The organism is Natrinema thermotolerans (assembly GCF_031165565.1).
GTDB lineage: Archaea > Halobacteriota > Halobacteria > Halobacteriales > Natrialbaceae > Natrinema > Natrinema thermotolerans.
Genome location: NZ_CP101873.1, coordinates 2,122,791 through 2,178,808, shown reverse-complemented (window position 1 = coordinate 2,178,808; position 56,018 = coordinate 2,122,791). Strand labels below are relative to the sequence as shown.

General features: G+C 66.6%; 56 protein-coding genes (2 of these 56 cut by a window edge). 32 read left to right on the top strand and 24 right to left on the bottom strand.

All coding sequences use genetic code 11. The annotated features are described in order from the left end of the window. The 3 genes from NP511_RS11225 to NP511_RS11215 form a co-directional block, all read left to right on the top strand. Positions 1 to 195, top strand: partial view of a peroxiredoxin gene (locus NP511_RS11225; RefSeq protein ID WP_049965123.1) — the 3' end only. The gene continues 264 nt to the left of window position 1, outside the view; the window shows 195 of its 459 coding nt (coding positions 265–459); the start codon falls outside the window, past its left edge; the stop codon is at positions 193 to 195. A 62-nt stretch (positions 196 to 257) separates the two neighbouring features. Then, positions 258 to 677 carry an Hsp20/alpha crystallin family protein gene (locus NP511_RS11220; protein ID WP_049965124.1) on the top strand — a complete coding sequence of 140 codons (420 nt, stop codon included), beginning with the start codon at positions 258 to 260 and terminating at the stop codon, positions 675 to 677. A 160-nt stretch (positions 678 to 837) separates the two neighbouring features. Continuing rightward, positions 838 to 1,638, top strand: coding sequence for a hypothetical protein (locus tag NP511_RS11215; RefSeq protein WP_049965125.1), 801 nt, complete (start codon positions 838 to 840; stop codon positions 1,636 to 1,638). A 13-nt stretch (positions 1,639 to 1,651) separates the two neighbouring features. Here NP511_RS11215 and NP511_RS11210 read toward each other — a convergent pair whose 3' ends face one another. Together NP511_RS11210 and NP511_RS11205 are read right to left on the bottom strand one after the other, a co-directional pair. Beyond that, complete coding sequence (locus NP511_RS11210) at positions 1,652 to 2,422, bottom strand: SDR family NAD(P)-dependent oxidoreductase (protein ID WP_049905516.1); 771 nt, start codon at positions 2,420 to 2,422, stop codon at positions 1,652 to 1,654. Between the two features lie 90 nt (positions 2,423 to 2,512). After that, positions 2,513 to 2,986, bottom strand: a complete 474-nt coding sequence (locus NP511_RS11205) for a hypothetical protein (RefSeq protein WP_049965126.1) — start codon at positions 2,984 to 2,986, stop codon at positions 2,513 to 2,515. A 130-nt stretch (positions 2,987 to 3,116) separates the two neighbouring features. Between NP511_RS11205 and leuS the strand changes: the two genes are divergently transcribed. Next, positions 3,117 to 5,813: a leucine--tRNA ligase gene (leuS, locus tag NP511_RS11200; RefSeq protein ID WP_049965127.1), complete on the top strand. Its 2,697-nt coding sequence runs from the start codon at positions 3,117 to 3,119 to the stop codon at positions 5,811 to 5,813. Between the two features lie 304 nt (positions 5,814 to 6,117). Further along, positions 6,118 to 6,882: a YqjF family protein gene (locus NP511_RS11195; RefSeq protein ID WP_049965128.1), complete on the top strand. Its 765-nt coding sequence runs from the start codon at positions 6,118 to 6,120 to the stop codon at positions 6,880 to 6,882. Positions 6,883 to 6,924: 42 nt separating this feature from the next. On the opposite strand, the gene NP511_RS11190 is transcribed toward NP511_RS11195, so the two are convergent. The 6 genes from NP511_RS11190 to rio1 all read right to left on the bottom strand — a co-directional run bounded on the left by NP511_RS11190 (position 6,925) and on the right by rio1 (position 12,813). Further along, a complete protein-coding gene (locus NP511_RS11190; RefSeq protein ID WP_006648623.1) occupies positions 6,925 to 7,923 on the bottom strand; it encodes an ornithine cyclodeaminase family protein in 999 nt (332 codons plus the stop codon). 147 nt (positions 7,924 to 8,070) lie between these two features. Further along, positions 8,071 to 8,394, bottom strand: a complete 324-nt coding sequence (locus NP511_RS22975; protein ID WP_211249101.1) for a class I SAM-dependent methyltransferase — start codon at positions 8,392 to 8,394, stop codon at positions 8,071 to 8,073. 362 nt (positions 8,395 to 8,756) lie between these two features. Beyond that, positions 8,757 to 10,421: a thermosome subunit alpha gene (thsA, locus tag NP511_RS11180; RefSeq protein ID WP_006183280.1), complete on the bottom strand. Its 1,665-nt coding sequence runs from the start codon at positions 10,419 to 10,421 to the stop codon at positions 8,757 to 8,759. 295 nt (positions 10,422 to 10,716) lie between these two features. Then, positions 10,717 to 11,274: a KH domain-containing protein gene (locus NP511_RS11175; protein ID WP_006648621.1), complete on the bottom strand. Its 558-nt coding sequence runs from the start codon at positions 11,272 to 11,274 to the stop codon at positions 10,717 to 10,719. Between the two features lie 107 nt (positions 11,275 to 11,381). Beyond that, positions 11,382 to 11,882: a metallophosphoesterase gene (locus tag NP511_RS11170; RefSeq protein ID WP_049965129.1), complete on the bottom strand. Its 501-nt coding sequence runs from the start codon at positions 11,880 to 11,882 to the stop codon at positions 11,382 to 11,384. Between the two features lie 55 nt (positions 11,883 to 11,937). Further along, positions 11,938 to 12,813, bottom strand: coding sequence for a serine/threonine-protein kinase Rio1 (rio1, locus tag NP511_RS11165; protein WP_049965130.1), 876 nt, complete (start codon positions 12,811 to 12,813; stop codon positions 11,938 to 11,940). A gap of 130 nt (positions 12,814 to 12,943) precedes the next feature. Here rio1 and arcD point away from each other — a divergent pair, with 130 nt between their 5' ends. The 6 genes from arcD to ligA all read left to right on the top strand — a co-directional run bounded on the left by arcD (position 12,944) and on the right by ligA (position 19,631). Continuing rightward, positions 12,944 to 14,404: an arginine/ornithine antiporter ArcD gene (gene arcD, locus NP511_RS11160; protein ID WP_049965131.1), complete on the top strand. Its 1,461-nt coding sequence runs from the start codon at positions 12,944 to 12,946 to the stop codon at positions 14,402 to 14,404. A gap of 136 nt (positions 14,405 to 14,540) precedes the next feature. Then, on the top strand, positions 14,541 to 14,912 hold the full coding sequence (locus NP511_RS11155; protein ID WP_006648618.1) for a 2Fe-2S iron-sulfur cluster-binding protein: 372 nt from the start codon (positions 14,541 to 14,543) through the stop codon (positions 14,910 to 14,912). A 60-nt stretch (positions 14,913 to 14,972) separates the two neighbouring features. Next, complete coding sequence (locus tag NP511_RS11150; protein ID WP_049965132.1) at positions 14,973 to 16,385, top strand: selenium-binding protein SBP56-related protein; 1,413 nt, start codon at positions 14,973 to 14,975, stop codon at positions 16,383 to 16,385. Positions 16,386 to 16,401: 16 nt separating this feature from the next. After that, complete coding sequence (locus NP511_RS11145; RefSeq protein WP_049965133.1) at positions 16,402 to 16,791, top strand: 2Fe-2S iron-sulfur cluster-binding protein; 390 nt, start codon at positions 16,402 to 16,404, stop codon at positions 16,789 to 16,791. 63 nt (positions 16,792 to 16,854) lie between these two features. Next, positions 16,855 to 17,280 carry a DUF5518 domain-containing protein gene (locus NP511_RS11140; RefSeq protein ID WP_084158259.1) on the top strand — a complete coding sequence of 142 codons (426 nt, stop codon included), beginning with the start codon at positions 16,855 to 16,857 and terminating at the stop codon, positions 17,278 to 17,280. Positions 17,281 to 17,552: 272 nt separating this feature from the next. Then, positions 17,553 to 19,631: an NAD-dependent DNA ligase LigA gene (gene ligA, locus NP511_RS11135; protein WP_049965134.1), complete on the top strand. Its 2,079-nt coding sequence runs from the start codon at positions 17,553 to 17,555 to the stop codon at positions 19,629 to 19,631. Positions 19,632 to 19,709: 78 nt separating this feature from the next. Here ligA and NP511_RS11130 read toward each other — a convergent pair whose 3' ends face one another. Then, positions 19,710 to 19,898, bottom strand: a complete 189-nt coding sequence (locus NP511_RS11130) for a hypothetical protein (RefSeq protein WP_006648614.1) — start codon at positions 19,896 to 19,898, stop codon at positions 19,710 to 19,712. Positions 19,899 to 20,124: 226 nt separating this feature from the next. Here NP511_RS11130 and NP511_RS11125 point away from each other — a divergent pair, with 226 nt between their 5' ends. Together NP511_RS11125 and NP511_RS11120 are read left to right on the top strand one after the other, a co-directional pair. Further along, a complete protein-coding gene (locus NP511_RS11125; RefSeq protein WP_136396887.1) occupies positions 20,125 to 20,862 on the top strand; it encodes a hypothetical protein in 738 nt (245 codons plus the stop codon). A gap of 31 nt (positions 20,863 to 20,893) precedes the next feature. After that, positions 20,894 to 21,115, top strand: a complete 222-nt coding sequence (locus NP511_RS11120; RefSeq protein ID WP_049965135.1) for a hypothetical protein — start codon at positions 20,894 to 20,896, stop codon at positions 21,113 to 21,115. 95 nt (positions 21,116 to 21,210) lie between these two features. On the opposite strand, the gene NP511_RS11115 is transcribed toward NP511_RS11120, so the two are convergent. The 4 genes from NP511_RS11115 to NP511_RS11100 form a co-directional block, all read right to left on the bottom strand. Next, positions 21,211 to 22,185 (bottom strand): ArsA family ATPase, encoded by a 975-nt coding sequence (locus NP511_RS11115; protein WP_049965136.1) that lies wholly within the window; start codon positions 22,183 to 22,185, stop codon positions 21,211 to 21,213. Positions 22,186 to 22,269: 84 nt separating this feature from the next. Beyond that, complete coding sequence (locus NP511_RS11110; protein WP_049965137.1) at positions 22,270 to 23,229, bottom strand: ABC transporter permease; 960 nt, start codon at positions 23,227 to 23,229, stop codon at positions 22,270 to 22,272. Continuing rightward, positions 23,226 to 24,158, bottom strand: a complete 933-nt coding sequence (locus tag NP511_RS11105) for an ABC transporter ATP-binding protein (RefSeq protein WP_049965138.1) — start codon at positions 24,156 to 24,158, stop codon at positions 23,226 to 23,228. Before NP511_RS11105 ends, NP511_RS11110 begins: the two co-directional genes overlap by 4 nt. 125 nt (positions 24,159 to 24,283) lie before the next feature. Continuing rightward, complete coding sequence (locus NP511_RS11100; protein WP_049965139.1) at positions 24,284 to 24,553, bottom strand: DUF7967 family protein; 270 nt, start codon at positions 24,551 to 24,553, stop codon at positions 24,284 to 24,286. A 120-nt stretch (positions 24,554 to 24,673) separates the two neighbouring features. On the opposite strand from NP511_RS11100, the gene NP511_RS11095 reads away from it, so the two are divergent. The 9 genes from NP511_RS11095 (at position 24,674) to NP511_RS11055 (ending at position 32,606) form a co-directional block, all read left to right on the top strand. After that, positions 24,674 to 25,330 carry a hypothetical protein gene (locus NP511_RS11095; protein ID WP_049965140.1) on the top strand — a complete coding sequence of 219 codons (657 nt, stop codon included), beginning with the start codon at positions 24,674 to 24,676 and terminating at the stop codon, positions 25,328 to 25,330. Between the two features lie 26 nt (positions 25,331 to 25,356). Beyond that, a complete protein-coding gene (locus NP511_RS11090) occupies positions 25,357 to 27,111 on the top strand; it encodes an excinuclease ABC subunit C (protein WP_049965141.1) in 1,755 nt (584 codons plus the stop codon). An 80-nt stretch (positions 27,112 to 27,191) separates the two neighbouring features. Further along, the gene (locus NP511_RS11085; RefSeq protein ID WP_049965142.1) at positions 27,192 to 27,494 is read left to right on the top strand and encodes an SUI1 family translation initiation factor; all 303 of its coding nucleotides are present in this window, start codon (positions 27,192 to 27,194) and stop codon (positions 27,492 to 27,494) included. A gap of 76 nt (positions 27,495 to 27,570) precedes the next feature. Beyond that, positions 27,571 to 28,047 (top strand): GNAT family N-acetyltransferase, encoded by a 477-nt coding sequence (locus NP511_RS11080; RefSeq protein ID WP_006648606.1) that lies wholly within the window; start codon positions 27,571 to 27,573, stop codon positions 28,045 to 28,047. A gap of 78 nt (positions 28,048 to 28,125) precedes the next feature. Then, complete coding sequence (locus NP511_RS11075) at positions 28,126 to 28,608, top strand: GNAT family N-acetyltransferase (protein WP_006648605.1); 483 nt, start codon at positions 28,126 to 28,128, stop codon at positions 28,606 to 28,608. Between the two features lie 98 nt (positions 28,609 to 28,706). Beyond that, positions 28,707 to 30,038: an NrfD/PsrC family molybdoenzyme membrane anchor subunit gene (gene nrfD / locus NP511_RS11070; RefSeq protein ID WP_049965143.1), complete on the top strand. Its 1,332-nt coding sequence runs from the start codon at positions 28,707 to 28,709 to the stop codon at positions 30,036 to 30,038. Positions 30,039 to 30,227: 189 nt separating this feature from the next. Further along, complete coding sequence (locus NP511_RS11065; protein WP_049965144.1) at positions 30,228 to 31,454, top strand: putative manganese transporter; 1,227 nt, start codon at positions 30,228 to 30,230, stop codon at positions 31,452 to 31,454. A 103-nt stretch (positions 31,455 to 31,557) separates the two neighbouring features. After that, a complete protein-coding gene (locus tag NP511_RS11060; protein ID WP_049965145.1) occupies positions 31,558 to 32,019 on the top strand; it encodes a hypothetical protein in 462 nt (153 codons plus the stop codon). Between the two features lie 305 nt (positions 32,020 to 32,324). Then, positions 32,325 to 32,606, top strand: coding sequence for a hypothetical protein (locus NP511_RS11055; protein WP_233274324.1), 282 nt, complete (start codon positions 32,325 to 32,327; stop codon positions 32,604 to 32,606). Here the strand turns inward: NP511_RS11055 and uvrB are convergent. Next, a complete protein-coding gene (gene uvrB, locus NP511_RS11050; RefSeq protein ID WP_049965147.1) occupies positions 32,603 to 34,660 on the bottom strand; it encodes an excinuclease ABC subunit UvrB in 2,058 nt (685 codons plus the stop codon). The genes NP511_RS11055 and uvrB overlap by 4 nt on opposite strands. A 200-nt stretch (positions 34,661 to 34,860) precedes the next feature. Beyond that, positions 34,861 to 35,595, bottom strand: a complete 735-nt coding sequence (locus tag NP511_RS11045; RefSeq protein ID WP_049965148.1) for a DUF4397 domain-containing protein — start codon at positions 35,593 to 35,595, stop codon at positions 34,861 to 34,863. Between the two features lie 283 nt (positions 35,596 to 35,878). Here NP511_RS11045 and NP511_RS11040 point away from each other — a divergent pair, with 283 nt between their 5' ends. Then, the gene (locus tag NP511_RS11040; RefSeq protein WP_006648598.1) at positions 35,879 to 36,148 is read left to right on the top strand and encodes a DUF7553 family protein; all 270 of its coding nucleotides are present in this window, start codon (positions 35,879 to 35,881) and stop codon (positions 36,146 to 36,148) included. A gap of 27 nt (positions 36,149 to 36,175) precedes the next feature. Here the strand turns inward: NP511_RS11040 and NP511_RS11035 are convergent, their stop codons facing one another. Then, on the bottom strand, positions 36,176 to 37,306 hold the full coding sequence (locus NP511_RS11035; protein WP_049965149.1) for an ORC1-type DNA replication protein: 1,131 nt from the start codon (positions 37,304 to 37,306) through the stop codon (positions 36,176 to 36,178). A gap of 123 nt (positions 37,307 to 37,429) precedes the next feature. Here NP511_RS11035 and NP511_RS11030 point away from each other — a divergent pair, with 123 nt between their 5' ends. Further along, positions 37,430 to 37,768 carry a hypothetical protein gene (locus NP511_RS11030; RefSeq protein WP_006648596.1) on the top strand — a complete coding sequence of 113 codons (339 nt, stop codon included), beginning with the start codon at positions 37,430 to 37,432 and terminating at the stop codon, positions 37,766 to 37,768. 48 nt (positions 37,769 to 37,816) lie between these two features. On the opposite strand, the gene NP511_RS11025 is transcribed toward NP511_RS11030, so the two are convergent. After that, positions 37,817 to 39,859: a MutS-related protein gene (locus NP511_RS11025; protein ID WP_049965407.1), complete on the bottom strand. Its 2,043-nt coding sequence runs from the start codon at positions 39,857 to 39,859 to the stop codon at positions 37,817 to 37,819. 210 nt (positions 39,860 to 40,069) lie between these two features. Here NP511_RS11025 and NP511_RS11020 point away from each other — a divergent pair, with 210 nt between their 5' ends. Further along, the gene (locus NP511_RS11020; protein WP_049965150.1) at positions 40,070 to 41,029 is read left to right on the top strand and encodes a DUF368 domain-containing protein; all 960 of its coding nucleotides are present in this window, start codon (positions 40,070 to 40,072) and stop codon (positions 41,027 to 41,029) included. Between the two features lie 38 nt (positions 41,030 to 41,067). On the opposite strand, the gene NP511_RS11015 is transcribed toward NP511_RS11020, so the two are convergent. Then, entirely contained in the window at positions 41,068 to 41,637 is a 570-nt protein-coding gene (locus tag NP511_RS11015) for a DUF6789 family protein (protein ID WP_049965151.1), read from the bottom strand. Positions 41,638 to 41,751: 114 nt separating this feature from the next. On the opposite strand from NP511_RS11015, the gene larE reads away from it, so the two are divergent. Further along, positions 41,752 to 42,597 carry an ATP-dependent sacrificial sulfur transferase LarE gene (larE, locus tag NP511_RS11010; RefSeq protein ID WP_006648592.1) on the top strand — a complete coding sequence of 282 codons (846 nt, stop codon included), beginning with the start codon at positions 41,752 to 41,754 and terminating at the stop codon, positions 42,595 to 42,597. A gap of 238 nt (positions 42,598 to 42,835) precedes the next feature. Further along, a complete protein-coding gene (locus NP511_RS11005) occupies positions 42,836 to 43,192 on the top strand; it encodes a hypothetical protein (protein WP_006183246.1) in 357 nt (118 codons plus the stop codon). Positions 43,193 to 43,233: 41 nt separating this feature from the next. Here NP511_RS11005 and NP511_RS11000 read toward each other — a convergent pair whose 3' ends face one another. The 4 genes from NP511_RS11000 to tatC all read right to left on the bottom strand — a co-directional run bounded on the left by NP511_RS11000 (position 43,234) and on the right by tatC (position 49,297). Then, entirely contained in the window at positions 43,234 to 43,518 is a 285-nt protein-coding gene (locus NP511_RS11000; RefSeq protein ID WP_049965152.1) for an amphi-Trp domain-containing protein, read from the bottom strand. Positions 43,519 to 43,596: 78 nt separating this feature from the next. Beyond that, positions 43,597 to 45,363 (bottom strand): nitrite/sulfite reductase, encoded by a 1,767-nt coding sequence (locus NP511_RS10995; protein WP_049965153.1) that lies wholly within the window; start codon positions 45,361 to 45,363, stop codon positions 43,597 to 43,599. A 521-nt stretch (positions 45,364 to 45,884) separates the two neighbouring features. After that, positions 45,885 to 47,999 carry an assimilatory nitrate reductase NasA gene (nasA, locus tag NP511_RS10990; RefSeq protein WP_049965154.1) on the bottom strand — a complete coding sequence of 705 codons (2,115 nt, stop codon included), beginning with the start codon at positions 47,997 to 47,999 and terminating at the stop codon, positions 45,885 to 45,887. A 347-nt stretch (positions 48,000 to 48,346) separates the two neighbouring features. Beyond that, positions 48,347 to 49,297 (bottom strand): twin-arginine translocase subunit TatC, encoded by a 951-nt coding sequence (gene tatC, locus NP511_RS10985; protein ID WP_049965155.1) that lies wholly within the window; start codon positions 49,295 to 49,297, stop codon positions 48,347 to 48,349. 130 nt (positions 49,298 to 49,427) lie between these two features. Here tatC and NP511_RS10980 point away from each other — a divergent pair, with 130 nt between their 5' ends. After that, a complete protein-coding gene (locus tag NP511_RS10980; protein ID WP_049965156.1) occupies positions 49,428 to 51,749 on the top strand; it encodes a twin-arginine translocase subunit TatC in 2,322 nt (773 codons plus the stop codon). A 158-nt stretch (positions 51,750 to 51,907) separates the two neighbouring features. Continuing rightward, the gene (locus tag NP511_RS10975) at positions 51,908 to 52,087 is read left to right on the top strand and encodes a hypothetical protein (RefSeq protein ID WP_006648586.1); all 180 of its coding nucleotides are present in this window, start codon (positions 51,908 to 51,910) and stop codon (positions 52,085 to 52,087) included. On the opposite strand, the gene NP511_RS10970 is transcribed toward NP511_RS10975, so the two are convergent. Continuing rightward, positions 52,088 to 52,861 carry a 23S rRNA (uridine(2552)-2'-O)-methyltransferase gene (locus NP511_RS10970; protein WP_049965157.1) on the bottom strand — a complete coding sequence of 258 codons (774 nt, stop codon included), beginning with the start codon at positions 52,859 to 52,861 and terminating at the stop codon, positions 52,088 to 52,090. A 228-nt stretch (positions 52,862 to 53,089) separates the two neighbouring features. On the opposite strand from NP511_RS10970, the gene NP511_RS10965 reads away from it, so the two are divergent. Both NP511_RS10965 and NP511_RS10960 read left to right on the top strand, forming a co-directional pair. Beyond that, entirely contained in the window at positions 53,090 to 53,833 is a 744-nt protein-coding gene (locus NP511_RS10965; RefSeq protein ID WP_006183237.1) for a DNA polymerase sliding clamp, read from the top strand. An 82-nt stretch (positions 53,834 to 53,915) separates the two neighbouring features. After that, the gene (locus NP511_RS10960; protein WP_049965158.1) at positions 53,916 to 54,233 is read left to right on the top strand and encodes a HalOD1 output domain-containing protein; all 318 of its coding nucleotides are present in this window, start codon (positions 53,916 to 53,918) and stop codon (positions 54,231 to 54,233) included. 42 nt (positions 54,234 to 54,275) lie between these two features. Here NP511_RS10960 and NP511_RS10955 read toward each other — a convergent pair whose 3' ends face one another. Further along, positions 54,276 to 55,145: an alpha/beta fold hydrolase gene (locus tag NP511_RS10955; protein WP_049965159.1), complete on the bottom strand. Its 870-nt coding sequence runs from the start codon at positions 55,143 to 55,145 to the stop codon at positions 54,276 to 54,278. Positions 55,146 to 55,399: 254 nt separating this feature from the next. On the opposite strand from NP511_RS10955, the gene priL reads away from it, so the two are divergent. Next, on the top strand, positions 55,400 to 56,018 hold the 5' portion of the coding sequence (gene priL / locus NP511_RS10950; protein WP_049965161.1) for a DNA primase regulatory subunit PriL. Its footprint extends 473 nt past the window's final position; only the first 619 of its 1,092 coding nucleotides appear in the window; it begins with the start codon at positions 55,400 to 55,402; its stop codon lies beyond the right edge, outside the window.

Below are 56,018 nucleotides of genomic sequence, written 5' to 3'. Positions count from 1 at the left end.
CTCGCGGACCCCGACGCCGAGATCGCCGACGCCTTCGGCGTCGAACTGCGCGACAGCGGCGTGACGACGCGGACGACGTTCCTGCTCGCCGACGGCGAAGTGAAGGCGGTCTACGAGGGCGTCGATCCCGACGGCCACGCCCGCGAGGTGCTGCTCGACGCGCTCGAGGACGGTCTCGTGACGCTGCCGGAGTGACGGCGCCGTCTGTCGACGCGTCGCGGGCAGATTTTATCCCCGTCGGAGTTCTAGAAACGCGTATGCGACGCAATCCGTTCGACGAGATCGAGGAGATGCTCGACCGCGTGAGCAGTCAGGTCGAGGAGGGGATGACCGCCGGCGGCCTCCAGGTCCCCGGCTCGGTGCCGGTCGACGTCGCCGACACCGGCGAGGAGTTCGTCGTCACGGCCGACCTGCCCGGCTACGAGACCGACGACATCGAGCTGACGCTCGCGGACGGAACGTTGCGCCTCGAGGCCGCTCGAACCGACGAGGTCGAGGACGCCGGGAGCCGGTACATCCGCCGCGAGCGGACCGAGACTACCGCGAGTCGTCGGATCCGCCTGCCGGAGCCGGTCGACGAGGAGGCGGTCGCCGCCGGCTTCGAGAACGGCGTGCTGACGGTCCACCTCCCGAAGGTTTCGGAGGGCGAGGACTCGAAGCGGATCGATATCGAGTAGCCGGCGCCGGATCCCTCTGCGACGCCCGTTTTTTCGGTCGTGAGTACGAGGTCGACCAGCGACGCGAGCGCGGCGACGGCGTCCGCGCGGTCGCTGTGGCCCGCCGCCGAGATCGATCGTTTTCGGACAGTTATTATGTCTCGATGACAACAGCTCGGCCATGGTCCAAGTGTTCGCACTCGTCATCGCCGGGATCTTTCTCCTGTTCGGCGGTGTCACGTTGTCTCGAGCCGGCGAACTCGACGATCGAAGCGAAACGATCGGCGAACTCGCGTCGGCGAGCGACGAGCGGGTCGAGCCGGGCGGCGAAGCGACGATCAGCGGCCCGGTCCACGTCCTCGAGTCGGCGTCGCCGACGCGGACCGGCCCCGAACCGAACGGGGGCGAGTCGGCCGCGCTCTGGGCGTGGCGCGTTCGTCAGAAGGAGAACACGGGAAACGGCAGCCGGTGGCGGACCGCCGAGTCCGAACTGGCGATCGGCGAGTTCGCCGTCGATCAGGGTTGGGATCGCGTCCGCGTGGACGCAACGACGCTGGCGACCGACGCGGACGGCGACCCCTTCGACTCGCCGGGGCTGTTTCTGGGCGATCCCGAGACGGAGTCCTATCTCGGCGACCTCGATCCGGTCAATCGCTTCCTCGAGCGAACCGGGCTGGCGAGCGAGGACGGCGTCGTCAGCGACCTCGAGTTCAACGTGAGCGTCGGCGGAAAGACCACCATGCCCGACAAGTATCAGGCCACCGTCGTCCGTGACGGCGACGAACTGGTCGTCCGGGGCGAACTGATCGAGACGGCCGACGGCTACGCCCTCCGCGGAACCGACGAGACGCCGCTCGCGATCGCGGCCGGGAGCCTCGAGGACCAGCGCGAGCAGGTGCGCTCGTCGGTTCGGCTCCGTCGGGCGGCCGGCGGGGTTTTCGTCGGCGTCGGCCTGCTCGTCGCGGTTCTCGCCGTCCTCTGACTTCGGGCCGGCGCTAGTACCACGCCCCGCCCGACGAGACGTTGATGTCCTGGCCCGTGACGTGGCGCGACGCCGCGCTCGCGAGGTGGACGGCCATGTCGGCGACCTCCTCGGGCGGGACCAGATCGTCGATCATGAGGCTCTCGCGGACCTCGCCTTCGACCGCTTCGACGGGAACGCCCGCCTCCTCGGCCTGTCGCTCGAAGACGCCCCGAATGCGATCGCCCTCGACCGGGCCGGGACAGATCGCGTTGACTGTGACGCCGTCGTCGCCGAACTCGGCCGCCAGCGCGCGGGTCACGCCGATCAGCCCCATCTTCGAGGCGGCGTAGGGCCCCCGGTTGGCGTAGGGTCGCTTGCCGCCGATCGAGGAGATGTTGACGACGCTCCCTCGCTCGGACTCGCGCAGGTGCGGGGCCGCTGCCCGCGTGACACGTGCCACGCCGACGACGTTGACATCGAGCGTCTCGAGCCACTCGTCGTCGGTCGTCTCCTCGAGCGGCGCGGTGGGGCCGGCGATCCCGGCGTTGTTCACGAGACAGTCCAGCCCGCCGAAGGTCTCGATCGTCTCGTCGATGGCGTTTTCGACCGAGTCGGGATCGGTCACGTCCGTCTCGACCGTCAGCGTCCGCTCGGGGGCGTCGATCAGGTCTTCGGTCTCGTAGATCCCGTCGCTTCTGGCTGCGAGGACGACGTTCGCACCCTCATCGGCGAACGCGACGGCGATTTCTCGGCCCAGTCCCTGGCTCGCGCCCGTGACGAACACTGTGGAGTCTGCTACCATGACTCGAGATGGCGTGAGACGGGACCAAAATTCCTCGGCTACCGGAACCGTCGACGCCACCGGTAGCCGGGCACCGCTGGCGAGCGACCGCTATCGCTCGAGGTGGCGACCGATCGAGTCGACGGCCCGATCGACGGCCGCGGGGAGATCCGGAGGGCGGTCACCGCCCCGTTTCGGCGGCTCGAGGGGGAGTTCGACGGGATGGTACGCGAACCGGTCGACTGCCCGCGACGCGATCCGGCCGACAAATTCGGCGTTCTTCCGCTTCGAGGAGACGCCACCGGAGGCGAGGTCGTAGTACTCGGTGAAGCAGTGACAGACGGTGATCGCGTCGAACGCATCGAGCAAGCCCGCCTCGAGGTGGCGAAAGAGCTTCGCGGCGTTGTCGGCGGGGTCGGCCCGCCGCCACTCGAGTTCGAGCAGGACCAGCCGGTCGTCGCCGATCCCTGCGACGTCGACGGGGGTGCCGGCCAGCCGGTGTTCGACCTGCCACTCGAGGGCGGGATACCGGGCGGCGAGGGCGTCCCGGAGCCGTCCCTGCGTCTCGCGTGCGAGTTCGCCCACGAGCTGGAGCTGGCCGCGGGGCGTCGTAAACGTTGCTCTCGACGACCGACCCGCGGGCGTTCGACCGGTCGACGGGGGTACGGTATGGAAAGCTATAGGGCGGCGTCCCCGCCTATAGCTATATAAGCAAATGAGCGACGCGGGATACGACCACGCGACGGTCGAACGGCGCTGGCAAGAGGCGTGGGACGAGGCGGACGTCTACCGGACGCCCGACGACGTCGAGGATCCGACGTACGTCCTCGGGATGTATCCGTACCCGTCAGGCAAACTCCACATGGGCCACGTCCGCAACTACACGATCACGGACGCGTACGCTCGCTTCCGACGAATGCAGGGCGACGACGTCCTCCATCCGATGGGGTGGGACGCGTTCGGCCTCCCCGCGGAGAACGCGGCCAAGGAACGCGACACCAACCCCCGCGACTGGACGTTCGACTGTATCGAGACGATGACCGACCAGATGGAGTCGATGGGCTTTGGCTACGACTGGGATCGGGAGATCACCACCTGCACGCCCGACTACTACCAGTGGAACCAGTGGCTCTTCTCCCGGTTCTACGAGGAGGACTTGGTCGAACGCCGCGACGCCGAGGTCAACTGGTGTCCCCACTGCGAGACCGTTCTGGCCGACGAACAGGTCGAAGGCGAGGCCGAACTCTGCTGGCGCTGTGACACGCCGGTCGAACAGCGCGAACTCGAGCAGTGGTTCCTGCGCATCACCGAGTACGCCGACGACCTGCTCGAGGCGATCGACGACCTCGAGGGGTGGCCCAACTCGGTCCGGCAGATGCAGCGCAACTGGATCGGCCGCCAGTACGGGGCGGAGGTCGATTTCGAGGTCAGCGAGGCGCCACGCGCCTCGAGCGGACGCGGCGAGGGGAGCGAGCCGCGGGAGTACGGCCCGGTCACGGCCTTCACGACCCGCATCGATACCATCCACGGCGCGACCTTCTTCGCGCTCGCACCGGACCACCCGATCAGCGAGGAACTGGCCGAGGAGAACGAGGAGATCCGCCGGTTCATCGAGGAGGAGGCCGACCCCGACGGCGACGAACCCAACGGCGTCGAGACGGGGCTGACCGCTACGAATCCCGCCACCGGAGAGGAGATCCCAGTCTACGTCGCCGACTTCGTCCTCTCGGACGTCGGGACCGGTGCGCTGATGGCCGTCCCGGCCCACGACGAGCGCGACCATGCCTTCGCCGAGAAGAACGGAATCGAGATCAGACCCGTCGTCGCACCCGACCCCGACGACGGTGAGGAGCCTACTGTGCCCGACGTCGAAGACGAGGCGTTCACCGAGGACGGCGTCCTGATCGATTCCGGCGAATACAGCGGCCTCGAGAGCGAGAGCGCTCGCGAGCGACTCACTGCGGACATCGAGGGCGCCGCGGAGGCCACACAGTATCAACTGCGTGACTGGGGGATCTCCCGCCAGCGCTACTGGGGGACGCCGATCCCGGTCGTCCACTGCGACGACTGCGGCCCGGTCATGGTTCCCGAGGCGGACCTGCCCGTCGAACTGCCGGAGTTCATCAACACGACCGGCAATCCCTTGGACGCCGCCGAGGAGTGGAAGCAGACGACCTGTCCCGACTGCGGCGGCGAGGCGACCCGCGAAACGGACACGATGGACACCTTCGTCGACTCCTCGTGGTACTTCCTGCGCTACGTCTCGCCGGACTTAGAGGACGCGCCCTTCGACCTCGAGCGGGCCAACGACTGGATGCCCGTCGACCAGTACGTCGGCGGCATCGAACACGCCGTGATGCACCTGCTGTACTCGCGGTTTTTCACCAAGGTGCTGGCCGACCACGAGGGACTCGACCACCGCGAACCCTTTACCAACCTGCTGGCACAGGGGATGGTCCAACTCGAGGGCGAGAAGATGTCCAAGTCCAAGGGCAACGTCGTCTCGCCCCAACGAATCGTCGAGGAGTACGGGGCCGACACCGCGCGGCTGTTCATGATGCAGGCCGCCCAGCCCGAGCGCGACTTCGACTGGAGCGAGGAGGGCGTCCAGTCGACCTACGCCTTCCTCGAGCGCCTGCAGGGGATGGTCGAGGAGTACGCCGCCGAAACGCCCGACGGCGACGACGACGCGATCGCGAGTTACGTCGACGCGGAGATCGACGCGACGGTCGCCATCGCCACGGCGGAGTACGACGACCTGACGTTCAACAAGGCGTTGCGTGAAACGCAGGACCTCGTGCGAACGCTGCGCCAGTACGTCGATTACACCGAGCCCCACGCCGAGACCTACGAGCGCGGGCTGTCGGCCGTGGTCCGCTTGCTCGCGCCGGTCGCACCCCACATCGCCGAAGAACTCCACGAGACGCTCGGCGACGACGGGTTCGTCGCCGAGGCCGAGTGGCCGACCGCCGAGATCGACCGCGACCGGGTCGAAAAGCGCCGGCAGTTGGTCGAGAACACCCGCGAGGACATCCGCGACATCGTCGAGGTCGCCGGGATCGAGGACCCGACGGGGATCGAGGTCGTCGTCGCCCCCGACTGGAAGTACGACGCCCTGGAGATCGCGATCGAGAGCGACGCCGACAACCTGATCGGCGAACTCATGAGCGAGTCCCACATCCGCGAGCAGGGCGACGCTGCGGCCGATTACGGCCAGGACCTGCAGGTCGAACGGGAAGCGCTCTCGATGACGCTCGGCCCCGACGAGGAACACGCGGCACTGGAGTCGGCGGCGTGGCTGATCGAACGCGAATTCGACGCCCCCGTCGACGTCGTCCACGCCGTCGACGCCGACGAGGGCACCCTCGCCAACGCCGAACCCGGACGACCGGCGATCGAGATCGACGACTGATACCGGTTGCCGTACCGGTGGAACACAGGGCGGTCGCGATCCCATTGCTCGTCGTTTCCGCGCTCTTTCTGGGACGCTCGGGAACGGTCGGTCCGACGGCCGAGGACCACTGTACCAACCGACCGACATCACCGTGTCCTGGCTCGAGTCGCCCGAAGAGTCGGTCGTCGACCCGGCCGACTGACGCCGAGGAGCGGCTTCGCTCCTCGGAGCCGCCGACGACTGCCATCGGAACTGACAGCTTGCTATCTAGTTTATACGCCACGCAGTCGTACGGGTCGCTACAGACCTGTTGGTTTCGAGGATGACCGAACAACGCACGGACCCCGTTCGATGGTCGTTTGCGAACGGCTCGTCGCCGAACGCACCACACGTCGTCTCGATGACCTGGCGAGACGGCCTGTTCGTCCACTGGCCGGTCGATCCCGACCGACTGCGCCCGCACGTACCTGACCGGCTGCCCCTCGAGACGCGGGACGGCCGTGCCTGGCTGAGCGTTCTCCCGTTCGTCCTGACGAAGGTCGGACTGCGCGGGACCCCGTCGGTGCTGCGACTCGCCTTTCCGGAACTCAACGTCCGAACCTACGTCCGCTACCGGGGCGATCCCGGCCTGTACTTCTTCAACATCGACGTCGACAACGCGCTGGTCGCGGCGACGGTCGGGCGGACGACCCGGTTACCGGTCTCCCGCGCACGGATGCGGGTCGGGGCAACCGACCAAAACCACGTGGCCTTCGAGAGCGAGCGGGTGAGACACGAGGGAGACGGATCCCCTGCCCGGTTCGCCGCGACCTACCGGCCGGACGGCGAGGTCTTCACCGCAGACCCCGGCACGCTCGCGTACTGGCTTGCGGAACGCCGGCGGTTCTACGCGCCCGATTCCACCGGCGTCCTGACCGGCGAGATCGCCCACGACCCGTGGCCGCTCCAGCCCGCCGCCGTGACGATCCACGAAAACACGCTGCTCGAGGCCGCCGGCCTGCCGACGCCGACCGGCGACCCGGTGGTCCACTACGCCGACGAACTGTCGATGACGGGGTCGATTCCGCGGCGGTTGCGCGGTCGGTGAGCCGCCGACCGGTCGGCCGGCGACGTCGAGAACGGACGGCCCTTACGCCGAGTCGTCGACACCGACGATATCGAAGGGGTGGCCGTCACCGTCCGCCGACGCCCGCTCGTAGACGACCCGTGCGGCGGCGACGTCCTGGATCGCGAGTCCGGTCGAGTCGAAGACCGTGTTGCCCGTCTCCGCCGTCCGTCCCGCTTTCGACCCGACGACGAGTTCGCCGATCTCGCCGTGGATGTCCGCGTCGGTCAGCACTCCTTCGTGGTACGGGACGTTGATCTCGCCCGAGTGGGTACACTGTTCGTGGTCGTCGATGACGATCCGCGCCGCCTCGAGCAGAGCGTCCTCGAGTTCGTGTTTCCCCTCGGCGTCGGCCCCGATGGCGTTGATATGCGTGTGGTCGCCGACGTCGTCGGGGCCGACGATCGGGTCCTCGACGGGCGTCACCGTCGACAGCACGTCGCAGTGACCGGCCTCCGAGATCGAGCCGCCGCGAACGTCGAACCGGTCCTCGTAGGTCTCGACGAACCGTTCGACACGCTCGTCGTCGGGATCCGAAACCACGACCTCCTCGATCGGTCGCACCTCGCTGATCGCCTCGAGCTGGGTGTAGGACTGGACGCCGGCCCCGACGAGGCCGAGACTCGTGGCGTCCTCGACGGCCAGGTAGTCGGTGGCGACGGCCGCGGCGGCACCGGTCCGTTTCATCGTGAGCGTCGTCCCGTCCATGATCGCCAGCGGGAAGGCGGTCTCGGGGTCGGAGTAGATCATCGTCCCCAGAACGGTCGGCAGGTCGTGGTCCGCGGGGTTGTCGGGGTGGACGTTGACCCACTTGAGCCCGGCAGCGTCCCAGTCGCCGGTATCGAGGTAGGCCGGCATCGACCGGAAGTCGCCGTTGTACTGCGGTAGATCGATGTAGGACTTGGCCGGCATCTGCGTATCACCGCGTTCGAAGGCCCCGAAGGCCTCCTCGACGGCGTCGATGACGGCCGCGAGTACAGCGTGTTCGTCGACGTCATCGCTGTCGAGTAGAAGTGTGTTCATACCCGCGAATATTGCGGGCTCGTACTTAGTTCGTCGTGACTCGAGGCCACCGTGTCAGACGGTAACTCGAGGCCGCCATGGCAGACAGGATCTCCCGGTAGGGCCCCTGCTTCCATTCCCACAGTAACGGGTCCGGTTTCGGGGGCCTCAGCCCGTCGCCCGAACCAACACCATGCCGGTCCGATACGACTCGAGTCGGCGCTCGTCTCCGCCGTCGTCGGCGGTCGCCGTCGCGACCATCTCGGGGGAGAGGTCGGCCGCGACGACCCGCGGAACGTCCCGGTCGGCGACGGCACCGGCGACGTGGCCCGCACCGGTGGCCACGTCGAGTGCCCGCGTCGCGCCCGCGGTCCAGTCGGCGAGGCGCTCGAGGTCTTCGCCCTCCTTGAGGACGGCCCCGTCACGATAGGCGTCCATCGCGCCGCTGAAGACGGTCGCTACGTCTCGCTTTCTGTCGGCGTCGTTCGTCACGACTACTTCTTGTCTCTAAATATACATGAGAGTTGGGAGGCGCCGGCGCTCGAGTCTCGAGCGATTCGTGGGAGCGCGAACTGCGGGAGTAAGGGTTCCGGGAGCGCTACCGAAAGAGAAAGCGATCAGATGGGCCGACTGCAGTGGGCGACTCGAACGGATCGACGCCCGTTGATCTCGCCCCGACGTCGAGCGTCGGCGAGTGAGCGGTTCGGAGAACCCGAACGACGCCGTTCACCGAGCGCGGCAAAGCCGCGCTCGGGCCGACGACCGATGTGAGCGGAGCGAACGGAGGGAGGAGTGCTTTTATACTAAATTTTGCCGAGGGGCGGCTTCGCCGCCCCGCAGAGCAAAATTTAGGTTTACATCATGCCGCCCATGCCGCCGCCCATACCGCCCATGCCGCCGCCCATGCCACCGGGGCCGCCGGCGGGCATGTCGTCGTCATCGTCGTCGTGGGAGACCGCGAGGTCGCCCGCGGCGATGACGTCGTCGATGCGCAGCAGCATGACTGCGGCTTCAGTAGCGGACTCGATGGCCTGGGTCTTCACGCGCAGCGGCTCGTAGACGCCCTCGGCGTCCATGTCGATGGTGTCGCCGGTGTAGGCGTCCAGCCCGGCGCCGGTGTCGCCACCGTCGTGGGCGCTGCGGAGTTCGACCAGCGAGTCGATGGGGTCGAGCCCGGCGTTCTCGGCCAGCGTGCGCGGGATGACCTCGAGCGCGTCGGCGAAGGCCTCGACGGCCAGCTGTTCGCGGCCGCCGACGGAGTCGGCGTAGTCACGCAGCGCGAGCGAGAGTTCGATCTCGGGTGCGCCGCCGCCGGCAAGCACCTTGCCGTCCTCGATGGTCGTCCGGACCACGCCCAGCGAGTCCTCGATGGCGCGGTCGATCTCGTCGATGACGTGTTCGGTGCCACCGCGGAGGATCAGGGTGACGGCCTGGGCGTCGTCGACGTCCTCGACGAAGATGCGCTGGTCGCCGGCGATCTCCTTCTGAGCGACACTACCTGCGGCACCGAGGTCGTCCTCGGTCAGGTCGTCGACGCTCGAGACGGGCGTCGCGCCGGTCGCGCGGGCCAGCTGTGACTGGTCGCTGGATTTGACGCGACGGACCGCGATGATGTTCTCCTGTGCGAGATAGTGCTGGGCCATGTCGTCGATGCCGCCGTCGACGAAGACGACGTCGGCACCGGCGTCGGCGACTCCCTGGGCCATCTCCTTGAGCTGCTGTTCCTCCTGTTCGAGGAACTGCTCGAGCTGGTCGGGGTCGGTGACGTTGACCTCGGCGTCGATCTCGGTCTCTTTGATCTCGAGGTCGCCGTCGATGATCGCCACGTTGGCGTCCTCGGCGAAGTACGGCATGTTCTCGGAGACCCGTTCCTTGTCGACGATGACGCCCTCGACGAGTTCGGAGTTCTCGATGGAGCCGCCGACGACCTTCTCGACTTTGATGTTGTCCGTGTCGACGCCGTCGTCGCCGGCGACCGCGCGAACGGCCTCGACGACGAGTTCCGAGAGCAGGTCCTTGGCGTTCTCCGCGCCCTTGCCGGTCATCGCCGTCGCGGCGATTTGCTCGAGGACATCGGTATCGTCCTCGTCGACGTCGATGGCGACTTCTTCGAGGGCCTCGGTGGCCTCCTCGGCGGCCTCTCGGTACCCCTGGGCGAGTGTCGTGGCGTGGATGTCCTGGTCCAGCAGGTCCTCGGCCTGGCTGAGGAGTTCGCCGGCGATGACGACCGCGCTGGTCGTGCCGTCACCGACTTCCTCTTCCTGGGTCTCGGCGACTTCGACGATCATGTCGGCCGCGGGGTGGTCGATCTCCATCTCCGAGAGCAGCGTGACACCGTCGTTGGTGACGATGACGTTGCCCGAGGAGTCGACGAGCATCTTGTCCATCCCCTTCGGGCCGAGCGTCGTCCGAACCGACTCGGCGACGGCCTTCCCGGCCTGCACGTTCATCGACTGCGCGTCCTCCCCGGAGGTGCGCTGGCTGTCCTCCGAGAGTACGATAAGGGGCTGGTTGCCCATCTGCTGTTGAGCCATAGTCAGTCGAAGGATTGATTGTGATTCTATATAAGCTTTTCCCTATCCGACGAACAGGGACGGCTGAAGATGCCCCCGTACGGCGGTTTCGGTCCGAACGACGTAGGGGTATATATACTCACACTCGCTGAGAACCAGCGCGGAGACGGGCTATCGCGTGGAATTCCGACGGGCCGTGACTAACGATAGAAAAGCGGTTCGACGAAAACGGCGACGGTGGACGGACTCGACCGCTCGTTCGCAGGGCCGCCGATTGAAGCCAACCGACCGACCGCAGGGATCAGGACTGACCGCCGGGGAACCGGTGGTACTCCATCCCCTTGTGTTTCATCTCGTTGTGCTTCTCCTCGAGGAACGAGTACACCGCCCCGTGGGGGGCCCCATCGAGGAGCATCTCGGCGGCGGTGCGGACGGCGTCGACCTCCTGTGGTGCGCCGATGACCCCGAGCGTCGAGCCGTAGATGACGACGTCGGCCCCGGTCAGTTCCTCCATCAGTTCGCGGGTCCGGCCGCCCTCGCCGATGAGCCGGCCCTTCTTGCGTTTCATGTCGTTTTTGTTGCGCGACGCGGCGTCGATATCGACGACGTCGAACAACATCATGTCGTCCTCGAGCAGTCGCAGGGCATCCTCGGGCGCGAACCCGCGGCCGATCGCGCGAACGATCTCGGGGCCTTTGAGGCCGAGTACGGGGTCGCCGACGGTTTCGACGGCGACGGAGCCGTTCTCCGAGTCGATGTCGAGTCGCACTTCGGCTGCCGCCTCGATCTCGCGCATCGTCTCGCCACCTTCACCGATGAGAACGCCGATGCGGTCCTGCGGAATCTTCACGTGCTGCATACTGTTCGATACTCACTGGGCGAGGTTAAGCGCTTGGTCCGCGAGTACCGGGTGTTCCGTGCCACCGTCACGCGCGCCGTCTCGAGTCGTCGCGCGGCCGAACGGTCCTACTCGAGAAGCGAGCGGAACCGCACCGACTGCGATCGGGTGTCGACGATCGCAACTGTCCGGTCCTCGTCGGACGCCAACACGTGTGCGCCGGGGTTGAGTACCGTCGTCCGCCCCTCTTCCGACAGTTCGCGCTCGTGGTGGTGGCCGTAACAGACGAAATCGTACGTCTCGCCGGCGGCGATCGCCTCGATCTCCGCCTTGCGCTCGCCGTGGAGAACGGCAAAGGAGAGCCCGTCGAACTCGAGGTCGGCGAATCGGCCGTGGAGTTGGCTCTCGCCGCCCAGCGAGTCGAACGCGCGCTGGAGGTTCCGGACGTCGCCGTCGTTGTTCCCGAGGACGCCGTGGAGTTCGAACCCCTCGAAGTAGTCGACCATCAGGGGTGCGACGAAATCGCCGCAGTGAACGACGATTTCGACGCCCTCCTCGGCGAAGATCTCGGTGGCGCGTTCGATGGCCTCGACGTTGTCGTGGGTGTCGGAGACGATACCGATGTGCATACGCGTTTCCGCGATAGCGATCCACTAAGGCGTTTGGACGACCGCGCGAACGCGATCAGTTCCGCGAGGGATCCGGCTCCGGGCTCGTGACGAACTCGAGTAAATCGTCTTCGGTCACCTCGAGTCCCTGTCGGGAGAAATAGCCCGCGACGTTCCGGCAGTCCCGCTCTAAGAACTCGCGACTGTTGGGGTGGTGGACCGTGACGGCCTGTCCCAGATCGATCAGCACCAGTTGGCCCTCGCTCTCGTCGAAGACGACGTTGTACTCGCTCAGATCGCCGTGGATCAGGCCGGCCGAGTAGAGCCGTCGCATGTACTCGCGCATGACCTCGTAGGCGGTTTGTGGGTTCTCAATGTGGACCTCGCCGAGCCGTTTCGCGCGGCCATCGTCGGTGCCGATGTACTCCATGACCAACACGTTGCGCTCGGTGGCGAGCGGTTCGGGGACTCGGACCCCAGCCGCCTGCGCTCGCCGGAGGTTCGCCAGTTCCTTTTTCGTCCACGCGAGAACGACGTCTTTCTTTTTCCCACCGAGGCCCTCGAACCGGGGGTCGCCCTCGAGGTAGTCGCGCATCTGCCGGAAGTTCGAGGCGTTGATCCGGTAGATCTTGACCGCGACCTCGCGGTCGTCGCCCAGCGCGTGGTAGACGTTTGCCTCCTTGCCGGTCGAGAGCGGCCCGCCGAAGGCCTCGACGTAGCCGTCCTGGACGAGTTTGTACAACGCCGCGAAGGTCGCGTCGTCGAAGACCGACTGCTCGACCTTGAACTGCTCGGCGTCCTTGATCCGCTCCTCGAACTGCTCGAACTCGCGGTCGCGCTTGCGGGCGATCCGGTCGGCTTCGGTATCCGAGACGTCGATCTCCTCCCACTCGTCGCCGGGCGAATCGACGTCCTCGAGGTCGACCAATCCGAACTCCGTTCCCTGACCCATCTGCTCGATCCTAGGCGCCCCAACGGGTAAAGTACCGGGTCCGGCCGACGGCCGTCGCCGGGCACTGGGCCCGGCGTCCGAAAGAAGATCTATTTATACCCGGTTTCGCAAACACGGACGAGACTCGCACATGGGAGTTGACTTCACACCGAAAGCCTACGACGACATTCCCGAGGACGAGCGACCGAGCCTGGGGGAAGCGCTCGTCCCGATCGCGGGCATGATACTGTTCCTCTCGGTCGGGATGATCTGGCTCGAGATGGACCCACAGATGCCGTTGTTGTGGGGGATCGCCTTCGCGGGGCTGCTCGGGCGGTACTACTTCGGCTATTCCTGGGAGCGGCTCTACGATGGCATCAGTCGCAGTATTCTGACCGGACTGCAGGCCATTCTCATCCTGTTCGTCATCTACATGCTCATCTCGTCGTGGATCGATGCCGGGACGATCCCCACGCTCATGTATTACGGACTGGAGTTCCTGTCGCCAGGGATATTCCTCCCCTTTACCGTCGTCCTCTCGGCGGTCGTCGCCTTCGCGATCGGGTCCTCCTGGACGACGGCCGGAACCCTCGGCGTCGCGATGATCGGAATCGGCTCCGGGCTCGGGATCCCGGAGGCGATGACGGCCGGTGCCGTGCTGTCGGGGGCCTACACCGGCGACAAGAACTCCCCGCTCTCCGACACCACGAACCTCGCCGCCGCGGTCACGAACACGGATCTGATGGACCACATTCGGGCGATGCGTCCCGGAACGATGATCGCATTTACCGTCTCGCTGGTCCTGTTCGTCGTGTTGGGACTGAACACGAGCGGGACGATCCCCGTCGACCGCGTCGCCGAGATGCAAGCCGGCCTCGCGAACAGCTACGTCGTCTCACCGATCACGCTCCTCCCACTGATCGTCACGTTCGCGCTCGCGTTCTACGGGTTTCCGGCGCTGTCGTCGCTCGGCGTCGGCATCTTCGCCGGCGTCGGGATCAGCACCACCGTTCAGGGAGCGAGCTTCGCCGCCGCCTGGGAAGCCGTCCACAACGGAACGAGCCCAGAGACCGGCCTCGAACTCACGAACGAACTGCTCGCGAGCGGCGGCCTCTCGGGCTCCGTGTGGGTCATTACGATCATCGTCGCCGCGCTGGCACTCGGCGGGATCCTGCAGGAGATCGGCGTGCTGGCATCGATCGCGTACCACATCGGCCAGGCCGTCAGTAGCGTCGCCGGGCTGACCGCCGGGACGGCCGCCGGGACGATCGCGATGAACTTCCTCGCCGCGGAACAGTTCATGGCGATCGTCGTGCCCGGGATGACCTTACAGAACCTCTACGACGAGTACGACCTCGAGAGCCGGAACCTCTCGCGGGCGGTCGAAGCCGCCGGGACGACGACGTCGGCGTTCGTTCCCTGGGGATCGGGCGGCGTCTTCATGGCGTCGACGCTCGGCGTGCCGGTCATCGAATACGCGCCGTACTACTTCTTCGGGATCCTCTCGCCGCTGGTCCTCATCGCGATGGGCGTGACCGGCTGGGGAATCGTCTACAAGGAGTCCGCCGAGGCGGAACCGACGGCGGAGACGGCGACGCCGTCCGTCGACTGAGCCGGCTCGTCGCACGGCCGGACCGTCGCGGCACCGGTCATCGAACCGGAACCGACTTTTTCCTCTCGGCCCTCGTAACGGTACACAGTGTCATGGACGAACTGTACGCACGACGGACGATAGCGGGAACGGACCGATGACGAGCCACGAGGTAACCCTCGAGTGGACCGACGGCCGGACGCGGACGCTCGACGTGGCCGAGAGCCAGACAGTCCTCGAGGCGGCCCAGCGGGTCGGCGCGCGACTGCCCTACGACTGCCGGAGCGGGACCTGTATCACCTGCGTCGGCCGACTGCTCGGGCTCGAAGACGGCGAGACGGACGCGGAGGACGGGGCGCGGCCGGACGTGAGAGACGCCTTCGCGTATCGCCGGCAGCCACGGGCGCTGACCGACGACGAGCAAGGTGAGGGCTACGTCCTGTTGTGTATCGCCTCGCCGCAGGCCGACTGTCGCATCGAGGTCGGGCCGCGGGTGCGCGCCGAGGTCGGCGACAGCCCCTGGGCGTAGGTCCGTCCGCTCGCGTCATCCCCGACCAGATTTATTTACCCGCTCGTGGTCGGGAGTGCCATGAGTGACGCTAGCACGCCAGACGACGTCGAACCCGGCCACGACCACGAACACCACCACGAGGGGCCCGGCTACGCGACGCCCCAGGCCGCGATCGAGGAGAGCGAGCGGGAACGGTTGGCGTACGTGATGAGCCTCTACGTCGGTACGGACGTCGACGCGCCGGATTTCGTCGCGGTCGTCGATCTCGATCCCGACTCCGAGACCTACTGCGAGATCGTCGACCGGGTCGAGATGCCCGAGCGCGGGGACGAACTCCACCACTTCGGGTGGAACGCCTGCTCGTCGTCCTGTCACGTGGACGAACTCGAGCGGCGACACCTGATCGTCCCCGGCCAACGCTCCTCGCGGATCCACGTCCTCGACGCCGCCGACCGGCGGAATCCCGAACTCGAGACGGTGATCGAACCCGAGGACATCTTCGAGTACGACCTCTCGGCACCCCATACCGTCCACTGTATCCCCGACGGACAGATCCTGATCAGCATGCTCGGCGACGCCGACGGCGAGCTTCCGGGCGGGTTCCTCGAACTGAACGAGGACTTCGAGATCGAAGGGCGCTGGGAGCCGCCGGGCGAGATCGAGATGAACTACGACTACTGGTACCAGCCCCGCCAGAACGTGATGGTCTCGAGCGAGTGGGCCGCACCCAAGACGTACTATCCGGGCTTTGACCTCGAGGACGTCGAGGCGGGTAACTACGGCCGGAAGCTCCACTTCTGGGACTGGGAGGACGGCACCGTCGAGCAGACGATCGACCTCGGCGAGGAGGGGCAGATTCCGCTCGAGGTGCGATTCCTTCACACGCCCGAGTCGACACACGGGTTCGTCGGAGCCGCGCTCTCCTCGAACATGTTCCACTTCTGGCGGGACGAGAGCGCGGATGACGGGCAGGGAGCGTACCGCGCGGAGAAAGTAATCGACTTCGAGGCTCGCGACCACGAGGACTGGGACATGCCCGTTCCGGGGCTGACGACCGACATCCTGATCTCGATGGACGACCGGTACCTGTTCGGTTCGAACTGGCTCCACGGTGAGGTCTGGATGTACGACATCTCGGACCCCTCGAACCCGCGGCGGGCCGATTCGCTGTCGGTCGGGGGAACCTTCGGCGAGATCCAGGAGGTTCAGGGCCGGGAACTCGCCGGCGGCCCGCAGATGCTCCAACTCTCGCTGGACGGCGAGCGCCTCTACTGGACCACCTCGCTGTTTTCCTCGTGGGACGACCAGTTCTACCCCGAGGAGGCCGAGCGCGGCTCGGTGATGCTGAAAGCCGACGTCGACCCCCGGAAAGGGACGATGGAACTCGACGAGGACTTCCTCGTCGACTGGGGCGACTGTCCCGAGGGACCGGCCCGCGCCCACGAGATCCGGTGGCCCGACGGCGACTGCACGAGCGACGTCTGGCAGTGACCCGCCGCGCCCACAGATGACGAGCCACGACGTGACCCTCGAGTGGCCCGACGGCCGGACGCGGACCCTCGCGGTCGACGAGGACGAAACGATCCTCAAGGCCGCCGAGTGCGACAGGGCCGTACTCCCGTACGGCTGCCGGACGGGCGCCTGCGGGACCTGTGCCGGACGGCTGCTCGAGGTCGAGGGGAGGCAGCCGTCGGACGGCGAGTGCAACGGCGACGGAGCCGTGGACGCGTCTGCCGTCGACGACGCCGTCGCGTACTGCCGTCTCTCGCGGGCGTTGAAGGACCGACACCGAGCGGCCGGCTACGTACTCCTGTGTATCGCCTCGCCGCGGGCCGACTGTCGGATCGCGGTCGGCTCGAGCGTTCACACGGAACTGGTGGACAACCCGTGGAAGTAATTCAGTAGATCTTCCATTGTCCATCCCGGCGAAAATATATACTATTAGAACGTAGAAACGAATATGGTGTCACCTCCCCTCATCCACACTCTTCCTCCGGCATGGCGATTCGCGCTCATCGGTTCAATAGCTTCGCTACCCGTCATCGCCGTGCTAAACTGGCTACCGAATTCGGAGGCGACCATCGGCGGTGGTATAATGATAATCGGAGCGTTCGTCGCAGGAGTCATCGCTGCGATCCGCTCGTCGGACCCAGGTGCTGCTGGACTCCGCGCTGGTATCATTGGTGGCGCCCTCGGACTGCTCGTAGTCATCGTGACGGCAGGGACGACGGCAACATGGTCGCTACAGAGGGTCGTATTCATCGTCATCGCCAGTGGATTGGTGGTGTGTGTTGCACCCCTATTCGGCCTCGGATCCGGTCGTGTCGGTGGGTGGGTAGCAAACACCGTTGGCTCCCGACGAACGACCAACGCGGACGCATCATAACGGATTGTCGGACAGCGCTTCTATACTGACCGTTCGAAGTGATCGGTCGATATCGTGAATGAGACAAACGATAGCGAGTTCACGGAACTGCTTCCACCACCGTCGTGATCGAACGAACGCATAGTCGAAGGACACTCGAGTGACTCGCGTCGCGAATCCATCTCCCCGCTGGAACTGACCGACGACGACAGCCGCCTCGAGAAACGCGGAACGACACGGGCAGGCCCCAGTCAGTACCATTAACGGGTCCGAGCGGCAACTCTCGAGCAAGAATGCCAGCCGCCGACGAGGACGAGGCGAACCCCTATCTCCGAGAGCCGCCAACCGACTTCGAGCCGGTCGAGGATCTCTCCGAGGACGAGGCCCGCGAGCAGGTCACACTGCTCCGGGAGGCCGTCCGCGAACACGACCGCCGCTACTACGTCGAGAACGACCCGATCATCGGCGACCGGACCTACGACGACCTCTTTTCCCGGCTGCGCGACCTCGAGGAGGCGTTCGGTCTCGACCACCCCGACAGCCCCACCCGCAGGGTCGGGGGCGAACCGATCGAAGCGTTCGACACCGTCGAACACGTCGCGCCGATGCTCTCGATCGAGGGCAGCGGCGAGGAGGGAGACATACGCGAGTTCGACGAGCGGGTGCGACGAGAGGTCGGCGACGTCGACTACGTCTGCGAGCCCAAGTTCGACGGCGTCTCCATGGAGGTCGTCTACGAGGACGGCCGCCTCGAGCGCGCCGTGACCCGCGGGGACGGCCGCGAGGGCGACGACGTGACCGAAAACGCGCGCACGATCGGCTCCGTGCCGCAGCGGCTCCGCGGCGATCACCCCGAGTTCCTCGCGGTCCGGGGCGAAGTCTACATGCCCAAGGACGCCTTCCAGGCGTACAACCGCGAACGCATCGAGCGCGGCGAGGACCCCTTCGCCAACCCGCGGAACGCGACCGCTGGCACGATCCGCCAGCTCGATCCGACCGTCGTCGCCGAGCGCCCGCTCGCGGTCTTTTACTTCGACGTCCTCGAGGCCAGCGACCTCGCGGACAGCCATCGGGACGAACTCGAGCGGTTCCCCGACTACGGGCTGCGGACCAACGACCGCGTCGAGGTCGTCGGAGACATCGAGGACGCGATCGACTACCGCGACCGCATGCTCGAGGCTCGCGAGGAGTTGGACTACGAGATCGACGGCGTCGTCATCAAGGTCGACGACCGCGCGGCCCGCGAGGAACTGGGGCGAACGGCCCGTCACGACCGCTGGGCCTTCGCCTACAAGTTCCCCGCCCGCGCGGAAGTGACGACGATCGCCGACGTGGCGGTCCAGGTCGGCCGAACGGGCCGGCTGACTCCCGTCGCCCTGCTCGAGCCGGTCGACGTCGGCGGCGTCACCGTCTCGCGGGCGAGCCTGCACAACCCCGAGGAGATCGCCGAGAAAAACGTCAATATCGGTGACACGGTTCGCGTCCAGCGGGCCGGCGACGTGATCCCCTACGTCGAGGAGGTCCTCGAGAAGGGCAGCGAGGGCCACTACGAACTGCCCGATCGCTGTCCCGTCTGTGACAGCCCCGTCGAGCGCGACGGCCCCATGGCCTTCTGTACCGGTGGATTGGGCTGTGACGCCCAGCTTCGTCGGTCGATCGAGTACTACGCGGGCGACGACGGCCTCGACCTCGAGGGACTCGGCGAAAAGAGCGTCCGCCAACTGGTCGACGCGGGCCTGCTCGAGTCGGTCGCGGACCTCTACGCACTCGACCAGGCGGACCTCACCGACCTCGAGGGCTGGGGCGAGCAAAGCGCCGAGAACTTGCTCGCCGAGATCGCGGCCAGCCGCGAGCCGCCGCTTTCCGACTTCGTCTCCGCGCTCGGGATTCCCCTCGTCGGTCCGGCGACGGCCCGCGAACTCGCCCGCGAGTTCGGTACCTTCGCGGCCCTCCGCGAGGCCGCGGAAAGCGAGCCCGAACGGCTCGAGGGCGTCGACGACGTGGGCGAGACCGTCGCCGAGACGGTCCACGACTTCTTCACGAGCGAGGCCAACGCGGCCGTGGTCGACACCGTCCTCGATCACGTCTCACCGCAGGAAGTCGACGTCGAGACCGGCGGGGACGAACTCGCGGGGCTCACCTTCGTCTTCACCGGCTCGCTCGAGGGCGTGACTAGGGACGAAGCCCAAGCAACGGTCGAGGCCCACGGGGCCAACGCGACGGGCAGCGTCTCGGGGAACACGGACTACCTCGTCGCCGGCGAGAATCCGGGTGCGACGAAGCAGGGCGATGCGCGCGACAACGACGTCCCGATCCTCGAGGAGGGCGAGTTCCGGGACCTGCTCGCGGAGAGGGGGATCGACCTCGAGTGAGCGCCGCCGGTTCGATGGATGCTGAACTCGGTTCTGACGGAACCGAGCAAGCGGTCCCTCGAGGCGACGAGGTCCGTCTCACTCGCGACGAGCGAGGACCGCGACGACCGCGATTGCGACGGCGACGACGCCGATGACCGTCGGCACGAGTCGACCGTCTCCCCACTCCCAGCCGAGGAACTGTGTGCCGACGATCGCAATGAGCGCGACGGCAACGCCGATCGCCGTGAGCAGCGGGGACGAGTTCCGTCCGAGCGAGCGTGCCATGGTCGAATGAAGAACGGTTGACATCATAAGCCTGTTGGGAAAGCCGACACCGCATTGAACGCGCTCGTAGGCGGACTGGATCCGAGTATATCTCTCTTGATAGTTGATGCGACCCGTCGATGTCCTGCGGAACGAGGCAGTACTACAGTTCGTCCCGTCTTATTACATTCATATGTTTACTTTTAGAATGGTATTTAACCTAATGTGATTTGCATTTAGTTACGGTATGAAAGATAAAGCATCCAATTACAATCGTAGAAGAATTCTACAAATAACAGCAGCAACAACTGCAAGCATCGGTGCCGTCGGTGTTGCTGCAGGATCCGAACACGGTCGAAGGGATACTACGCCTGAAGACTACGATGTGGTAGGCAAAAGCGAGAGGGAAAATCACCAGATCGTCGTCGTAGAATCGGCTGAACGAGTAGCAGGAGTCAAAATTTTCACCGAGGGAGAAAAGGAAGGGGTCGTTGAACATACGGTAATCAGTGACAGGATTACAGCCTCTACCGAACGGGATGGTTTGACCGAAATAGCTGCGAATGTGGACGGGTATTCAGCAGTCATCGAGAAGAGGAAATCCATTTCGAGGAAAATCGGATCATGTGGCCTCAATTATTGTAAGACGGATAACTGGCCACACTACCAGGAGGGGACAGCGATTAAATTAAGCAAACCTGCTGATGTGATAGGCAAAGCGACGCTAACCGAAGTCATCGGTGGACTCGTCGCCGTTACGAAAAGTGCGATCTTGGGCGGGGTCGTTGGCGTCATTGTAGCGACAATGCTTACCCTTGGAACCGGACGGAACTATACAATAACCGAGTATGACCGTGATGGATGGGTATTTCCGAGGGTAAGTGCTGGCGTAGCGAACAGTTGGGACGCGAATCCAGGCCAACACCAAACTGTGATCCAAAGTCGAGCCCGGCACGTCTACGAGTGTCACGAAGACCTCCCGTAATAGACTTTACCAACCGCGGACATGGAGTAATATGAAGAAAATAGAGATCGTAAAACGCCTCCTTCTGTTTGCAGCTGTTCCCGGCATACTTGCACTCCTGCTCGTTCCGTTGGTTACCGGGGTTGTCGAAGGCTGGGTCGATCTTCAGTTTACGATTTACATCGCTGTGGGGTCCGCATTGGGTATGGGCCTCTTCATGCTTGGAGTTGCGATACTAGCCCCGGAAACGTTCGAGAATATATCACTGGTGTGACCCACGGACTCCGTTTTGGGTTCACGCCTCCAGCGATCGAAGGTCACTCGAACGACGAACTCAACGGTGAGTGGGTCCGCGACTGATGCGCACGGTCACCGCTCGCTTCGAAGTCGGCCGCCGACCGAAAGCAGCGTCTCGAGGCCCTGTACCTCGCCCTCGCGCTCCGGCAGCGTCACGACCTCGAGATCGGGGAAGGTCGCTCGAATCTCCGCGACCCGCTCGAGATGTCGCTCGTGACGTGACTGACACCGCGAACAGCCGTCCTCGGGGTCCTCGAACACCCGATTGACCACGAGTCGGTCGACCCGCACGTCGGCCTCGCGCAGCGTCGCCACCAGTCGCTCGGACTCGGCGATCGCCATCGATTCCGGCAGTAAGACGACCCGGAACTCGGTGCGCTCGGGATCGGTCAGCAGGTCGCGGGCGCGCTCGAGGCGAGCCCGGAACGACTCGAGGCCCTCCTCGTCGTCGTCGCGGCCGCTCCCGAACATCGACATCGGGCCCAGCACCGCCGTCCGGGCGGCGTCGCCGATCCGCTTTGCCTGTCCCCGGAGGGACTGAGCCGTCTCGAGGGCCAGTCCCATCACCTCGGGGGTGTCGAACAGCCGGAGAGTGTGGCCCGTCGGCGCGGTGTCGAAGACGACGACGTCCCAGTCGCCGTCGTCGACGTACTCGACGAGCAGATCCAGCGCCGCGATCTCGTCGCTACCGGCCGGCGCGCCGCCGGCGAACAGCCGGCCGACTTCCTCGTCGTCGAGCCGGATACCGGCGCTGCGCAGGTCGGCGGCCAGCGCCCGCGCCAGCCGTTCGTAACGCTCCTTTCGCGCGTCGGGGTCGATCTCGACGGCCCAGAGGCTCCCGCTCGCCGCGTCGCTCCCCGCCTCGGCCTCGAGTTCGCGTGGCTCGGGACCGAGATCGGTCTCGAGCGAGTCCGACAGCGAGTGGGCGGGGTCGGTCGAGACGACGAGCGTGTCTCGGCCCGCGTCGGCGAGCCGAAGGGCCGTCGCGGCCGCACACGTCGTTTTCCCGACGCCGCCTTTGCCGCCGTAGAAGATGCAGTCGGTCACGGGCGGGGGTATCACGACGGGTACCGTAAATCGCCCTGCCGAACGGGAGCCGAACGCGAAAATCGGATCGATGCCGTCCGTCGATCAGATGTCGACGCGGTCGAACCGGTAGAGCGCGACGGCGATCGGCACGGCGATCCAGAACAGCAGGATGACGAAGCTGAACCAGTCCTGCAGGAAGAAGGGCAGCCCGTCGGGGAACGCCGCCTCGTTGTACGCCGTCCCGATCTGATCGCTCGAGAGGGCGCTGAAGATCGTGATCGTGTTCTGGTAGGCGTTGCCGGGATCGATCATGTCGATGAACAGCGCCCAGTCGGGGAGCCGGGTGAATTCGAGCTGTCGACCGCCCGGCCCGGAGACGGTATACGCGACGCCCTCGAAGTAGTCGCGGTTCATCAGGAGCCGAAGCGCCTGCTGGATCGAGTTCCAGACGATGTAAAACAGGACGAAGACGCCGAACATCGCCGCGCCGGCCATCGTCGTCGAGCGGGTCAGCGACGACAGCGAGACGGCGATGCTCATGTACGCCAGCGCGTACAGCAGCGTCATCACCAGGAAGCCGAGATACGCGGGCAGGGAGAACTCCGAGACCGCGAAGGCGACGGCGACCATGGCGATGAGGAAGCCGATAATCAGGGACAGCGAGAGGACGGCCGTCCGGCCGAGCAGCTTCCCGAGGAGGACGTCCTTCCGGGAGTGGGGCAGCGACAGGAGAACCTTGATGCTGCCGCTCTCGCGCTCGCCGGCGATGGACTTCCAGCCAAGCACCAGCGCGATCAGCGGGATCACGAGCTTGGTCACCTGACTGATCGTCCCGATGAAATCGAGCGTCGTGAAGTCGTCCGGGTTCGCCCACGCGAGGAAGCCGGCAAGTACCGCCATCAGCGTGAAGAAAAAGACGGACAGCCCCCAGAACAGCCACGAACGGATCGAGTCCTGGAAGTCCTTCTTCGCGACCGCACGAACGCTCTCTGGGTTGATCGAACTCGAGGCCGACCCGCTCGTGCCTGCCGACTCCGCCGGCGTCCCGGTTTCGGAACTCATCGAGCATGCACCTCCGTCCCGGCGTCAGTCGTGTACGACTGGAAGACGTCCTCGAGCGACGCCTCCGTGGTCTCGAAGTCCGTGATCTCGATGCCGCGGTCCTCGAGCGCCGAGAGGACGGCCGTCTTCGAGCCGTCGACGGTGACGACGACCGTCGGCGGCTCGTGTCCGTCGACGGTGGCGTCGCTTACGTCGGGTAGCGAGCGGACCGCCTGCAGGGCGTCGTCGTCGATCCGGTCGACGGTGACCCGAAGGGTCGTGCCGCCCTCGACGGAGTCGCGCAGTCCCTCGACGGAGTCTTCGGCGACCATCCGGCCGTCGCGCAGGATGCCGACGCGGTCACAGACCGCCTCGACCTGCTCCATGATGTGACTCGAGAAGAAGACGGTCGCACCGCGTTCGTTTTCCTCGCGGACGATCTCGCGCATCTCGCGGGCCCCGTTGGGGTCGAGGCCGGTAGAGGGCTCGTCCAGAATGAGGAGATCGGGCTCGCCGACAAGCGCCATCGCGAGCATGAGCCGCTGGGCCATCCCCTTCGAGTAGCCGCCGGCCTTCCGGTCGATCGCGTCGACCAGACCGACGCGTTCGAGCAGCGCTTCGGGGTCGTCGTCGGCGTCTTTCGACTCGATGGCGAACTCGAGGTGTTGGCGGGCGGTCAGGCGGTCGTAGAGTTCGACGCCTTCGGGGAGGACGCCGGTTCGACGCCGGATCTCGCGGCTGTTGTGCTGGGCGTCCATACCGAGGACGCTGACCTCGCCCGCAGTCGGCCGGGCGAAGTCCAGGATGACGTTGATCGTCGTCGACTTGCCAGCACCGTTGGGACCGAGGAAGCCGAACACCTCGCCCTCTTCGACCTCGAAAGAGAGGTCTTCGAGCGCGAGGGTCTGACCGAAGCGTTTGGTCAGCTCGTCGACTGTGATAGCGGGCATGGCCGTGTGGTCGCAGCGTTTCCCGATAAGGTTTGTGACATCAGGAGTCTGCCGAAGAAGGACCATATCGGCCGTGACAGCCGTACTGTATCCTTATTTCTCACGTTTCGGGGGTGGAGAGAGAGTCAGATCGGGTCGTCGGGATCGTATTTGTCCGCGGTCCGGTCGACCTCCGTCGCGTAACGCTTGCGGGTCTCCTCGTCGGGCACCGGCTCGAGTTCGTCCTCGGGGACCTCGGTGGCCGCGGTGACGGTCGCGCCGGTCCGCAGCGCCGTCGAGGAGCGCTGTCGTTGCTGGTAGCGCGAGCCGTCCGGCGTCGCGTAGACGAGCGTGACGAAGTCGCGGTCGCCCAGTTCCCGTTCGACGAGCCAGCACTGTACCGTCGAGTCACTCATACGCGTCGGGTTGTCCCCCGACGACCGAGAATGTACCGTGTTCGAGCGGCTCGGAAGGCGCTCCCTACACGCGTGAACGGAGCCCGACGTACTTGGGCCGCGGGCTGGGAGCGGCGACCGATGGCCAGAGCGCAGGGCGATCGGGCCACCGCGTGGACCGAGCGCGTCGAGCAGTTGTGTGACGAGGGCGAGCGGATCGACCACCGCGCCGACCTCGAGGCGGCGACGCTCGTCGTCACGAACCGCCGGCTGTTGGCGTTCACTCCCGACCGGGACGGCCGGAACTTCCGCGCCGTCGATCGACCGAACGTCGGCACGGTGACCGTCGAGTCGACCGATCGGCTCGCGTGGCTCGTCCTGTCGCTTGCCGCGGCAGTCGTCGGCGTCGGCCTGCTGGAGGCGTCGCAGGCGACCCTCGGCGGTCTCGTGCCAGTCGGGCTCCCGTCCGCACCGGGCCTCCCGCCGGTGTCCGACCTCGCTGGAGCCGTCCGCGAGGGCGTCGGGACGGCGCTGCTCGTCCTCGAGTGGGGCGCGGTCGCGCTCGCCCTCACTGCGCTGCTCTTTGCGGTCGTTTTCGCTGTGGGCTACGTCCGCTCGCGGTCGCGACGGCTGGTGATCCGGGTCAGCGGCGGGGCCGATCTCGCGGTTCCCGTCACCGACACAGCGGTCGAGGACGGCGTCGTCGCCGACCTCGAGGCCGCGATCCGACCGGAGCCGATCGACGGGGGCGGCGGTCGGAGCGAGGGACACGAAGCGGACGGCGAGGAGTCAGGCTGAAATTCCCTGCCTCCATAGGGCCGCCGATGGAAGCCGATGGGGTTCGCGAGCGCGCCGGATCGTTGCCCCGCGAGCCCGGCGTCTACCAGTTCCGGGACGGGGAGACCACCCTCTACGTCGGGAAAGCCGTCGATCTGCGCGACCGGGTGCGGTCCTACGCCGACCCCCGCAGCGCGCGGATCCGGCGGATGGTCGATCGGGCCGACGACGTCGAGATCGCGGTCACCGACACCGAGACGCAGGCCCTGCTGCTCGAGGCGAACCTGATCAAGCGCCACCAGCCCCGCTACAACGTCCGGCTCAAGGACGACAAGTCCTACCCGATGGTCCAACTGACCGACCACGACGCACCCCGGATCGAGATCACCCGCGATCCCAGCGAGTCGGCGACGGTATTCGGGCCCTACACCAGCAAGACGCAGGTCGAGACGGTCGTGAAGGCCCTGCAGGAGACCTACGGGGTTCGGGGGTGTTCGGAACACAAGTACTCGGGGCGGGACCGACCCTGCCTCGACTACGAGATGGGGCTCTGTACCGCACCCTGCACCCGCGAGATCGATATCGAGAGCTACCGCGAGGACGTCACCGCCGTCGAGCGGTTCCTCGAGGGCGAGACCGGGATCCTCGCGGACCCGCTGCGCCGCGAGATGGAGGCCGCCGCCGAGAGTCAGAACTTCGAGCGCGCGGCGAACCTGCGGGACCGGCTCGAGACCGTCGAGGCGTTCCACGGCGAGGGGGGCGAGGCCGTCCAGTCGGTCGGCGACGAGCGGGGCGTCGACGTGCTGGGCGTCGCTATCGAGGGCGAGGACGCCACCGTCGCCCGCCTGCGTGCCGAGGACGGCAAGCTGGTCGACCGGGACCGCCACACGCTCGAGGCCCCCGGCTCCGCGGGAAGCGATAGCGCGATCGGCGGGGGCGTTCCCGCGGTGCTGTCGGCGTTTCTCGTCCAGTACTACGCCGAGCGCGAACTGCCCGACGCCCTTCTCCTACCCGAGCGCCACGGCGACGGGGAGGTTGCGGCGTGGCTCGCGACCGAGGGCGTCTCGGTCCGCGTGCCGGGTGCGGGCCGGGAGGCCAAACTGGTCGAACTCGCGCTGAAGAACGCCCGGCGCAACATGGGCCGGCGCGACGAGTGTGCGATGCTCGCCGACGCCCTCGAGATCGAGTCGGCGAGCCGGATCGAGGGGTTCGACGTGAGCCACGCCCAGGGAACGGCAGCAGTCGGCAGTAACGTCGCCTTCGTCGACGGCAGCGCCGAGAAGGCGGAGTATCGGCGGAAGAAACTCACCGATCAGAACGACGACTACGACAACATGCGGGCCCTGCTCGAGTGGCGCGCGACCCGCGCCGTCGAGGGGCGGGACGACCGGCCCGATCCCGACCTGCTCCTGATCGACGGCGGCGCGGGTCAGCTCGAAGCGGCCCGGGACGCGCTCGCCGAGGCGGGCTGGGAGGTGCCGGCGATCGCGCTGGCCAAGGCCGAGGAGCGCGTGGTCACGCCCGAGCGGTCGTTCTCGTGGCCCAGCGACGCGCCACACCTTCACCTGCTCCAGCGGGTCCGCGACGAGGCTCACCGCTTTGCCGTGCAGTACCACCAGACCGTCCGCGACGAGGTCTCAACGGTGTTAGACGACGTGCAGGGGGTCGGTCCCGAGACGCGCAAACGGCTGCTGGGGCGGTTCGGCAGCGTTGAGAACGTCCGCGAGGCGAGCCTCGAGGACCTCCGGAGCGTCGAGGGGGTCGGCGAGAAGACGGCCGAGACGATCAAATCGCGGCTGTAGGCCGGCGCGTCGGCGGTCGCGTCGACCCCGTTGCGAGGGCAAGGACAGGGCTATCCCCCGGCCGGACCCCATGATACCGTATGGCAGGCAACGACGACGACCTCGACGACCTGCTCGACGAACTCGACAGTCAGGGCGACCTCGAGACGTCCCAGCAGGTGCTGTCGATCCGGACCGAGAGCCGCCGGTACGACAAGCCGGTGACGATCGTCGAGGGGTTCGACCTCTCGAAAGCGGAGATCGAATCGACCGCCTCGGACCTGAAGAGCGCGCTGGGAACCGGCGGGACGGTCGCCGACGGGGGACGTATCGAACTTCAGGGTGACCACCGCGATCGGGTGCCGGAACTGCTTCGCGAGCGGGGGTTCGACGTGCGGGAGTGAAATCGGTCGCGATGGCAATATTCGCCGGCCCGGCCATGTCAGCGAGTTATTTATGTCTCACGTTCGATGATGCGGTATGAACGTTCGATCCGCGACGGAAGACGATTTCGACGCGATCACGGCCGTCGCTCGCGCGACGTGGCACGATACGTACGACGAACTCGACGCCGAGACCATCGACGACACCGTCGACGCGTGGTACACCGACGACTCGATGCCGCTCGAGGCCCCCGGAACGGTCGTTCTCGTCTGCGAACGCGACGACGAACTCGTCGGCTTCACCCATGCGGTCGCACAGGGAGAGACCGCCGACGTCCTCCGGATGTACGTCCACCCCGACCACCAGGGCGAGGGGGTCGGCTCGGCGCTTCACGAGCGGCTGATGGCGACCCTCGAGGAGACCGAGGCCGAGGAAGTCCGCTCGTTCGACTTCGCGTTCAACGACGCCAGCCGCCGGTTCTACGAGGGGCTGGGCTTCGAGCAGACCGACGAGGGCGAGGTCGAGATCGACGGCGAGTACTACCCCGAAGCGGTCTACACGCTCGAACTGTAGCCACCCGCCGAGCCGATCGACGAGGGGACCTAACTGAGCGGGTGGAAGGGCTTTGTTACTCGCTATCGTAGTCCCGGTATGGAACTCCGACCAGCCACCCGCGAGGACCGATCGGCGATCAGACGCGTCGCCCGGGCGACGTGGCACGACACCTACGACGAACTCGACGCCGACACCATCGACGAGACCATCGACGAGTGGTACGGCGACGAGGCCCTCGAGATGGCGCTGTCGAAACCCGGCACCGCGTTCCTCGTCGCCGAGAAAGACGGAGACATCGTCGGCTTCACCCACGGCGTCGTCACCGAGGACGAGGGCGATGTTCTGCGGATGTCCGTCCACCCCGACCACCAAGGCGAGGGGATCGGCACCGGACTCTACGAGCGGCTACGCGAGGACCTCCAGGACTTCAACATGGAGCGGATGCGGGCGATCGACCTCGCCTCGAACGAGGGCGGCCGCGAGTTCTACGAGGATCACGGGTTCGAGCCGACCGGCGAAGACGACGTCGAGATCGGCGGCAAGCAGCGGCGCGAAGTCGTCTACACGCTCGAGCTGTGATCACACCGCTTGACCGGTGAGACCGCGATGATCGACAGTGTCCTTGCAAATTCATAGCACGGATGCAAGTGGGCCGCTAGTGAGAGATAGTGTCGCACATGGGGACGAAAACGCCGAGCGAGGCCGACATTCTGCGGCCGATCGGGTCGGTATCGACAACGTATTTCATCATGGTTGCCATCGCTGGGCTGGCGTTTCTCGCCTTCCTCATCGGGTGGGCCTACCAGCTCCAAGAGGGGTTAATCGTCACTGCCCTCGGTGACTGGGGAAGCGGCGGTGGCGCCACGTGGGGGATCTACATCGGTGCGTTCATCTGGTGGGTCGGCATCGCCCACGGCGGAATCATCCTCTCGGCCGCCGTCCGCCTGTTGGGGATGGATCGGTACATGCCGGTCGCCCGCCTCGCCGAGCTGCTGACCATCGCCGGGCTCTCCGCAGCTGGCTTTTATATCATCGTCCACCTCGGTCGGCCGGACCGGATGGTCACGAGCGTCATCGGTCACTACCACATCACGATCCACGGCTCGCCGCTGGTGTGGGACGTGACCGTCATCACGGCCTATTTCGTGTTGACGGCGACCTATCTCTCGCTGACGCTGCGGTACGACGTCAGTCGGCTCCGTGATGACCTTCCGGATCGCCTGGATCCGATCTACCGGTTCATGACGATCGGCTACACCGAAAAAGAGGACGCGATCGTCGAGCGGATGGTCTGGTGGCTCGCGCTTGCGATCATCATCATGGCCCCGCTGCTCCTCCATGGCGGCGTGATCCCGTGGCTGTTCGCCGTGTTGCCGAACTATCCGACCTGGTTCGGCGGCGTACAGGGGCCCCAGTTCCTTACCATCGCACTCACGTCGGCCATCAGCGGCGTCATTATCCTCGCCTATTCGTTCCGACGCGCGTACGATTGGGATCACATCATCACCGACGACATCTTCCGCGGACTGCTCCTCTGGCTCGGCTTCTTCTGTCTGCTCTTCCTGTGGCTGCAACTCCAGCAGAACATTACCGGCCTGTTCCAGGCCCCCACCGACCTGACGATCGCAGCGTTCGCCAGAGCCACGAACCCCATCTACCTCACGTCGATGTCGTTGGTCTTCCTGACGCTGTCGTACATCTTCGCCCAGGCGATTCGCCCGACGCTGTTTACCAAGCGACGAGCGATCGTCTCCGGCCTCGCCGTCCTCACTGCGACGATCATGGAGAAGGTGCTGTTCGTCGTCGAGGGGTTCCTTCACCCCACCTTCGACATCTACGAGGCCGTCCCGGGCGTCTACGTCCCGGGACTGATCGAGGTCCTGTCGATCCTCGGGACGATCGGCATGGTGGCGCTCATCTTCCTGACCGTCTCCAAGGTCTTCCCCGTCGTCGAACTCCACGCGATCGAACACCTCCGGGACGACCACCACCGGGACGACCGCGAATAGCGACGACGCCGTTTTCGACCGCCACCGTCGTGACCCCTTCCGCGCCCGTCTTCGCACTCAGCGGCCGCCTCGAGCCTCCGTCACAGCCCGACTGTCGCCACCAGCAGCTATTTACCTGATGGTGCTAAACCTAGGTTTAGAGATGTCTAATCTTTCGGTCGATCGGCCTCACAGTAGGGGTGAGGTCGCGTGAACGAGGTCCTGACGGTCCTCCTCGGGTCGCTGCGGGACGGCTACGTACAGGTGAGCGCGTTCGTCGCGGTCACGGTGCTGGCGTTCGGCCTGGTCCAGTACTGGACCGGCGGGGCCGTGATTAGTGCCATCGAGGACAACGAGCGGCTACAAGTCGCCTTCGGCGGATTACTGGGACTGACGCCGGGCTGTGGCGGCGCGATCGTCGTGATGCCGCTGTACGTCCGCGGGACGGTCAGCTTCGGGACGGTGGTCGCGACGCTGGGTGCCACCGCCGGCGACTCGGCGTTCGTCATCCTCGCGCTCGCGCCCGAAGCGGCGCTGTACTCCTATGCCATCGCGTTCGCCGCATCGGTCGCGACCGGCTACCTCGTCGACTCGTACGGCCTCGGCGTCTCCCGGATCGACGCCGCAGTGGCCCAGCTCTCGCCCGCCGCGACGCCGGACGGCGGCACCGTCGTCAACGGCGGCGTCGGACCGAACCCGGCCCACGACTACGGCGGTCCGGCCCCGACTCACGCCCACGAGAGCGGCCCCGACCGGGAGTCACGGATCCTCACGCCGCTGTCACACCTCGCGCACGTCGTGTGGTGGATCGCCGCCGCGGCTGGGCTCGTCCTCGGCTCGCTCTATCTGTTCCGCGGCGGGCCCGAAATCCCGCTCACAACCGGCCTCGGCTTCGACGGCCTCTTTACCATCGTCGGGATCACCGGTGCGGTCCTGTCGCTGTACCTCTACCTGATCGGTCGTCACTACGTCGGTGAAGGGGAAATCGCACGGGCTCGAGACTCCTTCAAGTCGGCCTACGATACGCTCACCCACGCGGCGATGGAGACGAGCTTCGTCACCGTCTGGGTGCTGGTGGCCTTCCTTGTCTACGAGTACGTCGTCCTCTTCAGCGGGGTCAACGTCGCGACGCTCGCGGCGACGGCCGGCGTGCTGGCCCCGATCGGCGGCGCGGCGGTCGGGCTGATCCCCGGCTGTGGTCCCCAGATCCTGCTGGCCAGCGTCTACGCCGAAGGCGGACTGCCCTTCTCGGCGCTGACCGCGAACGCGATCGCACAGGACGGCGATGCCCTGTTCCCGCTGCTGGCCGTCGACGCCAAAGCAGCCATCGTCGCCACGATATACAACTTCCTGCCGGCGGTCGTCGTCGGCGTTGCGCTCCACCTGCTGTGGGGGCCGGTCTTCGGGATGGCGGAGTTCGGGTTCGGCGTGCTGTGAGGTTCCTGCGATCAGAGACGCCGATCGACTCCGTGTTCCGATCGACTGATTGTTGCCTTCTCTCGTCGGAAAGTATTTGCTGACGATCGCTCATACGACGGGTATGCACCGCCGCGCCCTCCTCGGTCACACTGCGAGTACAGCGGGCATCGTCGGGCTCGCCGGGTGCGCCCTGCCGTCGACGAACACCGGTCCCGAGCGGAGCGACCGCGCGACGCTCGAGCGCATCGTCCTCGAGACCGAGACGGGCCAAGCGGAGCAGATGGCGCTGACCCTCGTCTATGCGCCCCGAGACGACTCGACGAGCCGTCCAGTCTGGGGGGAGTACACCGTTCCGGCGTCCGGCGAGGCACTGACGGTGAGCGATTTCGACGGCGCGCCGGGCGTCTACAGTTTGACCGCTCAGTCCGTTACCCACGACACTGTCGCGGTGGTGTCGTTCAATTCGTACGGCGACGCCGTCGGGAGCGGACCCCACCAGTTCGAAGTCGTGATCACGGGATCGGGCGACGTCTGGACGAACCTGAACGAGGCCGGCGAACCCGTCTCGGTACCCGGACAGTAGGCGTTCACTGCCGGTATTTGTCGCTCGAGAGCGCTCGGCGGCGGAGAACGAGACGAATCGTGTTCGTCGACGACGGACGGGAGCGCTCGAGGCGTCCGCAGTAGTTTCCACACAGTTAACAGTAGTTATAAGTTACAGTGTGCCAACATTCAACCGGAAGCCCGTCTCCGAACGCCCGACCGGTTGGGGGCGGCCGTCGAAACGCCCCGGGTGCTGGAACCACCCGAGACTGGCTTCCAATCCCACGAGGGATTCAAAGCCATGAAATCGTACATTCTACCGGGATATAAACGTCCCGCACGACGGTGGAATCAACTCCAGCGACCAGCGACGGCACCCGATCGCGGGGATCGGCCACGCCCCCCGCGGAGGAACCGATGAGCGACGCCCCCGACTCGAGGCCGGTCCACTCCGAACCGGCCGACGATCCGGCCGACGAGTGGTCGGTCCCCGACTGCCCCCGCTGCGGTCGCCCCGTCTGGGTCGTGACCGTCACCGGCCCCGGCGTCGGCACCGCTTCGCCCTGTGGCTGTCCCGTGGTGCCGGGTAGCCTCGAGCGGGAGAACGGCACGGAATCGAAGCGCTAGAACTCCTCGGTCGGCGGCGCGATCCCCTCGTCTTCCTCGCCTGCGAGGTCGAACTCCGCCCGAACCTCCCGAATCCGATCCCGAATGTCGGCAGCCAACTCGAACTCGAGGTTGTTCGCGGCCTCCTGCATCTGGGTCTCGAGTTCGTCGATGTAGCGGGCGGCGTCGTCCTCGTCCTCGAGTTCCCGGCCGGAGACCTCGGTGGTGTCGGTCTTGGCTCCGGGGAGGTTCGTCTCGCCGATCTCCTTCTCGATGGTGGTCGGCTCGAGGTCGTGGTCCTCGTTGTACTGCTGCTGGATTTCCCGGCGGCGCTGGGTCTCCTCGATCGCCGACTCCATGGCGTTCGAGGGCTCGTCCGCGTAGAGGACGACCTCGCCGTTGACGTTTCGCGCGGCTCGGCCCATCGTCTGGACGAGCGTCGTTTCGCTCCGGAGGAAGCCCTCCTGATCGGCGTCCAAGATCGCCACTAGCGAGACCTCGGGGATGTCGAGTCCCTCCCGCAGGAGGTTGATGCCGACGAGGACGTCGATCTCGCCCAGCCGGAGCGAGCGGATGATCTCGTGGCGCTCCAAGGTGTCCGTCTCGTCGTGCATGTAGGCCACGTCGACGCCCGCCTCCTCGAGGTACTCGGTCAGGTCCTCGGCCATGCGCTTGGTGAGCGTCGTCACGAGGGTCCGCTCGCCGCGGTCGATGCGGTCGTCGATGCGGTCCAGCAGGTCCTCGACCTGCCCCGTCGCGTCCGCGACTTCGATCGCGGGGTCGACCAGATGCGTGGGTCGGACGATCTGTTCGACGATCTGCTCGCTTTCCTCGCGCTCGTAGTCGGCTGGCGTCGCCGAGACGTACAGCGTCTGGTCGGTCTTTGCCTCGAACTCCTCGAAGGTCAGCGGGCGGTTGTCGTACGCGGTGGGCAATCGAAAGCCGTTCTCGACCAGCGAGTCCTTGCGGGACTTGTCGCCCTCGTACTGGCCCTTGATCTGGGGCAGGGTCTGGTGGGACTCGTCGACGACGGTGAGGAAGTCGTCGGGGAAGTAGTCGAGCAGGGTGTAGGGCGCTTCGCCCGACCGGCGGTCCGAGAGGTAGACCGAGTAGTTCTCGATCCCCGAACAGTAGCCCGTCTCTTCCATCATCTCGAGGTCGAACGTCGTCCGCTCCTCGATGCGCTGGGCGGCGATCATGTCGCCCTGCCGTTCGAAGTAGGCGATCCGGTCGTCGAGATCGTCGCGGATCTCGTCCATCGCCCGCTCGAGTTTCGTCTCCGGGATGGAGTAGTGTTCCGCGGGGTGGACCAGCACCGCCTGCTGGTCGCCCTGCGTCTTTCCCTCGAGGGGGTCGACCTTGACCATGCGGTCGATCTCGTCGCCCCACAACTCGACCCGGACCGCGTACCGGCCGTACATCGGGTAGATCTCGATCGTGTCGCCCCGGACCCGGAACGTGCCCTGCGTGAAGTCGACGTCGTTGCGCTCGTAGTTCAGATCGACCAGCTGAGCGAGCAACTCATCGCGGCCGATCTCCTGGCCCACCTCGAGACGCAGGGACATGTCGACGTAGTTGCGCGGGTCACCGAGGCCGTAGATCGCGGAGACGGAGGCGACGACGATGACGTCTTCCCGCGTCAGCAGCGAGCGGGTCGCGGAGTGGCGCAATCGGTCGATCTCGTCGTTGATCGAGGCGTCCTTGTCGATGTAGGTGTCGGTCTGTTCGACGTAGGCCTCGGGCTGGTAGTAGTCGTAGTAGGAGACGAAGTACTCGACGGCGTTGTCCGGGAAGAGGTTGCGAAACTCCTCGTAGAGCTGGGCCGCCAGGGTCTTGTTGTGGGCGATCACCAGCGTCGGCTGCTGGATTTCCTCGACCACCCACGAGACCGTGTTCGTCTTCCCGGAGCCGGTCACCCCGAGCAGCGTCTGTTTGTCCATGCCCTCGCGGAAGCCCGCGGCCAGCTGTTCGATCGCCTCGGGCTGGTCGCCCGCGGGTTCGAAGGGCGCGTCGACCGAGAACGGTCGGTCGACGTCGGGACGGTCCGGCTGGAGGGGTCCTTGCGCGTCGCTCATTAGCGGCATCAGGGGCTCGAGCCACTTGACCCGCTCGCATGTCGCATCGGCTCCTGGCGGCGGGTCGCGACGAACACTGTGGCCGCCGAAACCGCCGGGTCCGGCAGCCGTCGACGAGGTGGCTCACCGGACCGTCGTGTTCGATGGCGAACCGTCACGCTGACCGCGGCGCTGTCTCGCGATCGGGCGTGTACCGACCGTCAGTGGTTACTGTCGGTGGAGTCGTCCCCCTCGTCGGCCATCGGCCCGTCGACCGTCGGCTCGACGGTGAACATCGGATCGGCCTCGGTCGGCGGCTCGAGGTAGCCGATCGCGTACGCGGAGTAGGCGGTGCCCCGCTCGAGGGTCACGTCGAACGAGGCCACGGCTTCCTCGCCGCCGGCCGGCCGGACCGAGACGGTGCGCGCCCCGGCCGGCACCGGGACGTAGTCGGTCGCGTCGGTAAATGCCACGTCCTCGAAGACCGGCTCGCCGTCGGCGTAGACGTCGACGGCCGGCGCGTCCGGCGACGCGTGAACGAGCCGGACGAGCGCCGAGCCGGCGTCGACCAGGACCGCTGGCTGGAAGGTGTCGGCCTCGAGTTCGCCGATCGCGGCGACGGTGTAGAACGCGGCGCCGAACGTCACGTCGCCCTCGAACGCGACCGTCTCCGGATCGCCTGCGGCCGTGATCATCACCGTGTAGGTTCCCGGGTCGATCTCGAGATAGGGCGAGACGTCACCGTAAGCCACGTCCGAGAGGACGCGGTCGCCCGCGACGTAGACGTCGACGTTCGGTGCGTCCGGCGAGAAGTGTGCGATCCGGACGGCCGCTCCCTGCGTGCCCGTCGAGCCATCGTCGTCGGATTTCCCGTCGACCGATCGCTCGTCGTCTTTATATTCGCCGACGGCGAACGCGGTGCCACTCACCGCAGTCAGTCCGCCCGCGATGCCCATCGTTTTCAGGGCCGTTCGTCGTGATACTGGCATGATGCAACCGGATCCGGGGACTGGGACCGAAAAAAGCCCGCAGTCAGTATCACGAGTAGTGTCGCCGTTTCCACGGGACGACCCGCGCGTATCCGGCTCCTGTCGTCGGTAGGCCCCTCGTATTCGAGACGTGCCAGTCCGTAGCGGACGGCTACAGCACTCGCAGTCTCACCCCGAGCGGCCGCTCGTTTGCCCCCACGTGGCGATTGCCCGCCCAATCGTTATGACTCGAGTCGCCGTCGGTCCGCCCATGACGGAGCAACTCCAGCAGGCCCGAGACGCCCTCGAGGCGGCCGCGAAGTCGGCCGAGAGCGACGAGGTCCGCGAGGACATCCGCGAGACGACCGACGCGTTCGCCGACTACGCGATGAGCGACACGAAACCCGACCACGCCGTCCTCGACGAGCGGCTCAACGCCCTCCGGCAGGCCCGCGAGCGGGCCGACGGCGACACGGAGGCGAAACTCGAGTCGGCCATCGAGGCGGCCGAGGACTACCGCAGGACCATCGACCAGGTCTGAGCTGGCGGTATCGACCGCGGACAGGTGCTACTCGAGTCGTTCCAGTACCGCGTCTTTCTCGTAGGACAGCGAGAGCGACCGGGAGCGGCCCCGCCCCTCGACGTCGGCGTAGTCCGCGTCGATCAGCCCGAGCTGGTCGAGCTTGTTGACGATCTCGGAGTAGCGCGTGTAGCCCAGATCGGTCCGCTCGTGGAAGGCCTCGTAGACCGCGCCGGCCTGCTCGCCGTCGTTGTGGGCGATGACCTCGAGCAGCGCCTGCTCGGTGTCGGTCAGCCCCGACAGCGACCGCGAGAGGTTGATGTATTTGGACTTCTCGTAGGCCGTCTCGACGTCCTCGCGCTCGACGGTACGGCTGGCCCGCATCTCGGCGTTGAGTCCGGCCCGGCGCAGCAGGTCGATCCCGACCCGCAGATCGCCGCTCTCGGCGGTGAGTTCGGCCACGTACTCGAGGGTATCGCGGTCGATGACGCCCTCGTGGAAGCCGCGTGTGACCCGTTCGGCGAGGATGTCGACGATCTCGGGTTGATCGTAGACCGGGAAGTAGACGTCCTCCGGGCGGAAGACGCTCTGGACCCGCGAGTCGAGTTCGTCGATCACGTCGAGTGCGGGATCGGAGGAGACGACGACGACGCCGATCTTCGCGCCGGGGTACTCCTCGTGGGCGCGCAACAGCGAATAGAGCGTGTCGCTCGCCTCGTTCTCGTAGAAGAGGTAGTTAACGTCGTCCAAGGCGACCACGAGGACCTTGTCCTCCTCGACGAGTTTCTCGGCGATCTGGCCGAACAGCTTCTTAAAGGAGATGCCCGAGGAGGGCGGTTCGTAGTCGAAGGTACCCTCGAAGAGCCGCGAGAACACGGAGTAGCGGGTCGCGTTGACCTGACAGTTGACCCGAATCGTCCGCGCGTCGCTCGTCTGGGCCCCGACCTCGTCGAACAGCTTCTGGATCGCCGTCGTCTTGCCCGTCCCGGGCGGGCCGCGGACGACGACGTTCAGCGGGCGCGACCCCCGCACCGCCGGGCGCAAGGCATAGGTCAGACTCTCGGTCTGGCCCTCGCGGTGCTTGAACGTCTCGGGGACGTAGTCGATCTCGAAGACGTGTTCGTCCCTGAACACGGATTCGTCCCACGACAACATCCCCTCTTCGGGGTCGTCTCCCATCACTTTCACCCTGCTTCCGCAGCGTCTTAAGGGTTGGTGACCGGCTCACACGCTCGGTCGATACCAATCATGCCTCTGTGTAACAATACATAATTGTTAATATTCACCATATGGATGGGTATCATGGATATGATCGGACCGGACCCACCCGAGGCGATCCCCGACTTCCTGCTCGAGCAGTTCGAGGACTGCTCGCCCGAGACCCTACGGGGAATCGGCGAGTACGCCCGCTCGGAGACGTACATCGCACCCGACGGGATGCCCGACTCGGTGAAGGAGGCGTTCGCACTCCAGGACGACGAGACGATCGCCGCCGTCGCCGCCTACGTCGACGACCTCGCCGAGTTCCTCGAGATGAACGACGCCGAGTCGCTCGCGGCGCTGACCGACGACGGGGATGACGGCGAGAAGTGGGGGCACAAGAACATCCTCGAGTGGCACGGCGGGAGCCCGCAGAAGTAGGGTGAGCCGGGTGACCGACTGCTCACGTCGCCGGTTCGTCCCGCTGTACTAGTCGAACTTCTCGAGCAGGCGATCGTAGAAGACCGGCTCGGGGTCGCCGTCGTTCGGAGCGCCGCCGTTCGCTGCGACCGCCTCGTCCCGGGCCTCGTCGGCCAACTTCTCGACGATCAACTCCGGCGTCGACCGCGCCAGGTGGTCTTTGACCGGCGAGCGGTTGACCTCGAGTTCGCCATCGACGAGACCCACCGCCTCGATGCCGTCGACGGTCACGTCGAAGCCGGCCATCTCGCGGATCTCGCCCGCCAGATGGGAGACGAACACCGCGGTCGCGCCGTTCTCCGACAGTGCCTCCAAGATGCCCGCGATGATCTTCGCCGAGGCGCCGGGCTCGGTGATGCTCTCGAGTTCGTCGACCAGCACCAGCGACCCCTCGCCGCCCTGGGCGAGGTCGGCGAACTCCCGCACCGTCGATTCGAAGGCCCCCGCGTCTAGCGTCCCCTGGGTCTTGGCGTGGTAGTGCAGGTCGTCGAACCGCCGCAGGCGCACGTTCTCGGCGGGGACCGGCAGCCCCATGTGGGCCAGCACGACGACGCTTGCCACCAGGTCCAGCGTGGACGTCTTCCCACCGCTGTTGACCCCCGACAGCAAGGCGACGCCCGAGACCGCGTAGTCGACGGGGTCGATCGCCTCGAGGGGTTCGTCGAGCAGCGGCGACCGGCCGCCCTCGATCGCGAAGCCGGTCCCTCTCGCCTCGCCCGCCGGGACGAACTCGGGCATCGTACACCCGAAATCCCGCGCGAAGCGGGCGATCGCCAGCTCCACGTCCAGCTCGAGTGCGTCCCGGACCAGTTGGCGGGCTCCCTCGCGCTGGTCGGCGAGGTCGGCAGCGAGCTCGCGTTTCAGGCGGCCGGCGCGGCGCTCCTTGGCCGCGGTCAGCTCCTCGCGAAGCCGGCCGATCGCGTCCTCGTCGCGCTCGACGGGAAACGTGGGCTCGTCGCCGAACGCGCGGCGGGCGATCTCGCTCTCGCCCTGATCGAGATCGAGCGCGTCGACGAGGTGGTCGCGGGCGGCCTCGACGGCCGCGGCGTACTCGTCGGCCAGCTCCCGCGAGAGCAAGGAGTCGACGCCGGCCCCGCGCTCGACCAGCGATAGCAGGTCCGAGCCCTCGATCGTGACGTCCTGCTCACGGATCGCCTCCCGTAGGCGGTCGTTGGCGACGCTCTCGGCCGCGCTTGCCGCCGCGTCCAGATCGTCGACCGCCGTCGTCAGGCGGTCGAGTTCGTCGTCGCCCGCGACCGTGCCGTCCTCTGCCAGCCGCGAGAGGCCGTTCTCCAAGGCCGCGAGGTCACAGGCCGCGTCCATGTCGGCGGCCCGGTGGACCGCGACGGCGGCCCCCAACCGATCGCGGTTCCGCGCGAAGAACGCGAGGGGACGCTCGGGAACGACTTCGGCCGGGTTCTCGAGGGCGTCGGGCCGGACCTGCACGTCGCCCTCGATGGTGACCCCGGCGAAGGACTCGTCGAGGGCGATCACCGTCGAGTACCCCCGTGCGAGTTCGGCCAGCCCCTGTGCGTCCTCGACGACCTCGACGGAGAGTTCCGGGATCGCCTCGCGGGCCGCCGAGTAGCGCTCGGCGTCGGTCGTCGCCAGACACCGCTCGCGGACCCGTACGTCGCCCGGCTCCCGGAGCGGCTCGAGCCCCTCGAGGGCCTCGAGGACGGCGGGATCGGGCTCGCGCTCGAGGGCCTCGGCCGCGAACGCCCGCACCTCCTCGATGCGCGAGCGCGTCGGACTCGGGTAGATCGTCTCGAGGCGCTGGGCGGCGTAGTCGGTCACGGTACGCTCCTCGAGCAACGCGAGGACCTCGCGGTAGATCTCCCGGGCACGGTCGGTCGCGAGGAACCCGCCAGGGTCGTCGTGATCGCGACGGATTGCCCCCCGCGCGATGCGGGCGGCCCGCCCCTGTGAAATCCCCGGCGCGGCCGCGATCGCGGCCACGTCGCCGGCCCGCAGCGCGCGCTCGGGATCGTCGAGTTCGGCCAGCGCTCGGGCCGTCTTCTCGCCGACGCCCGGAATCGACTCGAGGTCCATAGTCTCGACCGGCGTATCAAACCGGAGCGAGAAAAAGTTCCCGCCCACGTCGGCAGGCGCACGATCAGGCTCGCGTGTCGTCCCCGCGACACACGGGCTGACAGCGTTGTCGACCATTTATACGAGTGGACGGGAACCTACCGGACATGCAGTCGAACCGGCGATCGCGACCGACCCCCACCACAGGACCGGAACGACGGAACCGAACCCATGGAGTATGACCGATCCGAGGCCGTCGGCGACCGCCTCGAGTTGCTTCGGACCTACGGCTACGGGCTCTGTATGGGGACCGCCGACGCCCTGCCGGGGGTCTCGGGCGGCACCGTCGCACTCCTGCTGGGCTTTTACGGCCGGTTGATCGCCGCCGTCACCGCCTTCACGCCGAGCCGGGCCATCGCCGTCCTGCGTGGCTACCATCCCGATCGCCGGGCCCGGGCGCGGGAGGCGCTCCTCGAGTTGGATCTCGACTTCCTGCTCCCGTTGGGCGTCGGAATGGTCACCGCCGTCGTCCTCATCGCCGATCTCGTCTCGTCGCTGGCCGAGTCCCATCCGATCGCGATCTTCGGCTTCTTCACCGGGCTGATCGCCGCCTCGGCGATCACGCTCGGGCGGAGCCTCGAGTTCGCCTCGCCGACCCACGTCGCCGCCGGGATCGCGGGGACGACGCTGGCCCTGCTGGTCGCCGCCGACGTCGTCCAACTGCCCGGGAGCGGCCCCGCGGTGATCCTCGTCGCCGGCGCGGTCGCGATCAGCGCGATGATCCTCCCCGGCATCTCCGGTTCGCTGATCCTGATCCTGCTCGGTCAGTACGTCTTCCTCTCGAGCGAACTGAGCGCGTTCGTCCGCGCCGCGCTGGACCTGCTCGGCGGCGGCTCGCTCTCGGCCGTCGTCGATCCGGGGACGACCGTCGCGCTGTTCGTCGCCGGCGGGCTCGTCGGCCTCGTGACGATCGCCCGCGTCGTCCGCGCCGCGCTGACGCGCAATCGCGGGGTGACGCTGCTCTTCCTGGTCGGTCTCATCGCCGGCTCCGTCCCCGCACCCCTGCACAACATCGGAGAAACCACCGCCTGGACGACCGAGACGATCGCACTGACCGCCGCGTGGGCCGCCGTCGGTGCGATCGCGTTGTTCGCGCTCGAGCGACTCGTCGGCGGCTTCGATCCGGAGTAACCGAGCGGGCCACCGAAGCCGCGTGATCGGAGCCGCGATCAGTTGCCGTCGTCGTACTCGTACTCCCGGTCGGGGTCCGCGACGCCCTCGGTTCGGGAGCCGACCCAGGCCCCCAGCGACAGGCCGTAGACGAGGTGACCGGCGTGGAACAGGGCGAGTTCGTCGGCCTCGAGGCGGATGTCCAGCAGTCCCTGCAACACGACCTGCACGCCGACCGCCGAGAGGACCATGCCGTAGATCGAGCCCCAGACGAGCCCGCGCTGTTCGGGCTCGATGGACCGGCCGGCGGTGTACAGCGAGAACAGCCCGCCGAAGAGCGCGCCCGAACTCACCCCGTAGAGCAGGTGCAGTGCGATTCCGGGAATGGGGTGATCGTCGGGATCGCCGCCGGCGACGTACTGTGACCAGAAGTTCGCCGACGGCGGCAGCGATCGCAAGAGTGGGAGTCTGAAGGCGGTCATAAGCAGCGTCGCGACGACTCCACCCTGGATCCCGCGGGCCACCGCGTCGGCGAGGTGTTCCTCGCGGGAGTGGGCGTCGACGTCGCTGGTGTGGCCCTCCGTGTCGGTGATCGACCGCAACCGTCGCAGGTGATCTGAGACAGCCATGATGGTCTGAACACGCGCCCTACCACCGACGGCGTCTTAACGGCTCGGCGCGCGGATTACGGCCGTCGGACCGACGACAACGTGCTTTTGCCCGTCGGGACCCAACGTCGGGCCATGACAACGCTCGAGGCGAAACTCGAGGCCGCCCGCGCGGATCTCGCCGCACGTGACGGGGTCGTCGTGGCCTTTTCCGGCGGCGTCGACTCGAGCGCCGTGGCCGCGATCGCCCACGACGCGCTCGGCGAGGACGCGATCGCCTGCACCGCCAAAAGCGAGACCCTCCCCGAGGCCGAACTCGCGGACGCCCGCCGGGTGGCCGACGAGATCGGGATCCGCCACGAGATCGTTTCCTTCTCCGAACTCGAGAGCGACGCGTTCGTCGAAAACGACGACGATCGCTGCTATCACTGCCGGACGATGCGGCTGGGCGAGATGCTCGAGACCGCCCGGGAACTCGGCGTCGGGACGGTCTGTGACGGGACGAACGCGGACGATCCGGGCGCTGGCCACCGGCCCGGGCTGCAGGCCGTCGAGGAACTGGACGTCCACTCGCCGCTGCTGGCTCACGACATCTCGAAGGACGAGGTCCGCGAGATCGCCGACCGATACGATCTCTCGGTCGCGGACAAACCCTCGATGGCCTGTCTCTCCTCGCGGATCCCGACCGGACTCGAGGTCACCGAAGACCGACTGACCCGGATCGAACGGGCCGAGGCCCTGCTCCGACAATGGGGGTTCGACCAGTTCCGGGTCCGTGACCACGACGGGCTGGCCCGCATCGAAGTCGCACCCGACGAACTCGAGCGGGCGCTCGAACGCGAGTTCGTCGAGACGGTCCGCGCGGAACTCTCGGAGCTGGGGTTCGACCACGTCACGCTCGATCTACACGGCTACCGGACCGGCAGCGTCAGCCCCGACGAGGCGTCCGGCGGCGAACAGACCGTCATACGGGACGACTGACCGCCCCGGGTGCGCGCCGTCGGAACCGACCGGTGGCGACCGACCGGATATCGAACCCCGCCGTCGATTTCCGGGAGTTCACCGATCGTCCGAATAGACCACGGATACGAACACGCACAGTCAGAATATAATCCAATTCTCGGCAGGAAATTCCCCATCTCTCGAATACCTGGACTACCGTCCGATAATATTGCACATTGCGATACGAACGTGGCACTCGGGTCGGTATCAGTGACCGATGGAAGCCGACGTGCCGCTCGAGTGGACCACCGAAGAGTCTCGGACGTATACCCCGGCCGATACGGACCGAGAGATGCAGTATCGGACGTATCGTCACGAATCGGGAGACCTGCGGCTGAAGGTCGCGCCGGCCTCGCTGGAGGGCGAGGACCACCCCGGCTACGCGCTGACGGCCACGAGCTATCCCGGGCTCGATCTCTCGGAGACCATCCGGGTCAGAACCGTTCTGACGTTCGAACGCTGTAACCGGATCGCCAGCGATTTCATGGACCTGTTTTCGGCCAGCTACGACGGCCCGGGCTCGCTTGAGGAGGCGCTGGACTACGCCCACGAGCGAACGCGCGAACACCGCTGACGGCGCGCTTCGGGGCCGATCGGGGGCCGGCCGGCGGTCGCTTACTCGATCTCCAACTCCCCGCTCCCGCCGTCTCCACCGTTGTCCTCGTCCCACTCGAGTTCGAACTCGACGCTCAGTTCGCCCGGACCGTCGGCCGGTCCCTCGCGCTCGGCCTTGACCTCGAAGGTGGGCCGGGCGGGCGGCTCCATCGTCACGGAGTCGGCACCGGCCGTGAGCGTGATCGATTTTCCGTCGTCCAAGTTGTCGGCGACGCGACGCAGCATCGACGCGATCTCCGCTCGGCTCTGTTCGGTTTCCGATTTGAAGAGTACTTCTTCGGGCATGGGTGACAGTACGGTCCGTGAACTGATAAACACACGCTCGAAGAAGCGACTCACCGAGCCCGTGGCATCGCCGGTGTCTCAGTCGTCCGAGGGAACCGCGGACCCCTCGCCGGCGGCGGCCGCGGACTCGCTCTCGGCGAAGGGGTACCACGACTGCTTGGCGTCGGCCATATAGGGGGCCTCGAAGTCCGTCTCCTCGGGCTCGCAGAACTCGACGAGCTGTTCCTCGGCAGTGGCGTCGACCCACTCACGAAACGACTGCCCGTCGACACGGTGGGCCGCGTAGGCCTCGAGCAGGTTCCGGATCGCGCCGGGGGCCTCGTCGGCGGGCACGCGCTGCTGGACCCAGTCGATGAACGAGGGGTCCTCGCCGACGCCGCCGCCGACGCCGATGTCGAAGGCCTCGACCATCTCGCCGTTCTTGCGGGCGCGCATCCCCTGCAGGCCGATGTCGGCGGTCATCGCCTGCCCGCAGTCCGCGGTACAGCCGGAGTAGTGCATCTTGATCTTGCCGACGTCGTCGGGCAACTCGACGTTCTCGTTGAACCAGCGCAGCATGCGGGCCATCCGCGCTTTCGTCTCGGTCAACGCAATCGAACAGAACTCGGTACCCGTACAGGCCATCGCGCCACGCTCGAAGGGGCTCGGTTCGGCGGGGTACGTCTCGAGGAGCGGCTCCGCGAGCAGGGCCGCGAGGTCCTCGTCGGCGACGTCGACGATGACGGGGTTCTGGCGGCGGGTCAGTCTGACCTCGCCGGAGCCGTACTCGTCGGCCAGATCGGCCAGTTCGATGGCGTCCTCGGCGGGGAGGCGACCGACGGGGACGCTCAGGCCGACGTAGTTCCCCCCGTCTTTCTGGTCGCCGACGCCGACGTGGTCGTGCTGGCCGTCCTCGACCGGGCGGCCGGCGTTGTAGGTGTACTCCTCGCGGAAGTCCTCGCCCGCGGTGTGCATCTCGAAGTCGACGTACTCCGCCTGGAGCGTGTCCCGAATTTTCTCCATTCCCCAGTCCTCGGCGAAGAACCGGGCGCGGTTCTTCGAGCGGTTCTGGCGGTCGCCGTAGTCGTGGTAGAGTTCGACGAAGCCACGGCCGACCTCGTAGGCGTTCTCCGGGCGGACGAAGACGTCGAGCGGCGTCGCGGCACGGGGCTGTCGGCCGCCGAGGCCGCCGCCGATCCGGACGTTGAACCCGCGGACCTCCTCGCCCCCGATCTCCTTGGTCGCCGGCTCGAACCCGATGTCGTTGAGCGAGTCCTGGGCGCAGCCGACCGTACAGCCCGAGGCACTGATGTTGAACTTCCGGGGCATGTTCGCCAGCGCGTCGTCCGTGCGAAGCTCCTCCTCGAAGCGCTCGAGCAGCGGGCCGGCCTCGACGAACTCCTCGGCCTTGCCGTGGAGCGGACAGCCCGAGATGTTGCGCATCGTGTCCCCGCCCGCCGAGCGGGAGTGGACGCCCGCGGCCTCGAGTTGCTCCCAGATCTCGGGGATGTCCTCGAGTTTGAGCCAGTGTAGTTGCACCGATTGGCGGGTCGTCAGGTCGATCCAGCCGTTGCCGAACTCGGGGTTTGCGACTGGCCCCTTCGCGTACTCGCGGGCGACCTCGCCGATCGTCCGGAGCTGGTCGGGCTCTAAGATGCCGCTGGCGTTGGTCAGCCGCATCATGAAATACGACTCTTGCCCGTCGCGCTGGTGGAACAGCCCCCAGAACTTGAAGCGGGTGAACCACGTCTCGCGTTCGTCCTCGGGGATGGCCTCGTAGCCGCCGTTGTCCGCGAACTCGAGGATGTGGTCGCGGACCTCGTCGCCGTAACAGTCCTCCTTGCGCTCCTCTTTCTTATGCGCCATCGACGACCACCTCACTGACCTGACGATCGAACTCGAAATCGCGAGTTTCCTCGCCAAACATGTCGTAATTCACGTTTTGTTGGCATGGTACTGAAGCATATAACAGTAAGCGTTCACATTCAATTGGTTTTCTCCCAGTTTCAGTGGTGGGCGTCGTATCTCCAATGGAATATAGTCTGTATAAGGACGTATGTCGCGAGACACGCGAGCAGAGACTGGGGAATGTCAACCGCGATGGGCGCGACCGATCCTGATTCGCGGGGACGGACGACGCGACCGACTCGAGACGCGTCCGCCGCCGGACGGGACAAAAATGCCGGTCGTGAGAACACAACAGCGACGAACCGGCGGAGCCTTCGACGAACAAACAGTTTGAGCCTCAACGCGTGGATGGGTTCACCCGCCGGTCGGCATCGGCCCGTCCGGCGACGGCGCGACGCGGGTCCGATACAGTCTGCCGGGAAGGACGACCGAGAAGACCGCGAGCCCGAGGAAGACAACAGCGTCGTTAGCGTCGGCGATCAGGCGCTCGCTTCCGCGACCGCCGCGACGTCTCGGTCCCGCGGGGGCTCGAGACGGACCGCACACTGCTTGAAGTTCGGTTCGTTCGAGCGGGGATCGACGGCGGGCAGCGTGAGGTCGTTGACGGCGGGGTGGTGGATCGGCAGCCAGACGACGCCGTCGGGGATCACCTCGTCGACCTCGACACGAGCCATCACTGACGCTCGCCGGGAGACGACGCGGGCGTACCGCTCGTCGCCCTCGTCGGCGGTCTCGACCCGACTCTCGAATTCGTCGGCGAACGCGGCCGCGGTCGCCGGGCTGACCCGGGCCGTCGGCGGCTCGTCCTCGCGGGTCCGCACGCCGGTGTTGTACGCGTCCGGCCGGCGGGCAGTCGTCAGGGTGAACGGATAGGACTCGTCGGTCGGCTCCGGCAGCGGGCGGGCCTCGCCGGTCGAGAACGCGGCGCGTCCCGAGGACGTGTAGAACGACCACGACTCGTCGAGGTCGTCGGCAGCGCCGTCCCGCTCGTCGGCGTCGGGCCCCTCGTAGTATCGGTAGCCACCCGAGACGTCCGGCTCCGGGGCCGGCCAGCGGACCGCGGTCTCGTCCTCGAGGCGGTCGTAGCTGATCCCCGAAAGGTCCGCGGGGGTGCCCTCGGTCAGCCCGACGAACTCCGCGAAGACCGACGCGGGCTCGAGCGGGTCGTCGAACAGGTCGGGCACGAGCCGGTCGGCGAGCAGGCCGATCAGTTCGAGATCGGTCTTGACCCCCGGAGGCGTCTCGGTCGCGGCCCGCACGCGGGAGACGGTCCGTTCCATGTTGGTCGTCGTCCCCTCGGACTCGCCCCACGTCGCCGCGGGGAGAACGACATCGGCGTACTCGACGGTCTCGCTGCGGAAGGCGTCCTGCACGACGAGGAACGCGTCCTCGAACGTCTCACGGACGCGGGTCGCGTCGGGCATGCCCGCGACGGGGTTAGTCGCGACCGCATAGACGGCCTCGACGTCGTCGCCGACGGCGTCGACGATACCGACCGGGCCCGGGCCGGGGTCGTCGGGGAACCGCGAGACGGGAACGTCCCAGGTCTCGGCGACCTCGCGGCGGTGGGCCGGATCGCCGAACGGGCGGTGGCCGGGCCAGGACCCCTTCGAGGAGCAGACGCGAGTCCCCATCGAGTTGGCCTGTCCGGTCAGCGAGAACGGGCCGGAGCCGGGTCGGAGGTTGCCGGTCGCCAGACACAGATCGATCAGCGCGCCCGCGGCCGCGGTGCCGTTGACGCTCTGATTGATTCCCATTCCCCAGTACAGCAGGGTCGGGTCGGAAAGCGCCTCGGCCAGTGTATCGACGTCGGCCAGCGAGACACCGGCCATCTCGGCGGCTTCGGCCGCGTCGGGGAGTTCATCGCTGAGGGCCTCGAAGCCGACGGTCGCCTCGTCGACGAACTCGCGGTCGACACGGCCGGTCTCGACGACTCGAGACAGAACGGCTCGAGCCAGCGCGAGGTCCGCGCCCGGCTCGAGCGGAACGTGGTGGTCGGCGGCCTCGGCGGTCTCGCTGTGGACGGGATCGACGACGATCAGTTCCGAGTCGTCCGCGTCGGCGGACTGCCGGATCCAGCGAAACATGACCGGGTGGGCGGCCGCCGGGTTCGCTCCCCAGACGACGTGGCTCTCGGCCTCGGGGATGTCGTCGTAGGTCGGCGGCGGCGCGTCGCTGCCGAAGGCGTCGTAGTACGCGGTGACGGCCGACGCCATACACAGCGTCGTGTTGGCGTCGTAGTAGGGCGTCCCGAAGCCGCCACGAGCGAGTTTGCCCAGCGCGTAGGCGGCCTCGTTGGTCTGCTGGCCGCTCCCGAGGACCGCGACGCCGTCGTCGCCACCCTCGAGCGCGGCCTCGAGTCCCTCCGCGGCGCGTTCTACGGCCGACTCCCAGGTCGTCGGTATGAAATCGCCGTCCTCGCGGACGAGCGGCCGGGTCAGCCACTCCCCGTCCGGGTCGGCGGTTTCGCTGACGCCGCGTTGACACGCCAGTCCCTGATTGACCGGGTGGCCGGCGTCGCCCCGGACGGTGTCGAGACCGTACCCGCGGTCGGGGGCCTGCTGGACGTGTCCGCAGCCGACCGCACACCGCATACACGTGGTCGGAACGAGATCAGTCACGGGACCACCGCCGTGGGCCGGCTCGAATCACGGCGTGTGGTTTACAACCACACCCATTGCCAGAGTGTTTTCCCACCATCATTCAGATGTTCACGGATTAGCCAAACATTTGGAGCCACTAAACGATACTCGTTTACAGACTATTGCTTTCCCTCCGAGAAGGAGCCGAACCAGCCAATATGTGAACGAATAGGAGGTGTATAAGGGAATTATATCTCGAGTGTCGTCGGGTCAAATCGGACGTTCGGTCACGGCATTCGAGCAACTCGACTGATTGTGGCCGAACAGGGACAGCGACGAACGGCAGTAACGCGGGACGTCTACTCGGTTCCGACCCACTTGAGGACGAACAGCGTCCCCTCGAACAGCAGGATCATCGTGACCGCGACCAGGATGGGCGCCATCCCCGTCGGGTCGAGGGTGAACATGAACGACAGCCCCGCGAAGGCCGCCCAGAAGTACAGTCGCTTCTGGGCCAGCCAGCGGCGGGTCGTCACGCCCATCATGATCGCCAGCATGATAAAGAGCGGAATCTGGAAGACGATCGCCAGAAAGCCCGTCAGCGTGATGATCAGGTTAAACGTATCGCCCAGCGCATAGGCGACGTCGGCGCTGCCCTCGGCGTAGTAGGTGAAGTATCGAAAGAGGATCGGCAATACCAGCACGTACGAGAACAGCATCCCGAGCGCGCCGAGGACGACGCTCGTCGGCACGGCCGCGAGGTAATACTTCCGTTCGTGGGGGTACAGCCCCGGTCGCATAAACAGGTAACACTCGTAGACGAACGCCGGCAGCGCGACCATGATCCCCAGCAGCGAGGAGATCTTGATCCGGGTCAGCCACAGCTCGAGCGGGTTGTAGAGATGCGGCGGCGGCACCTCTCCCTCGGCGTAGGGGAAGACGTTGTCCCAGACGAACAGAATCGCGTCGGAGGCCCACAGCAGGCCGATCGCCGTCCCGCCGGCCCCGAACAGCAACACGACCGCCAGCCGGAGGACCATCTCCTCGATGTGGTCGGCCAGCGGCATCTCCTCGTCGTCCGGCGGCGTCTCGATTCCGCCGATCTCCTCGTCGGCGTCGGGATAAGTCGGCGTCGGATCGTGTCGATCGCCGACGACGCCCTCGCCGTCCGTCTCGAGGTCGGGTCGCTCCGCGTCGGGGTCGGACGCCGGCCGATCGAACTCGGGCTCGTCCGGCGATTCCGAGGGAGCGTCCTCCCGCGGCTCTTCGGGCGCCTCGGCGTCCCGTCCGTCCACCGGCTCGTCCGACATCTACGGGATATTGATAGGCCACCGGTTATAGGCCTTTTTCTTACGGTGACCCCGAGAGAGTGAGAAGCCCGCTGACTCGCCCGTATCCACACGAAAGGTTGATAACTGGATGTCAGTTACCACCTACCCAATGAGTTCTGCCGTCGACGAGGACACCGCCCAGGCCATAAACACCGGCCGGGAGACGATCGGCGCACTACTCTCGGGCGCCCAGCAACACCTCAAGAAGGTGTTCGTCGTCTTTCTGCTCGGGTTCCTCGGCTCCTTCTACGCGCTTCGGATCGTCGTCTGGGACTTCCTCGAGGCGACCGCCAAAGCTCGGATGAGCGAGGGGGTCGCCGGATCGACCGACATCATCACCCGGACGCCGTTCGAGGTGATCCTGTTACAGGCCAAGATCGGGATGATAACCGGAATCATCGTCGCGATTCCTGCGCTTCTCTTTTTCTCGCGGAAGGCGCTTCGCCGTCGAGGCTACACCAGCGCCGTCCCGATCTCGAAGGGGTATATCGCCGGCTTCGTCCTGCTGGCGCTGTCGCTGTTCGTGACCGGCGTCGTCTACGCCTACACCGTCTTCTTCCCCTACGCGTTCGGCTTCCTCGCGAAGAACGCCGTCAGCGCCGGCGTCAAACCGAGCTACGGCATCACCGAGTTCACCGAGTTCATGGCGCTGCTGACGCTTTCCTTCGGGCTCGCCGCCCAGCTCCCGCTGTTGATGGGGGCGCTCTCGTACACCGAGATCATCCCCTACGAGACCTTCCGCGACAAGTGGCGGTTCGCCGTCGTCGGGATCGTGATCTTCGGGGCCCTGTTCTCGCCGCCGGACCCGTTCACGCAGGTCATGTGGGCGATGCCGATGGTCGTCCTCTACGTCTTCAGCCTCGGGCTGGCCAAGGTCCTCACGAACGTCCGGCGACGCGGGGCGGCGAAATCGGCTGGCACCGGGACCGGCCACGTGAAAGGGCGTCTCCTCCAGTTCGGCGGGGTCCTCGCGGTCGTCGCGGTCGCGGCCACCGTCGCCGTCAATCAGGGCGCGTTCGGCTACCTCCGCGAATCGGTGTATCCCGCGTTCCCCTCGGTGATCCGCCCCAGCGGAGCGGGTCCCCTCGAGACGATGGCGGCGAACGGGCTCGCCGGCGAAGCGGCGGTCGGGCTCGTCGTCGCCGCCGGCGTCGGCTTCCTCGTCCTGCTCGGCTACACGATCTACGCGCTGCAACAGCCGGTCTATCCGCGGCCGGACGACATCCGGCGGGCAGACAGCCACGAGGACGTCGACTTCGAGACGCTCTCGACCGAGGACATCGCGGACGTGTCGGCACAGGTCTTCCGGACGATGAGCGAGGATCAGGCCCTGGAGTACTCCCGGCAGGCGATGTACGACGACGACCGGGAGAAGGCCCAAGCGATCCTCGATCGCTTCGACTCGATTCAGGAGTCGGCGGACGCCGGAGACGGGGGCGCGGCGGCGGGCGGTGCGGGGGCGGCGGCCGGTGCCGGCGAGGCCGACGACGACGGGCTCTTCGCGAGTACCGCCGCCGGCATGCTCGATCCGTTCACGGAGGACGAGACCACCGAGGACGACATCGGTGGCTACGCCTACGACATCGCCTTCATCCTCAACAGCCTCACCTCGAAGGTGTTCCGCATCGTCGGCCTCTTCATGGTCGTCATGGGCGGGACCTTCTTCTGGCTGTACTCCGGCGGCCTCGGCGACGTGTTGCGGCTCTTCCTCGATCGGGTCCCCCAACACGTCCTCGACGAGGTCGCGGCCCGCAACGATATCGATCCCAGCCAGATGAGCCTCGACGAACTCATCGAAGCGATGGATATCGTCGTCGCGCTCCATCCCGTCGAGGTCCTCATCTTCGAGGCGAAGGTGAGCGCGCTCGCCGGCATCGTCGCCGTCCTCCCGCTGATCCTGTACTACGCCTGGCCGGCCGCCAAGGAGCGCGGACTGGTCTACGGCGACCGACGCACGTTCGTCGTCTGGGGCGGCGGCCTACTGGCCGGCTTCGCCCTCGGAACCTACCTCGGGTTCTTCTGGATCGCGCCGTCGGTCATCTCGTATCTGGTCTCCGACGCGCTCGCCAATCAGATGGTCGTCTCCTACCGGATCAAGAGCTTCTTCTGGCTCGTGATCTTCACGACCGTCGGGATCGGCTTCCTGCTGAACATCATCGTCACGATGGCGCTGTTCCACGTCGGCGGGGTCGTCAGCTACCGCGCGATGCTCGAGCGCTGGCGGCCGGTGGTCGTGGGCATCTTCGTCCTCGCGGCCTTCTTCAGCCCGAAGGGCGTGCTGATGATGCTCATCTTCTCGATCCCGATCGCGCTTACCTACCTGCTCGGACTGGGGATCCTCTACGTCCTGACCGGCGGTGGCCGGCTGTTCGGCGGTGGTGGCGGCGGATCGACCGCCGAACCCGACGAGACAGGCGCGGCCCCGGAGTGAGGATCGACCGACGAGACGACGCACTTTCGAACCGTCCCCCGTGCCACGATAGCGGATCGCCGCTCGAGCGACCGAGAAGCGCAGTTCTCCCTCGAGCGAGACGAACGTCGCCGACCAGCTACGCTTAAGGCCGCGACTTGTGAACGATCGACCGACTGATGCCAAAGATCAGCGTCGAAATTCCGCAGGAACTCCTCGATGATCTCGACGACCACGTCGGCGACGACGGCAAGTTCGTCAACCGCAGCGACGCGATCCGGTCCTCGATCAGAAAGAATCTCGATATCTTAGACGAGATCGACGAACGCCACGACCGCCTCGAGAGCGACGGGGAGTGACTACTCCCGGTCGACGCGCTGGGCGAACCCGAACGTCGGTTTGACGTCCTCGACGCGGACCGCGACCGTCTCGCCGTCCTCGGCTCCGGGCACGAACAGCCGGTAGCCCTCGACCGAGGCGATGCCGTCGCCCTCGCTGCCGACGTCGGTGATCTCGACCTCGAGTTCGTCGCCGGGGCGCACGGGGGCGGTGAGCCGCCCCTTCCCGATGAAGTAGACCTCGGAGGACTCGTCGCGGCTCGCGTCGGGCGAGGTCGCGCGGACGTACTGGAACTCCTCCTCGACGTCGGCCCGGAAGTCGTCGACGTCGGGGCCTTCGAAGACCTTCACGACGAAGTCGCCGCCGGCCTCGAGCAGTTCGCACGCGGTCTCGAAGGCCTGGCGCGCGAGATGCAGCGACCGGGCCTGATCCAGCGAGTACTCGCCGGACATGTTGGGTGCCATGTCCGAGATGACCGCATCGACGGTGCCGTCGGCGGCGTCGACGACCCGCTTGCGGGTCTTCTCTTCGGTCATGTCCCCGCGGAGCGTCTCGACGTTGTCATGGTCCGCGAAGTCGTCGATCCGCTGGAAGTCGACGCCGATGACCTTCCCCTCCGGGCCGACCTCCTTGGCGGCAACCTCGAGCCAGCCGCCGGGCGCGGCCCCGAGGTCGACGACGGTGTCGCCGCGGTCGATGACGTCCTCGAGTCGGTCCAGTTGTTTGAGCTTGTAGGCCGCTCGGGAGCGATACCCCTCCTGTTTGGCCTTGTTGTAGTAGTGGTCGCGAGCCATATATCGTTCTTGAACGGGCTAAGCGGCCGGGACGGATAGGTGTGGCGAGAGCGGGCCGCGCGCGCTGCTCGCTCGGGCCGGCCGAGCCGCGTCGATGGTCGAGGTCCGAGGCAGGCTCGAGTCCGGCCTCGAGATCGGCAGTCGCGTCGGCCGGCTCGAGGACGCTCCACCCTCCCGCCCGCGCGTAAAGGGTGCCTTTTTATGCCGACCGTCCGTACCCCGATCTATATGTTCAAGGCCATCGTGAGCGCCGAAACGCTCACCAGCGCGCTCGATTCGATCAGCGTGCTGGTCGACGAGTGCAAAATCCACCTCGAGGAAGACGGGCTGGAGATCCGGGCCGTCGATCCGGCCAACGTCGGGATGGTCGACCTCTCGCTCGATGCGTCTGCGTTCGAGTCCTACGAGGCCGACGGCGGGCTGATCGGTGTCGATCTCTCGCGGCTCGAAGACATCGCGGGCATGGCCGACGCCGGCCAGCTCATCCAGCTCGAACTCGACGAGGAGACCCGCAAGCTCCACATCCAGATCGACGGGCTCGAGTACACGCTCGCGCTCATCGACCCCGACTCCATCCGACAGGAGCCCGACATCCCGGACCTCGACCTCCCTGCCGAGGTCGTCCTCGAGGGGAAAGACGTCAACCGCTCGGTGACCGCCGCCGACATGGTCTCCGACCACATCGCCCTGGGCGTCGACGAGGGCGAGGAGTACTTCTACGTCGACGCCGCGGGCGACACCGACGACGTCCACCTCGAGCTGACCCAGGAAGATCTGATCGACCTCCAGCTCGGGCCCGCCCACTCGCTGTTCTCGCTGGACTATCTCAAGGACATGAACAAGGCGATCCCCGGTGACACCGAGGTCACGCTGGCGCTGGGCGAGGAGTTCCCCGTCAAGATCTACTTCGGCTTCGCCGAGGGGCAGGGCCAGGTCACCTACATGCTCGCGCCGCGCATCCAGAGCGACTGACCGACTCGACCGTTCTCACAACCACTTAAACGTTCGATATGCGAAGGGGAGTTGCTACCCGACCGCTAGCCGACGATCGGGTATGCCCTCCGCGAACGATACGACCGACGACCAGGAACCGGACGATCTCGAGTTCGTGACGACGTTCGACCCCGACGGTGAGCCGGCCAGCGAAGCCGTCGTCACCGCCGTCGCTGCGGTCCGTGGCTCGAAACCGGCCGCGCTCGAGCCGCTACACGCGGTCGTCGATCCGGACGCGCTCGATTCGCTGGTCGGCCACGCCGACCGGGTCGGCACCGCGGGCAGCCATCAGGTCTGGTTCACCTACGAGGGGTTCGATGTCGCCGTTCGTACCGACGGCGAGGTTCGGCTCCGGGACGCGACCGTGACGGCCGACTGAGGCGGTTTCGAACCGTCTCGGAGCGGGACACGGGGTCGTCCGTCAGTCCTGCTCGTCCAGAAACGAACGCAGCAAGTCGGTGACGGTGTCGGCTTCCTCGATGAAAAACAGGTGAGAACCGCCCTCGACGAGTTCGAGTCGACTGTCCCGGATCTTCTCCTCGAGCAGCCGCGCGTTCGTAACGGGGACCACCTCGTCGTTCGTCCCGTGACAGACCAGTGTCGGTACGCGGAGTCGCTCGAGGCGGTCGCTGACGTCGAAGTTCTGGACTGCGGCGGCCTGTGCCTCGCGTGCGGGGTCGTCGGCGTCCTGTTCGAGTCGCCACTCGAGGATCCGGTCGATGAGGTGGGGGTTGCGGTTGGTGAACCGGTCGTTGAACGCCGGCCGCATGCGGTGGCGCAACACCTGGCGTTCGGTTGCGCCGTCCGGCGTATCGAACATGTGTTCCTGCGTCTCGTCGGGGACCGGCGCGGCGTCGGGGCCGCCGTGGCTCGTACAAAACAGCGTCAGCGACTTCGTCCGGGAGTACTCGAGGGCGTAGCGCTGGGCGATCATCCCGCCCATGCTCGCCCCGACGATGTGGGCGTCGTAGACCCCCGCGTCGTCGAGGACCGCCTCGAGGTCGGCTGCCAGCCCGCCGATCGAGTAGCCGGCGAGTTTGAGCAACACGAGCCCCCGAAGCGTGCCGGGCAGCCGCGCGACGAGCGGCGGGAGGCCGACGTCGGAGCGACCCGTCCCCCGGTTGTCGGGGGCGATCACGTCGTACTCGTCGGCGACGGCTTCCCGCTGCCAGCGCCACATCCACCGTCCGAACCCGAGCCCCTGCACGAAGACGACGGGCGACCGACCGTCGCCATCGCTTCGCTCGTACTCGTAATAGATCGACACGCCGTCTCTCGTCGCCTGTGGCATGGCCGAACCGACGTGTCGAACGCCCTTGAAATCGATCCTCGAGGCTGGGCGGGACGACGACCGCCGGCCGGGACCGATCGGCGATCGCCCGATGGCGTCGGGTAATACGGGTATACCGTCGCTGCAAGGGTCGAGTGGGGGCGAGATCTCGGCGGCCGGTCGCCCGTCTCGGATCGGCGAGCCCGACTGCCACATATAAAAGACGATTATCGCAATCAGGGTGTTTATCCCGCCGGAGTAAAACGTAATTACCGATGCAGCGACTCCACGCCCGGTATCCGTTCCTCGAGGCCGCTCGCGAGACCGTCGCCACGGAAGCGGTCGATCTGGCGACCGTCGTCGAGGGGGACGAAGCGGTCGTCGACCGGGCGCGTCAACGGGTTATTACCGCGATCGAGTCGGGGGAGACGGGGGAGCCACACCGCGATACTCGGATCGAGTTGCTCTCGTATCCGGTCGCGCGGGTACTGGTCTCGATGGTCGACGAACGCGTCCTCGTACGCAAGTACGCCCGCGCCGAGGCCGCGACGGCCTACGACCGGTTCACCGAGGACATGACCGACACGACCGAACTGAAAAGCGTCGAGTCGACGGGACTGGACCTCTCGGACCTCCTCGCCGAGTTCGACCTGCGGGACGCGGTCCGGACGGCCGCCGACGGGGAGTACCGGATCGACGTCGGGACCTACCTGCCGCTGGCCGAGGACCTCTGGGACGACGGCTGGCGGCTCGTCAACCAGCCCCTCGCGGCCGGCGAGGTCCCCGTCGGCGAGGACGAACTCCTGACGCTGGTCCGCGAGGCGATCCGGGGCCGGATCGACGACGGGCTCCCCTTCGAGGTGCCCGAGTCCATCGCGACCGCCCTCGAGGACG

Bases quoted from the DNA above. Each gene is read 5' to 3' on its own strand.
- NP511_RS11120 (WP_049965135.1), top strand. From the start codon at position 20,894: ATGAAGAAAATAGAGATCGTAAAACGCCTCCTTCTGTTTGCAGCTGTT.
- NP511_RS11090 (WP_049965141.1), top strand. From the start codon at position 25,357: ATGGAAGCCGATGGGGTTCGCGAGCGCGCCGGATCGTTGCCCCGCGAG.
- NP511_RS10995 (WP_049965153.1), bottom strand. From the start codon at position 45,363: ATGGCGCATAAGAAAGAGGAGCGCAAGGAGGACTGTTACGGCGACGAG.
- NP511_RS11025 (WP_049965407.1), bottom strand. From the start codon at position 39,859: ATGGACCTCGAGTCGATTCCGGGCGTCGGCGAGAAGACGGCCCGAGCG.
- NP511_RS11105 (WP_049965138.1), bottom strand. From the start codon at position 24,158: ATGCCCGCTATCACAGTCGACGAGCTGACCAAACGCTTCGGTCAGACC.
- thsA (WP_006183280.1), bottom strand. From the start codon at position 10,421: ATGGGCAACCAGCCCCTTATCGTACTCTCGGAGGACAGCCAGCGCACC.
- NP511_RS11145 (WP_049965133.1), top strand. From the start codon at position 16,402: ATGACGAGCCACGACGTGACCCTCGAGTGGCCCGACGGCCGGACGCGG.
- NP511_RS10955 (WP_049965159.1), bottom strand. From the start codon at position 55,145: ATGCCACAGGCGACGAGAGACGGCGTGTCGATCTATTACGAGTACGAG.
- NP511_RS11210 (WP_049905516.1), bottom strand. From the start codon at position 2,422: ATGGTAGCAGACTCCACAGTGTTCGTCACGGGCGCGAGCCAGGGACTG.
- NP511_RS11220 (WP_049965124.1), top strand. From the start codon at position 258: ATGCGACGCAATCCGTTCGACGAGATCGAGGAGATGCTCGACCGCGTG.
- NP511_RS11040 (WP_006648598.1), top strand. From the start codon at position 35,879: ATGACGGAGCAACTCCAGCAGGCCCGAGACGCCCTCGAGGCGGCCGCG.
- NP511_RS11125 (WP_136396887.1), top strand. From the start codon at position 20,125: ATGAAAGATAAAGCATCCAATTACAATCGTAGAAGAATTCTACAAATA.
- NP511_RS11030 (WP_006648596.1), top strand. From the start codon at position 37,430: ATGGATATGATCGGACCGGACCCACCCGAGGCGATCCCCGACTTCCTG.
- NP511_RS11005 (WP_006183246.1), top strand. From the start codon at position 42,836: ATGGAAGCCGACGTGCCGCTCGAGTGGACCACCGAAGAGTCTCGGACG.
- NP511_RS11195 (WP_049965128.1), top strand. From the start codon at position 6,118: ATGACCGAACAACGCACGGACCCCGTTCGATGGTCGTTTGCGAACGGC.
- arcD (WP_049965131.1), top strand. From the start codon at position 12,944: ATGGGAGTTGACTTCACACCGAAAGCCTACGACGACATTCCCGAGGAC.
- ligA (WP_049965134.1), top strand. From the start codon at position 17,553: ATGCCAGCCGCCGACGAGGACGAGGCGAACCCCTATCTCCGAGAGCCG.
- uvrB (WP_049965147.1), bottom strand. From the start codon at position 34,660: ATGAGCGACGCGCAAGGACCCCTCCAGCCGGACCGTCCCGACGTCGAC.
- NP511_RS11085 (WP_049965142.1), top strand. From the start codon at position 27,192: ATGGCAGGCAACGACGACGACCTCGACGACCTGCTCGACGAACTCGAC.
- NP511_RS11155 (WP_006648618.1), top strand. From the start codon at position 14,541: ATGACGAGCCACGAGGTAACCCTCGAGTGGACCGACGGCCGGACGCGG.
- NP511_RS11045 (WP_049965148.1), bottom strand. From the start codon at position 35,595: ATGGGCATCGCGGGCGGACTGACTGCGGTGAGTGGCACCGCGTTCGCC.
- NP511_RS11130 (WP_006648614.1), bottom strand. From the start codon at position 19,898: ATGGCACGCTCGCTCGGACGGAACTCGTCCCCGCTGCTCACGGCGATC.
- NP511_RS11150 (WP_049965132.1), top strand. From the start codon at position 14,973: ATGAGTGACGCTAGCACGCCAGACGACGTCGAACCCGGCCACGACCAC.
- NP511_RS11075 (WP_006648605.1), top strand. From the start codon at position 28,126: ATGGAACTCCGACCAGCCACCCGCGAGGACCGATCGGCGATCAGACGC.
- NP511_RS11060 (WP_049965145.1), top strand. From the start codon at position 31,558: ATGCACCGCCGCGCCCTCCTCGGTCACACTGCGAGTACAGCGGGCATC.
- NP511_RS11170 (WP_049965129.1), bottom strand. From the start codon at position 11,882: ATGCACATCGGTATCGTCTCCGACACCCACGACAACGTCGAGGCCATC.
- NP511_RS10960 (WP_049965158.1), top strand. From the start codon at position 53,916: ATGCCCTCCGCGAACGATACGACCGACGACCAGGAACCGGACGATCTC.
- NP511_RS11080 (WP_006648606.1), top strand. From the start codon at position 27,571: ATGAACGTTCGATCCGCGACGGAAGACGATTTCGACGCGATCACGGCC.
- NP511_RS11140 (WP_084158259.1), top strand. From the start codon at position 16,855: ATGGTGTCACCTCCCCTCATCCACACTCTTCCTCCGGCATGGCGATTC.
- NP511_RS11035 (WP_049965149.1), bottom strand. From the start codon at position 37,306: ATGGGAGACGACCCCGAAGAGGGGATGTTGTCGTGGGACGAATCCGTG.
- NP511_RS10975 (WP_006648586.1), top strand. From the start codon at position 51,908: ATGCCAAAGATCAGCGTCGAAATTCCGCAGGAACTCCTCGATGATCTC.
- NP511_RS11190 (WP_006648623.1), bottom strand. From the start codon at position 7,923: ATGAACACACTTCTACTCGACAGCGATGACGTCGACGAACACGCTGTA.
- NP511_RS11110 (WP_049965137.1), bottom strand. From the start codon at position 23,229: ATGAGTTCCGAAACCGGGACGCCGGCGGAGTCGGCAGGCACGAGCGGG.
- NP511_RS11100 (WP_049965139.1), bottom strand. From the start codon at position 24,553: ATGAGTGACTCGACGGTACAGTGCTGGCTCGTCGAACGGGAACTGGGC.
- leuS (WP_049965127.1), top strand. From the start codon at position 3,117: ATGAGCGACGCGGGATACGACCACGCGACGGTCGAACGGCGCTGGCAA.
- nasA (WP_049965154.1), bottom strand. From the start codon at position 47,999: ATGCGGTGTGCGGTCGGCTGCGGACACGTCCAGCAGGCCCCCGACCGC.
- NP511_RS10965 (WP_006183237.1), top strand. From the start codon at position 53,090: ATGTTCAAGGCCATCGTGAGCGCCGAAACGCTCACCAGCGCGCTCGAT.
- NP511_RS10980 (WP_049965156.1), top strand. From the start codon at position 49,428: ATGAGTTCTGCCGTCGACGAGGACACCGCCCAGGCCATAAACACCGGC.
- NP511_RS11020 (WP_049965150.1), top strand. From the start codon at position 40,070: ATGGAGTATGACCGATCCGAGGCCGTCGGCGACCGCCTCGAGTTGCTT.
- NP511_RS10970 (WP_049965157.1), bottom strand. From the start codon at position 52,861: ATGGCTCGCGACCACTACTACAACAAGGCCAAACAGGAGGGGTATCGC.
- tatC (WP_049965155.1), bottom strand. From the start codon at position 49,297: ATGTCGGACGAGCCGGTGGACGGACGGGACGCCGAGGCGCCCGAAGAG.
- NP511_RS11175 (WP_006648621.1), bottom strand. From the start codon at position 11,274: ATGCAGCACGTGAAGATTCCGCAGGACCGCATCGGCGTTCTCATCGGT.
- rio1 (WP_049965130.1), bottom strand. From the start codon at position 12,813: ATGGGTCAGGGAACGGAGTTCGGATTGGTCGACCTCGAGGACGTCGAT.
- NP511_RS11000 (WP_049965152.1), bottom strand. From the start codon at position 43,518: ATGCCCGAAGAAGTACTCTTCAAATCGGAAACCGAACAGAGCCGAGCG.
- larE (WP_006648592.1), top strand. From the start codon at position 41,752: ATGACAACGCTCGAGGCGAAACTCGAGGCCGCCCGCGCGGATCTCGCC.
- NP511_RS11215 (WP_049965125.1), top strand. From the start codon at position 838: ATGGTCCAAGTGTTCGCACTCGTCATCGCCGGGATCTTTCTCCTGTTC.
- NP511_RS11015 (WP_049965151.1), bottom strand. From the start codon at position 41,637: ATGGCTGTCTCAGATCACCTGCGACGGTTGCGGTCGATCACCGACACG.
- nrfD (WP_049965143.1), top strand. From the start codon at position 28,707: ATGGGGACGAAAACGCCGAGCGAGGCCGACATTCTGCGGCCGATCGGG.
- NP511_RS11095 (WP_049965140.1), top strand. From the start codon at position 24,674: ATGGCCAGAGCGCAGGGCGATCGGGCCACCGCGTGGACCGAGCGCGTC.